Genomic DNA, 55,929 nt, shown 5'->3' on the forward strand with positions numbered 1-55,929 from the left:
TGAAAAATCGCATGATAATGTTCCTTGTTTCGAGAGGTGGGGATCAGCGGATCGTCACGCGGGCATAATCGCTTTTGATGCTGATCGCGGGTTTGGCACCGGGTGTGCTGTCACGCTTGCTGTCGACGAGGGATGCCTTGGCATCCACGGCGTAGCTGATGGGAACGTCCTTGCCGAAGCTGAACGAGGCGTCGAGGGCGCGGGAATCGAGCCGGATCGTCTCGTTGTTGCTGACGCGGGCAAAGCGCAGGTCGCTGCGCACGGCGTCACCCGAAATATCGAGGCTCGCGGCGTGCCCATCCAGCGCAAAATCCGCCGCGTGGCCCTTGATGCGCACGGCACCATAGTCACCGGTCAGCCGGGCCTGCAGTGCCGCCTGTTCGATGCTGACATCGCTGTCGGCAGGCAGGCTGGCGCGGATCAGCACCTCGCAGTCGGAAAGGCTGAGCAGCGGCGCATTGACCACATGGATGCGCAGCGTCCGTTCCCTGACCTCCATGGTGGTGCGGGTGGCGCATTGATCGGCGAACCAGCTCGAATACCAGCCGGAGAACCAGCCGGATCGTGTGGCGGTGATGCGGGCCTGATAGGGCGCGCCATCGCCTGCGGTGAACACGATGCGGCTGGCTTCCCCCGTAATGGCGACGCTGTTGATCGCACCGATATCGAGCGGCGGCTTGACCTGGTCGGCGGTGCTGGGGGTTACGGTTCCGAAGAGAAGCAGAATGGCGGTGATGAGGCTCAGCATGATGGGCTCCCGTGGGTTGGCATGGCAACCAGAGGAGGGCGCTATCCGCTGAAATTCGACCTTGATCACAATTCAGGTCGTCCGCGATCGCGTTTCAGGACATAGTAGGCCTCGTTAACTCGTCCCGGTCGCAGGTTCCATGCTGTTTGTTCCATTGCCGTTTGTCGTCGCCGTCCTGCTTGTCGTTCTTCTCGTCCAGATGATCCGGCGAAGCGATGGCAATGACAGGAATCCGTTCTTCCTCGCCCTGGTGTCGGTCTATGCGCTGCAATCGGTGGTGATCGGGGTGCGTTGGGGCTATGATATGCTGGAGGTCTTGCCGGTCCAGGCCGTGCTCGCCGTTGTCATCGCCACGCTGGCATGGCTGAGTTTTGAAGGCCTGCGCAGCGAGCGGCCGCCAAGAGAACGTCCGTGGCTGCTGCTGCACCTGCTGCCGACGCTTGTGGTGATCGGCCTTATTGCCTTCTGGCCTGCGCCGGTCTCGCTGGCCATCATCCTGGTGTTCGCGGGCTATGGCATTGCGCTCTGCCGCCTCGCCTTTGCCGGTCCGGATGCGTTGGGTTCATCCCGATTGGACGGTGTCATCAGCGCCTACCGGGCATTGCAGGTGACAGCCTTTGCCGTTTCCAGTTCCGCGGTCATCGATATCGTCATCAGCTGGGATTTTGCCCAGTCGGGCGGCAGCCATTCCGCCCGCATCGTTGCCATCGGCAATGTCCTCGCCCTGCTCGTCCTCGGGAGCGCGGCCACGGTCGCGGGAACCAGCCGCCCGGAGGAGCGGGACGAAACAATCGCGGAAGAGGGCGCGTCTCCGGTGCTGCCCAGCGCCGAAGACACGGACATCGCCGCCGCGCTCGATCGGCTGATGCAGGCGCGGGAACTCTACCGGGATGTCGATCTCAACCTCAACCGCCTGGCGCGCAAGATGGGCCTGCCGGCCCGGCAGGTGTCGATAGCCGTCAACCGGGTCAAGGCGATGAGCGTTTCGCACTATGTCAATGATTACCGGGTGAGGGAGGCCTGCCGCCTGCTGGCGGATACGGATCGTGCGGTCACCGGCATCATGTTCGATGCCGGGTTTCAGACCAAGTCCAACTTCAACCGCGAGTTCCTGCGTGTCACCGGCATGAGCCCGAAGGCCTGGCGCGCCAAGGCGCTTGCCGCCGACAAATCCGGCGCCGCGGTTATCCGCCTCGCCGGATGATCAGTTGCAGATCCATCTGTGCGTGGTTCGACAAGCTCACCATGAGGGAAGTGGTCTGATGCCAGGTCAACTACAAACGTCGCAGAATACAGCGCCCTACAGCCTGTTCCATCCCTCATGGTGAGCTTGTCGAACCACGCACCATGATGAATGTACAATCTAGCTCGGGTCGTTGTAGCCCAGCAGCTTGCCGGCGCGCACGTCGTAGAGCTTGCCCGTGGCGTCGATCCTCGGATCGAGGATGAGCGCGATCTTGGCGGCCACCTCCGCCGCAGTCGGCAGTGTGTCCGGGTCTTCGCCCGGTACGGCCTGCGCCCGCATCGCGGTACGTGTCGCGCCGGGGTTGACCGAATTGATGCGCAGTTTTGTCTGGCGCGCTTCCTCGGCCCAGCTGCGGCCCATCACCTCGACAGCGGCCTTGGATGCCGCATAGGGCCCCCAATAGGCGCGGGCGGAGTGGGCAACGCCTGACGACAGCAGCACCGCACGGCCTGCCTCGGAAAGCTTCAGCAGCGGGTCGGTGCTGCGGATCAGCCGCCAGACGCTGGTGACATTGATGTTGATCAGCTTGTCGAAGACTTTTGCTTCCACATGGCCGATCGGCGAAATCGTGCCAAGGATACCGGCATTGGCGACGAGAATATCGAGCCTGCCCCAGCGCTCATGGATGGAACCGCCGAGCCGGTCGATGGCAGGCATGTCGGTCAGGTCGAGCGGCACCAGCGTCGCCGTGCCGCCCGCAGCCTTGATTTCGTCGTCCAGCTCTTCCAGACCGCCCACCGTGCGGGCGACGGCAATCACATGCGCACCGCGCGCTGCCAGGTCTTTGGCAAGGAAATAACCGATGCCGCGGGATGCGCCGGTGACAAGCGCAAGCTTGCCGTCCAGCCGGAAACTGCCGTCAGAAATCATGAATGGGAACTCAACCGTTAGCCGTTGTTTGCGAGAAGCGAGAACTGGCGCACATTGCTGATGCCGTCCCGGTCAACCAGCCGGGTCGGATAATCGCCAGTGAAGTAGTGGTCGGTGAACAGCGGCGCCTGCGCGTCGCGCGGAGCACCGCTGACCGCCTTGTACAGCCCGTCGATGGACAGGAATTCCAGCGAATCCGCGCCGATATATTTGCACATGGAGGCAAGGGTCGCGTGCTGGTTGGCCAGGAGCTTGTCCGCATCCGGCGTGTCGATGCCGTAGAAATCCGGATGATAGATCATCGGGCTGGCAACGCGGATATGCACTTCCCGCGCCCCGGCATCGCGGATCATCTGCACGATCTTGACCGATGTGGTGCCGCGCACGATGGAATCGTCGACCAGAACCACGCGCTTGCCTTCGATCACGGCCCGGTTGGCCGAATGCTTCAGCTTGACGCCGAAGGCGCGGATCGACTGGGTCGGCTCGATGAAGGTACGGCCGACATAATGGTTGCGGATGATGCCGAGCTCGAATGGAATGCCGCTCGCCTGGGCAAAGCCGATGGCCGCAGGCGTGCCGCCGTCGGGAACCGGGACGACGACGTCGGCGTCCAGCGGTGCTTCCTTGGCCAGGTTGATGCCCATGTTCTTGCGGGCAGTATAGACGTTGCGGCCGCCGACAATGGAATCCGGGCGGGCAAAGTAGACATATTCGAACAGGCAGATGCGTTCGGGCTTTGGCGCCTGCGGCTTGAAGGCTTCAATGCTGATCGTGCCGTCGCTCTGGATCTCGCAGACGACGACTTCGCCGTTCTCGATGTCACGCACGAACTTCGCGCCGATGATGTCGAGCGCGCAGCTTTCGGAGGCAAAGATCGGCTTGCCGTCGAGATCGCCCATGACGAGCGGCCGGATGCCGATCGGATCGCGCGCGGCGATCAGCTTGGTGCGGGTGAGGGCGAGCATGGCATAGCCGCCTTCCATCTGGCGGATCGCATCGACGAAACGGTCGCTCGACGACGTGCTGCGCGAACGGGCGATGAGATGCAGTACCACTTCCGTGTCGGAATTGGACTGGCAGATCGCGCCGTCGGCGATCAGCTTGCGGCGCATGGTCAGGCCGTTGGTGAAATTGCCGTTATGGGCAATGGCGATGCCGCCGATTTCCAGTTCGGCAAACAGCGGCTGCACATTGCGCAGGGCCGGATCGCCTGTCGTGGAATAGCGCACATGGCCGATGGCGCGGTCGCCGGGCAGCTGTGCCAGCGTGGCGGGGTTGGTGTAATGGTCGCCGACAAGACCCATGCGGCGCTCCGAGCAGAACTGCTTGCCATCATAGGAGACGATACCCGCCGCTTCCTGCCCGCGATGCTGCAGGGCATGCAGGCCCAGCGCCGTCAGCGTGGCGGCATCGGGGTGCCCCAAAATGCCAAACACACCGCACTCTTCATGCAGTGTGTCGTCGTCAAGGGACATGAGAGGGGTCTCATCACGAAAAATGTCGGTCATTACCGCAAGCCTTTCGCCGCAGATTCAACTGTAAGATCTGTCATTCCATTATGCCACACTATGTGGGGTATTACCACGCAAACGCCAAGTTAACCGTTTGTCGCACCCGGCAGCCCGTCAGGGCTTCGGTGTCGTGCCTTCCGGCGGGATGTCTTCCTTGGGTTCAGGTGCCGTCGTTGCGTCCGGAGTATGGCTCGAGCCGGGCTTCAAACGCTTCAGAATGGTTGATTCCGGGTCTTCCGGCAAAAGGCTGATCAGCTTTGCGCCGAGTGAGTCGATCATCGGCTTGGACTTGGCCTGCGCCACCCAGGCGGGCTGGTTGTCCGTGACGAGCCAGTTGAAGAACAGCATCGCGACAACCACGAGAAGAACGCCGCGCGCCGCGCCGAAGAGGAAGCCGAGCGTGCGGTCGAGCGCGCCGATACGGCTGTCGATGATGAAATCGGCAATCTTCATGGTGATCACGGAAACGATGATCAGCGTGACGATGAAGACGATACCGGCCGCCGCGATCTGGGCGATGGTCTCATTGCTGATATAGGGCGCGAGGAAGGGGACGACCGGCTTGTAGAAGAGATAGGCGGCCGCGGCCGCCGCTGCCCATGACACGACGGACAGCACTTCGCGCGAAAAGCCGCGCACCATGGCGAGGATCGCCGAAACGAGGGTGATGCCCAAAAGAATTCCGTCTAGCAACGTAATAGGCATTTACATGTATCCCCAATCCAATTCCGACCTGCACACCCTCTCGGGAGGACTGTGCCGCGTCAGTCGTCGCGTTTCGTTTTACCGGGTCCCGATGCCGCAATCCGGGCCACAAGGTCCGGCAGCGACGCGGTCTCGGTCAGATGGGCATTGCGTCCCTTCGGCACGTCGTTGCTTCCCTTGGGAAGAACAGCCTGCTTGAACCCAAGCTTCTCTGCTTCCTTCAGCCGCTGCACCGCATGCGCCACCGGGCGAACGGCGCCAGACAAGCTGACTTCGCCGAAATAGACGCAATCGGCCGGAAGGGCAATACCGGCAATGGAGGAAACCAGTGCAGATGCAACCGCAAGATCGGCTGCAGGCTCGGAAATCCGGTATCCGCCCGCCACATTCAGGTAAACATCGTGCTGGCCGAACCGCACGCCGCAATGGGCTTCCAGCACCGCCAGAATCATCGAAAGGCGGCCGCCGTCCCAGCCGACGACGGCGCGGCGCGGCGTGCCCAGCGTCGAGGGCGCCACCAGCGCCTGTATTTCCACAAGCACCGGCCGGGTGCCTTCCATCCCGGCAAAAACCGCGGCGCCCGGCGATTTGTCATTGCGTTCGCCGAGAAAAAGCTCCGACGGGTTGGCAACTTCGCGCAATCCGCGGTCGGACATTTCAAACACGCCGATCTCGTCGGTCGGGCCGAAACGGTTCTTCACCGTGCGCAGGATGCGGTAGTGGTGGCCGCCTTCGCCTTCGAAATACAGCACCGCATCCACCATGTGCTCGACAACGCGCGGCCCGGCGATCTGGCCGTCCTTGGTGACATGGCCGACGAGGACCACGGCTGCGCCGGTCTGCTTGGCAAAGCGGATCATCGCCTGGGCCCCGGCGCGCACCTGCGTGACCGTGCCGGGGGCCGAATCGGCGGCATCCGTCCACAGGGTCTGGATCGAATCGATGATGATGAGGTCGGGCCGCTTGGAATCGGAAATGGTGGCGAGGATGTCCTCGACATTGGTTTCGGCGGCCAGAAGCACATCGGTGTCGGCGGCATGCAGGCGCTGCGCCCGCAGGCGGATCTGCGCCACCGCTTCTTCGCCCGAGACATAGATGACCTTGTGGCCCTGCCGCGCCAGCGCGGCTGCCGCCTGGGTCAGCAGGGTGGATTTGCCGATGCCGGGATCGCCGCCCACCAGAATGGCCGAGCCGCGCACGAAACCGCCGCCGGTGACCCGGTCGAGCTCGCCGATGCCGGAGTGGATGCGCGGCGCGTCCTCGATCTCGCCGGACAGCGAGGTGAGGGCGACGGCGCGACCCTTGCGGCCCGACAGCTTGCCGGGGCCACTGCCGATGCCGCCCGCCGTGCCTTCCTCGACCAGCGTGTTCCATTCGCCGCAGGAATCGCACTTGCCGGCCCAGCGCGTATGCACGGCACCGCAGTTCTGGCAGATGAATTGAATTCTTGCCTTGGCCATCAGGCGCCTTTTCCGGAATAGAGGTAGCGGCGGTGATAGCGGTTGCCCAGGCTGGTCAACAGCTCGAAGCCGATGGAGCCCGCGGCACGCGCCGCGTCATCCAGGGCGATGTTGCCACCGAACAGCTCGACATGATCGCCGGGTTTGACGGCGTCCTCGGGAAGATCGGTGATGTCGAACGATGTCAGGTCCATGGTCACCCGGCCGATCACCGGCACCTTGCGTCCGGCAACAAAGCCTTCGCCGCCCTTGGGCACGACGCTGCGCAGGGGCGTGCCGCTACCCGACAGCGAGCGCAGATAGCCGTCGGCGTAGCCGGTCGAGCAGACGGCAATCCGGGTGTCGCGTTCCAAAAGCGCCGTGGCTCCGTAGCCCGCCGTCTCGCCTTTGGGGCTGGTGCGGATCTGCACGATGCGCGCTTCCAGCGTCACCACGGGGCGCATGGGATTGGCGACGCCGGCCAGCGCCTCGCCGCCATACATGGCAATGCCCGGACGGCTCAGGTCGCCGCCATTGCTGATCGTGTGAAAAATGCCGGAGGAGTTGGACGCGCTTGATTCGATGCCTGCAAAAGCGGTGCGAAGCGTTTGAAATGACTCGATCTGCTGCCGGGTGAGGCGATGGCCGGGTTCATCGCCGGTCGCCAGATGCGTCATCACCAGCACCGGCATTTCGCGGCCAGCGGCGGCAAAGTCGAGTGCTTCGGCCACGGTCAGTCCCAGCCGGTTCATGCCGGTATCCACATGCAGGGCATAGGGCAGCGTCAATCCGCTCGCGGCATTGGCCCGGCTCCACAGGCCGATTTCGTGCAGCGAGCCGAGGACGGGGATCAGCCCCGATGCTTCGAACACAGGGCGCGCGTCGGCAAACAGGCCGTTCAGAACGAAAACCCGTGCATCCGGCGCGGCGGCCTTGACCCGCAGGCCTTCCTCGACCAGTGCCACGAAGAATGTCCGGCAGCCGGCGTCCCGCAGGACAGGCACGACATGGTCGATGCCCAGCCCGTAGGCGTCGGCCTTGACGACAGCGCTCGCCTGCGCCGGTTTCGATTTTTCCGCAAGGAACATCCAGTTGGCCACGAGCGCATCGAGATCGATGGTAAGCCGCCCGCCCGCAAGACGGGGATCGGCGCCTGCGGTGGTGACGTGAGGTTTTGTACTGTTCAATTGATTACTCGAAGCGTTCTGGCAGGTGTGAATCTTCCGCAAGGTCGGTGAACCGGGTGAATTCCGCCTGGAAGGCCAGCTTCACCGTGCCCGTCGGGCCGTGACGCTGCTTGGCGATGATGACTTCCGCCTTGCCCATGGCCTCCTTGAGGTCGGCCTGCCACTTGAAATGCTCCTCGGTGCCTTCCTTCGGCTCCTTGTTCTTGATGTAGTATTCGTCGCGATAGACGAAGATCACCACGTCGGCGTCCTGCTCGATCGACCCGGATTCGCGCAGGTCGGAGAGCTGCGGGCGCTTGTCTTCGCGGCTTTCCACCTGACGGGAGAGCTGTGACAGCGCGATGATCGGCGTGTTGAGTTCCTTGCCGAGCGCTTTGAGGCCCGTGGTGATTTCGGTGATTTCCTGAACGCGGTTTTCCGAAGCCTTTTTGGACGAGCCCTGCATCAGCTGGATATAGTCGATGACCAGAACGTCGAGGCCGCGCTGGCGCTTCAAACGCCGGGCGCGGGCGGCCAGCTGGGCAATGGAAATACCACCGGTCTGGTCGATGTAGAGCGGCACCTTCTGCATGTGCTGTGAGCAGGCGACGAGCTTTTCGAATTCGGCCTCGTTGATTTCACCGCGGCGGATTTTCGACGAACTGATCTCCGACTGCTCGGAAATGATACGCGTCGCCAGCTGTTCCGACGACATTTCGAGCGAGAAGAAGCCGACAACGCCGCCGTTCTTGGCCTTGATCGTCCCGTCCGCCAGCTGCTCGGACTCGTAAGCCGCCGCGATATTGAAGGCGATGTTGGTGGCAAGCGAGGTCTTGCCCATGCCGGGTCGTCCTGCAAGCACGATCAAGTCCGACGGCTGCAGGCCGCCCATGCGGTTGTCGAGGGAATGGATGCCGGTGGAAACGCCGGACAGGTGCCCGTCGCGCATGAAGGCGGCGTTGGCCATGTCGACGGCGGTTTTCACCGCATCGGTGAAGGTCTGGAAGCCGCCATCGTAGCGGCCGGTTTCCGCCAGTTCGAACAGGCGGCGCTCGGCATCCTCGATCTGGCCCTGCGGCGCCACGTCCACCGGCGCGTCATAGGCGATATTGACCATATCCTCGCCGATGGTGATCAGCGCGCGGCGCGTGGCAAGATCGTAGATGGCGCGGCCATAGTCCTCGGCATTGATGATGGTCACGGCTTCGGCGGCAAGGCGCGCCAGATACTGCATCACCGTCATCTCGCCGACTTTTTCCTCCACGGGCAGGAACGTCTTCAGCGTCACGGGATTGGCCATCTTGCCCATGCGGATCATGTCCGACGACACGTCGAAAATCTTGCGGTGCAGCGGTTCGTAGAAATGCACCGGCTTGAGGAAGTCGGAGACCCGGTAAAACGCATCATTGTTGATGAGAATGGCCCCGAGCAGCGCCTGTTCGGCCTCGATATTGTTCGGCGCTTCGCGGTAAAGCTTGTCCGCGTTTTCCCGTACCTCGATGAATTTGCGTGCTGCCTCAGCCATGGTATTTTTTCCCGTTCGAATTAACTATGGCCTTCGGCGTGAATCCTAAGCAATGGAGCATTGCCAAAGCACAGGCTTAACCCCGCTATCCACAGCGGCGGAAAAGATTGGCTTTATTTCTCACCTGATTCGCGCCTCGATGATTCTAAGCCATCTGGCAGCCCGTGGGGAGGCTTAAGCGCGTTCTCCTGCCAATGTCCACCGCGCACTTGGTAGAATACGCCGCCACGATGCGAAAACCGGGCGCGATTCATGCTTTGGCCCGCCGCGATCAGCACAATCGCGACGGGCCAATGGGTTTGCTGCGGCGGGCGTCAGCGTCCGGCCGCCGATTCCCGGTTGTCGACCTGGGTGTTGGCGCAGCTGCGCTCGCTTTCCAGCCGCTTCAGGCGTTTTTCTTCCTTCTCGATATAGTTGCGCGTCAGCGGTACCGATTCCTGCCGGTGCGCCAGCTGGATCTGGAACACCATCAGGTTCTGCCAGCGGAAGGCCGATTCCGATGCGGCGAGATAGAATTCCCACATCCGGCAGAAGCGCTCATCATAGATCGCCTTGGCCTTGTCGCGGTTCGCCATGAACCGCTCGCGCCAGATGCGCAGTGTGTCGGCATAGTGCAACCGCAGGATTTCGATGTCGGTGATGACCAGCCCCGCCTTTTCGATCTGCGGAAGCACTTCCGAGAGCGCGGGGATGTAGCCGCCCGGAAAGATGTACTTCTGGATGAAGGCATTGGTATAGGACGGCCCGTCCGACCGGCCGATCGAATGCAGGAGGAAAACCCCGTCCTTCTTCAACAGCCGCGCCGTATGCTGGAAATACTCGGCGAAATGCCCGACGCCGACATGCTCGAACATGCCGACGGAGACAATCCGGTCGAAACTGTCGTCGATGGTCCGATAGTCGCGCAGGTCGAAGCGAGCCTGTGTCGACAGGCCCTCGTCGATGGCCCGCTTGTTGGCGATGCCATGCTGTTCGTGCGAGAGCGTGACGCCCAGCACATTGGCATCGAGATGACGGGCGAGGTAAAGCCCGAGACCGCCCCAGCCGCAGCCGATATCGAGGGTCTTGTGGCCCTTTTCGACCAGAAGCTTGGCCGCGATATGCCGTTTCTTCGCCAGCTGCGCCTCTTCGATGGTCGCATCTGGATGCTCGAAATAGGCGCAGGAATACTGCATGTCCGGGTCGAGAAACAGGCGGTAGAGCTCTTCCGACAGGTCGTAGTGCCGCTGCACATTGCTGGATGAACGGGTGAGATTGTTCATCTGGTGCAGGCGGCGGGTGGCACGGCGAATGCCCTCCAGCGCCAGCATCCATGGCTCGCGTGCCGCGGTGGCGCCGGTGTTTTCAAAGATGATCTTCAGCACGTCGTAGATATCGCCGTCGAGAACATCGAGTTCGCCGTTCATATAGGCTTCGGCGAAATGCAGGGAGGGATCGAAGGCAATCCGCCGTTCGGCCGCAGCCGTGTTGATGCGGAAGTGGATCGGTTCTCCGGTCCCGTCACCAAAGGTGCGCTTCTGGCCGGATGAGTCAGTAATCGAAAGTGTACCAGTGTGGATGAGCCGCGAAAGCGCAGCCCTAAGAATGGCATTCATGAACAATCTCCATCATTGACGATAGAGCTCGGCCATTATGAGGCTCGGGATTGAGCCAAGGTCGGGCGTGGGTAGGATAAACAAATTTACCCGTTTTTTTGATTCTGCAAAGCAAAAAAACACCCGGCATCTCTGCCGGGTGTTTCATGGTAAAGCAAACACCACTCCTGCGAGCGGTTTTTGCTTTGAAATCAGGCGTTTTCTTCGCCTTCTTCGTCTTCGTCGAAGAATTCGTCGGAAAGCGGTGCTTCTTCAATGCCATAGATCGCTTCGGCGGAGGTGAGGTCTTCACCCTTTACCTGACGCTCGGCTTCATCGGCCGTACGGGCAATGTTGATCGTGACGGTTGCTTCAACTTCCGGATGCAGAACCAGAACGATCTTGTGCAGGCCGATCGTCTTGATTGGCGTGTTCAGTTCAACCTGGTTGCGGTTGATCGAGAAACCTTCCGCCGTGATCAGGTCGGCAATGTCGCGGGTCGTTACTGAACCGTAGAGCTGACCGGTTTCACCGGCGGAGCGGACAGCAACGAATGTCTTGCCGTCGAGCTTGTCGGCGATCGCCTGGGCTTCGGTCTTGCGCTCGAGGTTGCGGGCTTCGAGCTGGGCGCGCTGGCCTTCGAACTTCTTCTTGTTGGCTTCGTTGGCACGAAGCGCCTTGCCCTGCGGCAGAAGGAAGTTACGGGCAAAGCCGTCCTTTACCTTGACTGTTTCACCCATCTGGCCGAGGCGGCTGATGCGTTCGAGAAGAATGACTTCCATGTGAGTTTTCCTTTCAAGTTCAATTGTCGTTATTGGGTGGGGTATCGGTATTCACAGCCTTCGAAACCGGCGCGTTGCGCGATGTGTCAAACAGACCGGCGAGAAGGAAGACGAGAAGCGCAAAAATAAAGAGAAACACGGCGAGATAGGCGAACCACAGCGCAAACGGCCGCCAGGTGGCGCCGCGCGTGCGGGCATGCAGCATGCCGAAGCCGGCCATGACGAACCCGGCGCCGAGGGCACCGGCAACCGCCGTTGCCGCGTAGCCAGGACCGCCCGGCAGGAACGCAGCGGCACAGGCGACGGCAAAGACGACAAGCGCCGGGCGCGGCATGCGCAGGGCACGCGGCCAGTCGTCCCGCGGGCGGCGCAGCTTGCCCGAGGCAGCCGTCAGGCGCAGGGCGATGTAGAGATTGGCGATGATGACGCACAGCCACGCGGCGGGCTGCAGGGCCGGCAGGACGCGCACGACGAATTGCGCCATGCTCTGCGTCAGGTCGGCATTGGCCGCCAGTTCCGGATTGCTCACGGCCAGCTGCTGGGTCAGCGCCTGCGCCAGCTGGCGGGCAAAATCTTCGCTGAAGCCGATCATGACGCCGATGACGATGAAGGCGGCGGCGACTACAAGCGCCAGCCGCAGCAACGTATCGGCGAGGGGATACCAGACATAGACGTCCTTGGGTCCGCCGATCTCGGCGGCCGGACGGGCAAGGCCGGTGAAATAGGCGCCGACTGCGGCGGGCAGGGCGGTGATGAGCACGACGACGACGGCGGCCGTCGGGGCGGCGATGACGGAGACCGCAACAGCCACGGTCAGCGCGGCGATGAAGCCGCAGGCCGTGCCCCAGCCCAGCGCCGCAACAAAGATCGGCAGCGGCGAAAGCAGCAGCAATATCATGGCAAGGCTGGAATTCACGATAACACCGGTCGTCAGCAGCGCAGCCGCAAGGCCCGCCAGCACACCAATGCCGATATCTGTTCCAGTCAGTTTCATGTCGCTCGCTGTCCTGCTTGTTGAAGCAGTTAGAGGTGGTTTTTCAACCGATCCCTCAACTTGGGTTTTCTGGTGTGCCTGACCGCGCCCATCGCGGAAGGCTGTGTTGCCCCGGAGGGCAGAAGGCGGCGGGACGAAATCCTGCCGCCTCCGATAGTCTTACTTTACAACGTATGGCAACAGGCCGAGGAAACGGGCGCGCTTGATCGCCTGGGCGAGTTCGCGCTGCTTCTTCTGGCTGACAGCCGTGATACGGGAAGGAACGATCTTGCCACGCTCGGAAATGTAGCGCGACAGGAGCTTGATGTCCTTGTAGTCGATCTTCGGCGCATTGGCACCCGAGAACGGGCAGGTCTTGCGGCGGCGATGGAACGGACGGCGGGTCGGGATCTGATTGATATCAACCATTATTCTGCTCCTTCACCGGCTTCGTTGTCACGCGGGCGGCGTGGACGGCGCGGACGATCGTCATCACGGCCACCGAACTTGTCGTCGCGTTCGCGGCGATCGTCACGGCGTGCAAGCATGGCCGACTGGCCTTCTTCGTGCTCTTCAACGCGGATCGTCATGAAGCGCAGAACGTCTTCATTGATGCGCTGCTGGCGCTCAACTTCGGCAACGGCGGCTGCCGGAGCATCGATGTTGAGAAGCGAGTAATACGCCTTGCGGTTCTTGTTGATGCGATAGGTCAGGGCGCGGAGGCCCCAGCTTTCAATACGCCCGACTTTGCCGCCATTGGCCTCGATGATACCCTTGTACTGTTCTACAAGCGCATCGACCTGCTGCTGCGAAATGTCCTGTCGAGCAAGGAACACATGTTCATAAAGAGCCATTGTCTTTGCCTTTCTTCGTTAATATTGCCCGGAATCAACGGTAAACCTCTGCGAATCTCTCTGCCGGGTGACCGGGGAAGAAAGGACGCTGATGGAGACGATCGAGAGCGGAGACACGGGAGGCTGAAGCTTTTACGCTTCCACGGATCGAAATCCGGCCCTCCGTTCAGCCCCCAGCTGACGCCGAGCAATGAACGGGCGGCTTATACGGGCAAATGGCAAAAGACGCAACCCGCCATGGACGTTTTATATTGCAACGCGACATGCCGGGCGGTTTATTCTTTGTTCTCACCCCCCTCTGGGCTGCCGCCCATCTCCCCCACAAGGGGGGAGATCACATCGGCATCGATTATCTCGCTCAACTTTCACCCTTGAAGATTAGCTGAAACAGCTGTGAAAGCTGATCTCCCCCCTTGGGGGGGAGATGTCCGGCAGGACAGAGGGGGGTTGGAACAGCCAAGCTGTTGTTTTATAAGAAATTCACCACCAACTTATCCAACACGTTCCGTCCTCGCTTATCCTTCTCGTGTCCTTTCCGGCGGGAATGCTTCCGGAAACCTTCGCAAGTCGGGAAAGGATCGGCGCTTCGGCTTCACAGTGAGGAAAACCTGTGCGGCCGGGGAGGTTTGGCTCAATGGTGGACCATTGGGCAAAAACTTGAAAACGCCGGGGCGGGTGGTCCTTGGATCGCAAGCATTGCCTACCAGAATACCCAAGACCCGCGTTCCAGGGACCGCCCGTCTTTCCCACCTTTCAACAGCCAGACGCGACAGCGGGCGTGGCGCTGAAAACCCGTTATTCCGCCTATTATAATGTGCATGTGCGGCCGCTACGGCGCATGAAAGCTTGACTTCGGGCTTGCCGATAGGCACATCGCGCGGCAGATTGACGACGATAAAGCAGAAATCCGGAGGCACGCCCCATGTCCATAGCATTCACCTTCCCCGGTCAGGGCAGTCAGGCCGTCGGCATGGGCAAGGCATTGGCCGACAATTTTGCCGAAGCCAGGGCGGTGTTCGACGAGGTCGACGATGCGCTTGGCGAAAAGCTCACCGCCATCATCTGGGACGGCCCGGAAGAAACCCTGACGCTGACCGCCAATGCGCAGCCGGCCCTGATGGCGGTGTCCATCGCCGTCATCCGCGTGCTGGAAGCGCGCGGCGTGTCGATCAGGGACAAGGTCGCCTATGTCGCCGGTCATTCGCTCGGCGAATATTCGGCGCTGTGCGCTGCCGGAACATTCTCGCTCGCCGATACGGCGCGGCTCCTGCGCATCCGCGGCAATGCCATGCAGCAAGCGGTTCCCGCCGGGGCTGGCGCCATGGCCGCCATCATCGGGCTTGAGCACGAGGTCGTCGCCGCTGTCTGCGCCGATGCGGCGCTCGAAGGCCCGGTGCAGATCGCCAATGACAATGGCGGCGGCCAGATCGTCATTTCCGGCTCGAAGGCGCCGGTCGAGGCGGCCGCGGCGCTGGCGACGGAACGGGGCGCCAAGCGCGCCATCATGCTGCCGGTCTCCGCACCTTTCCATTCCGCGCTAATGGCACCGGCCGCCGATGCCATGCGCGAGGCGCTGGCCAATGTGGCCAAGCACGATCCGGTGGTGCCGCTGATCGCCAATGTGCGCGCGGCTCCGGTGACGTCGGCCGATGAAATCGCGGCGTTGCTGGTCGAGCAGGTGACGGGCCAGGTCCGCTGGCGCGAAACGGTCGAATGGTTCGGCGCCAATGGCGTAACGACACTTTACGAAATTGGCGCAGGCAAGGTTTTGACCGGCTTGGCACGCCGCATCAACAAGGACATTTCCGGTGTCGCCGTCGGCACGCCGGATGATATTGACGCGGCCGTTGCCGCGCTGAACGTTTGAACGGAAGGGATTGAGCAATGTTTGACCTGACAGGCCGCAAGGCTCTCATAACCGGCGCCAGCGGCGGTATCGGCGAATCCATTGCCCGGGCGCTGCATGCGCAGGGCGCCATTGTCGGCCTGCACGGCACGCGCGTCGAAAAACTCGAGGCGCTGGCAAACGAGCTTGGCGAACGGGTCAAGATTTTCCCGGCCAACCTGTCGAACCGCGATGAAGTGAAGGCGCTGGGCGAAAAGGCCGAAGCGGAGCTCGAAGGGGTCGAAATCCTCGTCAACAATGCCGGCATCACCAAGGACGGCCTGTTCGTGCGCATGAGCGATGCCGATTGGGACAATGTGCTGGAGGTCAACCTGACCGCCGTATTCCGCCTGACCCGCGAACTGACCCATCCGATGATGCGCCGCCGCTATGGCCGCATCATCAACATTACTTCCGTTGTCGGCGTGACCGGCAATCCGGGCCAGACCAACTATGTCGCGTCCAAGGCCGGCCTTATCGGTTTTTCCAAGGCGCTCGCGGCTGAGATCGCCAGCCGCAACGTCACGGTCAATTGCGTTGCGCCCGGTTTCATCGAATCGGCCATGACGGACAAGCTGAACGACAAGCAGAAGGAAGGCATCATGTCCGCCATCCCGATGCGCCGCATGGGTACGGGCGAAGAGGTGGCTTCCTCCGTGGTCTATCTCGCCAGCAACGAGGCTTCCTACGTCACCGGCCAGACGATCCACGTCAACGGCGGCATGGCGATGATCTGAGCCAGGTCAGGTCAGCCTGTATTCCAAAACCCCGGGCGGAAACGTCCGGGGTTTTGTTTTTCACGGCACCAGGGTCCTCACCCTAGACTATTGTAGAATTGATTTTTGCCTGAATTATTTCGACCATCAAAACAATTATACCAAGAACATTTCGAGGAGGAAATTGTTTTGAAAAAACCCATATGGAACGCTTTCGTTTTATCTCTCATTCCGATTTTCACGTCCGCTTGTAACAACGACGAAAAATCAGCAAGCGCTGGTACGGGAACCTATTCTGCCAGCGCTCCGGCTACAGGCGGCCAAAACACTATCGTTCCGGCTCAAGCCAGCCAAAACACTGCCGCTCCGTCTCAAGCCATCCAAACCACAGCTGCTCCGGCTCAAATCATCCAAACCACAGCTGCTCCGGCTCAAATCATCCAAACCACTGCCGCTCCGGCTCAAGTCAGCCAAAACGCTGCCGCTCCGGCTCAGGTCAGCCAAAACACTGCTGCGCCTGCGTCGAATCAGGCCAAGCCGGTGGTGGAACCGTCGGGCGGGGCATATGCGACGATTTCGCCGGCGTCCCCGGTTCCGAATATCGCGCAGCCTCCCGCGGGGGGCGGTGAGCCTAAGCCGGATAAAGTGGATGCCCGCAAAGCAGATGCAGGCACTGACGAAAAGCATGCAGTTGACCCTGCCGATGTTCGTGCCGCCAATCTCGTTGCGCAAATGTCGCTCGATGAGAAGCTGCAATTCATCCACACCGATCACAAAACTATGGGTGATACCGGCGGGGGCGGGGCTGGGCACATTCCGGGGCTGCCACGACTCAATATTCCGGAGCTGACCATAGCCGACTCATCGTCGGGCTCGGGCGCGTTAAGGCTCGCCAGCACGACTTTCCCGGCAACGCTTGCTGTTGCGGCAAGTTGGGATGAAAAACTTTCTTATGATTACGGTGTTGAAATCGCCAAACAACTGCGCGCGCAGGGTTACGGCATGGGGTTGGGTGGCGGCGCCAACATGGTCCGTGATCCACGTTCGGGTCGCATTTTTGAATATCTGGGAGAGGATCCGTTTCTTGCAGGCAAGCTTTTGGCATGGCGTACAAAAGGCACCCAGAGCCAGCAGGTGATTGCAACGATCAAACATATAGTGGGTAATGAACAGGAGGCTTATCGCGCGACTGGCAGCAGCACGATCGATGAACGCACGCTGCGAGAGATTTACATGCTGCCCTTCGAGATTGCCGTTCGGGAGGCCGAGCCGGGCAGCGTCATGTGCGCGTACAACAAGCTCACGCTTGATAAATATCCCGCTGATATATTTGCTTGCCAGCATTATCACACGTTGACAGAAATTCTCAAGAATGAGTGGGGGTTCAAAGGGCAGGTTCAGACTGATTGGCAAGCCATACATTCTACCGCTGACGCGATCAATGCCGGTGTCGATGAGGAAGAGGATTGGCAGGCGGCTACTTTTTTTCTTCCCGCTAATGTGAAGCCGCTTCTGAATGACGGAACCATCTCCATATCCCGTCTGGACGATATGGTACGGCGCAAGCTGCGAACCATGATCAAGGTCGGTGTCATGGACAATCCGCCAGTCGATAACAAAGTCGCCGACTTCAAACCAAAAATCGATTTTGATAGCGGTGCAGCCGTCGCGCAACGGGTGGCTGAAGAATCGATCGTTCTGCTTAAAAATCGGGAACCACAAGCGCCACTCAGTGCCGCACCAAATGCACACCTCCTGCCATTGAACGCGGTGAATCTGAGAAAGATCGCGGTTATTGGCGCCCATGCCGATGACGCAGTCTTGTCCGGGGGTGGTTCTGGAAGCACCAGACACCCGGTTGGGGGCAGTTACGGCACGTGTGGGAAAGTGAAACTACATAGAGATGGCAGCTGCGGCTGGTGGGCTATTCCGTGGACGCGGGTACGAACGTCGATCCTTCAGGCAATCAAGGATATTGTGCCGGACGCTGACGTAAATTATGGCGGAAACAGCGACCGTGATCAGCCGTTTCGTCCCTACACGGCACAAGAAATAGATGATGCCGTCAATCTGGCGAGCACATCGGACGTGGCAATTGTCGTTGTCGCTCAGCCCTCCGGTGAGGACGTGACCTCGCTCTCGCTCAGTTTGAGCGTTGTTCACGATGACAAAGACAATCCCAGCAATCAAGACGAATTGGTAACGAGGGTAGCCGCTGTCAATAAAAACACGATCGTCATTATCGAAAGTGGAAATCCTATCCTGATGCCTTGGATCGATAATGTGGCAGCTGTACTGGAAACCTGGTATCCTGGTGAAAACGGCGGACCGGCTATTGCGAATATCTTGTTCGGCAAGATCAACCCTTCAGGAAAACTGCCGATTACCTTTCCGAAAATGGAAATTGACACCCCGACAGGTGGTGGAGCCTGGTCTGAAAATCCGGTTTATTCCGAAAAACTTGAGGTCGGATACCGCTGGTACGATGCAAAAAGCGTAACGCCATCGTTTGAATTCGGCTTTGGTCTGTCTTACACCAGTTTTTCGTATTCGGAATTGCGGGTGGATACGGACGGAACGGATGGCACGAAAACAGTGTCCTTTTCAGTTGAAAATACCGGTATGGTTTCCGGGAAAGAGGTGCCGCAAGTCTATATTCAGTTTCCTTCAGCAGCGGGGGAGCCGCCTAAACGGCTTGTCGGTTGGGAGAAAGTTGATCTGAAGCCTGGCGAAAAGAAAAAGTGACTGTTAAAGTCTTACCTCGAACGCAGAGCATCTGGGATATCGATAAGAATACATGGAAACTGGTGCCGCCCAGCAAAGTTATGGTGGGTGCCTCATCACGCCAGATCAAACTGGAGCTTTGAACTGCGACAACGACTGATTGCATCAAGCAGTTCACTCGTTCCTTTGGTCATGCGTATTCAGCCCGGCTGCACCTTTGCGCCGGGCGTTTACGTCGCAATCACATTTATGCGATTGAGACCGTGAATAAAGCGTGATAAGTCGCGCACCAAGTCAGGGTGTCAAATCGATTTGATGCCTTTTCCATTCCGTGAGGAAGAAGTGGCTGGGATGAGGGGTTTTAGCTGTTAAACAAGGCTGACCTGCCATCTTATTGCTTGATTAGAGTCATCCGTGCCGCTAACCAAGGCATGGAGAAAAACAAACAGGTTGAGGTTTCCACATGAGTGATACTGCAGAACGCGTCAAGAAAATCGTTATTGAACATCTGGGCGTTGATGCCGAGAAAGTCACCGATGGTGCGAGCTTCATCGACGATCTGGGCGCAGACAGCCTTGATACTGTCGAGCTCGTGATGGCTTTCGAAGAAGAATTCGGCGTTGAAATTCCTGATGATGCTGCCGAGACAATTCTGACAGTCGGCGATGCCGTCAAGTTCATCGACAAAGCACAAGCCTGATTTTCATTCGGCCCGGCAGCGCAGGAATTTTGACAGGCGGCAGATTGCCTTTGTCGGAACCTGCGCAGGGCCCTTGGAAAACATCATGCTGAATATGACATTGAAGGATCGGCCATGAGGCGCGTTGTCATAACCGGCCTTGGGCTGGTTTCTCCTCTTGCATCCGGTGTTGAGCACACATGGTCCCGCCTCCTGGCTGGCCAGAGCGGTGCCCGGCGGGTCACAGAGTTTGAAGTTGAAGATCTGCCTTGCAAGATTGCCTGCCGCATTCCAGTCGGCGATGGCTCCGATGGCACATTCAATCCGGACGATTGGATGGAGCCGAAGGAACAGCGCAAGGTTGATCCCTTTATCATTTATGCCATGGCTGCTGCTGATCAGGCGCTTGCCGATGCCAAATGGGCACCGGAAAGCGACGAGGATCAGATCGCCACGGGTGTTCTCATCGGCTCGGGTATCGGCGGTCTCGAGGGCATTGTCGAAGCCGGCTATACGCTGCGCGACAAGGGTCCGCGCCGCATTTCGCCGTTCTTCATTCCCGGACGTCTGATCAATCTGGCTTCCGGCCAGGTCTCCATCAAGCACAAGCTGCGCGGCCCGAACCATTCGGTTGTCACCGCCTGCTCGACCGGCGCGCATGCGATCGGCGATGCATCGCGTCTCATCGCCTTCGGTGATGCCGATGTGATGGTTGCCGGCGGAACGGAATCGCCCGTCAGCCGCATCTCGCTGGCCGGCTTTGCCGCCTGCAAGGCCTTGTCCACAGCCCGCAACGATGATCCGACGGCGGCCTCGCGTCCCTACGACGATGACCGCGATGGTTTCGTCATGGGCGAGGGTGCCGGTATCGTCGTGCTGGAAGAGCTCGAACATGCGCTGGCCCGCGGGGCGAAGATTTACGCCGAGGTCATCGGCTACGGCCTGTCCGGCGATGCCTACCACATCACCGCTCCGTCCGAGAGCGGCGAGGGTGCGCAGCGCTCCATGGAAATGGCGCTGAAGCGCGCAGGCATTACCCCGGATCAGGTCGACTACATCAATTCGCACGGCACATCGACGATGGCCGATACGATTGAGCTGGCGGCCGTTGAACGTGTTCTGGGCGATGCCGCTCCGAAAGTGTCGATGTCGTCGACAAAGTCTTCCATCGGTCATCTCCTGGGTGCAGCTGGTTCGACCGAAGCCATCTTCTGTGCGCTGGCCATTCGCGACAATGTCGCTCCGGCCACGCTCAATCTGCACAAGCCATCGGTCGAGACAAAGATCGATCTGGTTCCGCACAAGCCGCGGCATCGCACCGTCGATGTGGCTCTTTCCAATTCCTTTGGTTTTGGCGGTACCAACGCTTCGCTGGTTTTGCGGCGTTATCAACAGTGATTGAAGCAATGGCGGAAGCGTTTTCGCGCTTTCGCCATATTCACAATCAGAATAATACCGGTTCCAACCGGAAAAACATGCTCGAGGTGCCCGTGTGAGCTCAGATCAGCAGTCTGAAGAGACGAACGGTTCAGCCGCCGCCAGCGCGCCGGAGCGCAATCCGATTGTCCCGCAGTCGGCATCCGAGGCCCTGCGCCCCGAACCGGGCACGCCGCCGCCCGCACCCCGGCGCCGCTCGCGCCGTGCGCGCAGCCAGATCGTTGTCTTCGCCAATTTCATGCTGTCGCTCGTGGTGCTTCTGGTTATTGCCGCCGCTGCCGCGGTCTATTTCGGCAAGGTCGCCTTCAACGAACCCGGCCCGACGGAAGTCACCACCAATTATGTCGTCAAGAACGGCAGCGGCATCGTCGAAATCGCCGATGGCCTCGAACGCCGCGGCATCATCACCGATGGCCGCGTGTTCAAATATGGCGTTCAGGCCTATGGCTTTCAGCGTGACATGAAGGCCGGCGAGTACGAGATCAAGGCGCACGCCTCGATGCGTGACATCATGGACCTGCTGCGCAGCGGCAAGTCTGTCCTGCATTCGCTGACCGTTCCCGAAGGCCTGACCGTCGACCAGATTCTGCAGCGTGTCAGCGAGGATGACGCGCTGGTGGGGGCATTGCCGGCGGTCGTTCCGGCGGAAGGCACGCTGTTCGCCAACACGCAGCGCTTCTCCCGCGGCATGACGCGCGAGGAAATCATCAAGAAGATGCAGGCCGACCAGAAGAAACTGGTCGAGGATATCTGGGCGCGCCGCGACCAGAGCATCCCGCTCAAGACCATCGAGGAATTCGTCACGCTGGCATCCATCGTCGAGAAGGAGACCGGCAAGGCCGATGAGCGTCCGCGCGTCGCCGCCGTGTTCATCAACCGCCTGAACAAGCGGATGCGCCTGCAGTCCGATCCGACGATCATCTATGGCCTGTTCGGTGGCAAGGGCAAGCCGGCCGACCGCCCGATCCTGAAATCGGATCTGGAGAAGCCGACGCCCTACAACACCTATACGATCAATGGCCTGCCGCCCGGTCCGATTGCCAATCCGGGCCGGGATGCGCTGGAAGCGGTTGCGCATCCCTCGCAGACCAAGGACCTCTACTTCGTGGCTGATGGAACCGGCGGGCATGTCTTTGCCGAAACGCTGGATGACCACAACGACAATGTGAAGCGCTGGCGCACCGTCGAGAAGAACCGCGTCGACGAGGCTGCCAAGGCCGCCACCGGCGACAAGAATGCCAAGCCATCTGCGGCGGACGACAGCGCGCCGACACAGGAATAATGTCTGAAGGCCTGGTTTCGATCAGGCCTTTGTCCTTTCGGACTTTGGGGGAAAAATGTCATTGCAAAGCATGACGGGTTTTGCCCGTCACCTCCGGAACAGCGCCGGGGCGCAGATTTCATGGGAAATCAAATCGGTGAACGGCAAGGGGCTCGATGTGCGGTTCCGGCTGCCCGCGGGGTTCGAAGCCGTGGAGCAGAAGGCGCGCGCGCTGTTCAGCCAGCATTTCAAGCGCGGCAATTTCCAGGCGGCCCTGACCGTTGACCGCAGTGCCGGCGATGCCAGGGCGCTCATCAACGAACCGCTGCTGAGGGAACTGGCAGGGATCGCCGCCCAGCTGCGTGCTGACTTCGGTCTGGCACCGTCCACCCCGGAAGGCCTGATGGCGCTGCGCGGCGTTCTGGAAGCGCCGCAGGACGTGTTGACGGATGAAGACCAGGCCGAGATCGAAGCGGCCGTGCTGGCGGTCCTCGACGAGACCCTGGTGCAGCTTGCGCGCAACCGCGAGACCGAGGGCAAGGCGCTCGGCGATATACTGAGCACCCAGATCGATGCGGTGGAGCGGCTGACCGGGGAGGCGCGGCACGATCCGAGCCGGACGCTCGACGCCGTCCGGTCGAGACTGGCGGCACAGGTTGCACTGCTGCTCGATGCATCTCCGGCTCTCGATGAAGCGCGCCTGCACATGGAGGCGGCGTTTCTCGCCACCAAGGCCGATATCCAGGAAGAGCTGGACCGTCTGGAAATGCATGTGGCCGCCGCCCGCACGCTGCTGCGCGATGGCAATGGTGTCGGGCGCAAGCTGGATTTTCTGACACAGGAATTTAACCGCGAGGCGAATACACTCTGCTCCAAGTCCAATGCGGCCTCCATCACGTCGATTGGACTTGACCTCAAGGCGGTTGTGGATCAATTGCGCGAGCAAATACAGAATCTGGAGTAAACATGCTCAACGCCTCAAACAGCATCAAGCGCCGCGGCCTCATGCTGGTGCTGTCGTCGCCATCGGGTGCCGGCAAGTCGACCATTGCCCGTCTGCTGCTCAACGACAAGGAAAAGCTGGAGCTGTCGCTGTCGATCAGCGTCACCACCCGTCCGCGCCGCGCCAGCGAAATCGACGGCGTGCATTATCATTTCATTTCGGTTCGCGAATTCGAACGCCTGCGCGACAGCGATGAACTGATCGAATGGGCTGAGGTGCACGGCAATTTCTATGGCACGCCGCGTGAGGCGGCGGAAAACGCCCTTGCCGACGGGCAGGACATGCTGTTCGACATCGACTGGCAGGGCGCGCTGCAATTGCAGGACAAGATGAAGGGCGACGTCGTCAGCATCTTCATCCTGCCGCCGTCCATGGCCGACCTGAAGCTGCGGCTGCACCGCCGCGCCGAGGACACCGAAGAAGTCATCGACATGCGGCTGCGCAATGCGCGCAACGAGATCGAACGCTGGCGTTCCTATGATTACGTCATCGTCAACAAGGATCTGGAACGCGCCTATCACGAGGTCCAGTCCATCGTGACGGCCGAACGCCTGCGCCGGGACCGTTGCCCCGGCCTGTTCGATTTCGTCAGCGGCCTTCTGGATGAGAAGATCGATTAACGGTGCAGGTTATCTGATATCTGCAGGAACATTGTGCGTGGTTCGACAAGCTCACCATGAGGGAGAGTGAGGATTGCAGGAAGCTTTATTCTGCAATGTTTCCGGCTAGCCCTGCAGCCCACCCATCTCCCTCATGGTGAGCTTGTCGAACCACGCACAGTGGTTATGCAAGATTTACCAATGGTTTCCCTAACCCACACCTAAACCGCGTTGGCCAGCGCTACAAACTCATCAATGGACAGTGTTTCGGCGCGGCGTGTGGGATCAATCCCGACTTTGGCCAGCAGCGCTTCACCGCCGAGCGGCTTGATGCTCTGGCGCAGCATCTTGCGGCGCTGGCCGAAGGCCGCCTGCGTGACACGGCCGAGCATGGTCGCATCGCAGGCCAGCGGGCTTGCGCGTGGAACGAGGTGAACCACCGAAGACGTCACCTTCGGCGGCGGGGTAAAGGCCTGCGGCGGCACGTCGAACGTTATTTTTGCCTCCGTGCGCCAGCCCGCCAGCACGCCGAGGCGGCCATAGGCATCGGAGGCAGGCTTTGCCACGATGCGCTCGGCCACTTCGCGCTGGAACATCAGCGTCAGCGAGGCATAGAAGGGCGGCCACGGCTCGCTCAAGAGCCAGCCGATCAACAGCTGCGTGCCGACATTGTAGGGCAGGTTGGCGACGATCTTGACCGTACCGTCTCCCGCCAGCGCCTTGAAATCCGTCTCCAGCGCATCGCCTGATATGACCTGCAGGCGGCCGGGATAATGATCGGAAATTTCCTGCAGCGCCGCCAGGCAGCGCTCGTCGCGTTCAATGGCAATCACATGGGCACCCTGCGCCAGCAGGGCGCGGGTCAGGCCGCCGGGGCCAGGGCCGACCTCGATGACGGTCTGTCCCTGCAGGTCGCCAGCCTGCCGCGCGATCTTGGCGGTCAGGTTGAGATCGAGCAGGAAATTCTGGCCGAGGGATTTTTTGGCCATCAGTTCGTGCCGGTCGATCACATCGCGCAGAGGGGGGAGGCTGTCGATGCTCATGCGGCGTTGTTTTCCGGGCTGGAGCGATGGGAGGCGAGTTCACTCGCCAGGCGCAATGCGGCGATGAAGCTGTCCGGCTTGGCCTTGCCCGATCCGGCGATATCGAATGCCGTGCCGTGGTCGGGCGAGGTGCGCACGAAGGGCAGGCCGAGCGTCACGTTCACGCTGTCGTCGAAGCCCAGCGTCTTGGCCGGGATGAGCGCCTGGTCGTGATACATGCAGATCGCCGCGTCATAGCTGGCACGCGCCGCCGCATGGAACATCGTGTCGGCCGGCAGCGGCCCGCGTGCATCGATGCCCTCATTGCGCAGGATCTCAACCGCCGGGCGGACGATCTCTTCGTCTTCCAGGCCCATGGCGCCGCCTTCGCCCGCATGCGGATTGAGCCCGGCAATGACAAGGCGCGGATTGGCGATGCCGAACTGGCCTTTCAGCGCCTGCGCCGTGATGCGTGAAATGGTGACGATCCGGGCGGTATCCAGCACTTCGGGAACCCGGGCAAGGGCAATGTGGATGGTTACGGGAACCGCGCGCAGCAGGGGTCCTGCCAGCATCATCACCGGTGTGACCTCGCGGCCGAACCGCTCACTCGCCAGATGCGCCAGGAATTCCGTATGGCCGGGAAAGCGGAACCCCGCCTCGTAGAGCGGCTTCTTGGCGATAGGGCAGGTGACGACGGCACTGGCACGGCCGGAAAGCGTGTATTGGACGGCGCGCTCGATCGCCTCGATCGTTCCGGCGGCATTTTCGGCGAGCGGAATACCGGGACGGTCGATTTGCCGGTTTTGCAGGGGAACAACCGGCAAAGCCCGCCCGAAAACCCGGTCGGCATCTTCCGGCGTGGTGATTTCGATGGGGCAATCCATGCCGAGCCGTGCCGCACGTGCGGCAATGAGCTTTTCGTCGCCAAGCAGAAAAAACGCCGGCAGGCGCACCGACGCCCGCAATGCCCATGCGGCAAGCGCTATGTCAGGTCCGATTCCGGAGGGATCACCGGAGCTTACGGCGAGGATGCTGCTCATGGGAAGGCAATACCATCATCGATTGACGATGGATGCCTTTTTCCGCAGATCATCGAGATATTGCTTGTTGACCGCTTCCGCCGTGGCATCGGGCTTCTGGTTGGCCGCTGCCGCTTCCTGCGAGAAAACAAGGCGGGCGACGCGATCATCGGAAAGCTGGCGCGTTGCACAGACACCGAGGAATTCGACGCCCTTGTCGGTGTCGAGTGTGGTGGTCGCGTGTCCGGCGGAGGTGGCGGTGACCTGTTTCGACCATTCCGGCGGCAGCTCCTGTTCGACGAAACGGCCGAGATCGCGGACGGTCACGTCCAGTATGCCCTTTGCCATATCGCGCGTTGAGTCACAGCCGTTGAACTTGGCGCGCAGCGCATTGGCCTCGTTGCGGCGCTTGGCGATGTTGCCGCGATCGGCGGCCGGAACAACGAAAATGACCTGCTGCAACGTGAATTCGGTCGAGACGGGCTTCTTGCCGCCGTCCTTCAGCATGCGCTGCACGGCATCCTGCTCGGACACGCGGCTGCCGCCCTGCGACCGGTTGCGGGTGCTGAGGGCACGGCCCCAGCCCATCTGCAGGCGGATATATTCCTTGAAATGGTCGGCTGTCACACCGGCCTTGTCGAGGACGCCGGTGAGCTGGGCAAGGGTCATCTTGTTGTTGGTGGCAAAGCGCTCGAAGGCCTGATTCACTTCGGTATCGGAAACGACAATGTTCAGCCGCCGCATCTCCTGGCGTTTCAGCATGTCGTTGGTGAGTTCCTCCCGCGCCATCTGCGGCAGGTTGCCCTTCTTGTGCTGCAGCTTCAGAAAGGCCGCGCGCCGGGCAATGTCATAATCGGTAATCGGCATTCCATTGACGATTACCTTGACGTCGCTCGCTTGCGCAGGCAGCGAAATGCCCGCCGCCAGGCCCGAGCCCAAAGCGGTAACAATCGCCGCCGCAAGAATGTGCTTCCTCACCATCATGTTCCACATTATCCGATCATTATGGATCTCTTTTGACCATTTTGACAAAAATGACCGGTAAAATCCATTCCTGTGAGATTCATTTCCGTTCTTATTGCCGTTTTACTAAGGCAAAAGCATGACTGGCCGCAAGGGCGGCCAGTTGAAAAGAAATAATCAAATGCCGCCAATATCGACAGGCTTGCCGAATTCCCACAGCGTGCGGAAGGAGATCTGGAAACCGTATGTTGTTGTCGTTTCGCCGGCTGTACCAGTGCCGGTGATGGGCCGTTGCTGCGTATAGTACATCTGGTAGGTGAAGCACTCATCGTCATAGGCAATCGCTGCCGTGCGCTTCACCAGTGTGTCATGCACGATATCGTAGGTGCCCGAGCCGAGAAGACGCCAGTTTGGTGTCAGCTTGGCCGTGCCGCCAAGGGTGACTTCCTGCCTGTCCTCGGTGAAGCCATAGGTGGGCTGAGCGCCGATGAATGCGTATTTCCCGAAAACCGAGCCGTATTTGCCGGCGCCCGTCGCTGCGACTTCGGCACGATGAACCTCGAACGTATCCTTGTCGAAGCGGCCGCCCGTCGTCAGCGTGTAGGCGCCGTAGTTGGCGCCGATCATCGCAACATAGTCGGAACGTGCTGTTTCCAGTCCCGATTCTGCGCCCGCATTGACAAAATCCTGCGAGGCGAAGGAATTCACGCCGCCAAGCTGGAACGATTGACCGGCAATGCCGTTGAGCGACAGGCCGTTGTTGAACGTACCGGAATAGCGAATACCCAGATTGGCGCGTGTGCCGCCCTCGACGCGGTCGTAACCGGAGAACTTGTCCCGTTCGAACAGGCTTGAGGCATCGAAGACGAAGCTTTGCGCATCTTCGTTCGGCATCTGGCCGGCATAGGGCTCGTTGTTGCGGACAAAGAGCTGTGCCGTCGGTTCAAGCACGTGGGTTGAATTGGCCGCCGTGAACAGGATCGGGTATTTCGCTTCGAGCCCGGCGGTTGCCATGCCGCGGAAGGCCTGGTCGCGGGTGACGCCAGGAGAACTCGAGTCGACATACATGCCATCGCCGCGCAGGGCAAGAATGGGTGTCAGGACAAGGCCGCTATCGGTAATGAATGTACGCTTCCACTCGACCTCGCCGGTGATACGGCCATCATTGCCCTTGATACCGGCGAGATAGCCGGAGCGCGGCAGACCTGTGTATCCCGCATTGGCATCTACCTTGTCGCGATACAGCGCCTGCACGTTCAAGTTGAAGTTCAACTCGCCGCCGGCAAGAGGCTGGGTGGGGATATAGGCATAGTCGAGACTTGGCAGAACCCAGGGCTGCTTCTGTTCAGATGAAGCAGGATTGGAATTGGTCCACCCTTCCTGAACGTGAAACTTGTAGAGCCGCACGTCAAAATAGTTCCGGTCATGCAGGCCGGTCAGGTAGATCTGGTCGGTCTTGTTGTAGTCCGCATAGCCTTCGAGGCCATAGCGATAGGCAAAGGCCTTGTCCGACTGCACCATCGCATCCCAGCCGAGGGTCCAGCGCGGGTTGATGCGAATCGAGCCCTTCGAACCGATCATGCCGCGGCCGGTATTGTCCCGGTCGACCTCATCGGTCGTGGCGAACTCACCGGGCTTCTGCTGGCTGATGCCGGCGACACGGATGCTGTACTCGCCGTTTTCGAGGCGATGCCGCCATTCCGCGTCCGCCAGGAAACCCTGCTTCGTATAGCCGGTGCCGGTCAGCGTCAGGTCATAATTGGGAGCGAGTGCCCAGAAATAGGGAACACTGACGCCATAGCCGAGATTCGTCTCGTATTTGTAGCTCGGCATCAGGAAACCGCTTTTGCGCTTCACGGTCGGATCGGCGATTTCAAACGCCGGCAGGAAGGCCAGGGGCATGCCGAACAGCTCGAAGCGTCCGCGCTCGAAGCGGATGGTCTTGTTCTTGCCGTTCCAGACGATCCTCTGGGCGCGCACCTGCCAGAGCGGGGCCTTGCCCGGCTTGTCGCGGCAGGGCTCGCAGGCGGTATAAATACCGTTGTTGAACTTGGTGATTTCGCCGCCGATGCGTTCGGCGCTTTCCGCCGCGAAGCGCGTGTTATCCGCAGCCTCGACGCGCAGCGTGTTGACGAAACCTTCCTTGAAGTCGTCGGTGACATCGAGATTTTCCGCATAGATGCGGTTGCCGTCCTTTTCGACGATCTCGACCTTGCCGACGGCCTTCAGGCGGCCGGTCTTCTGGTCATAGGTAACCTGACGGGCAACGAGGCGGTTGCCGTCATATTCGATCTTCACGCCGCCGACGGCCGAAATCGTCTTGGCATTGATATCATAGACGAGTTCATCCGATTCCAGCAGCATCTGCGCATTCGGATTCGTCTTGAAATTACCTGCGAGGGCATCATTTGTCTGGGCCAAGGCCGGGAACGAAATCCCGCCTGCAAGGCATAGCACGGCCGTCCCGCACATAAGCCGTGCGAGCCACGTCGGCAACACCGAGCGCGTTACATTCAATCCCACTCTAACCATCCTCCTTGTGCAGCAGAAAGGAGACCCCAAAAAAAGTTGCGATCAGGACCGGAGTCCAAGCGGCAACGAAAGGCGGAACGAATCCCGCATTTCCGAATGCCTTGACCACAACTGTGACGACATAAAGCACGAAGCCCGCGAGGACGCCACCCAGAATCATCGTTCCAGATTGGCCAAAGCGAACAAATTTCAGCGAAACCGTCGCGGCGATTAGGGTCATCGCCATTAAAAGGGCAGGCAAAGCCAGCAAAGACTGGAAATGCATGTCAAAAGCATTGGCTGGATAGCCAAAAGAGCGAGCTGCGGCAATTTTGTTACGCAGCTCAAAAAAAGGAATTGTCTCGGGCCGGGCCAGACTTTCTTCAACGAATTCAGGCCGAAGATGCGTTGCGATGCGGACATCGCCCGGTGAAACAGGTGTCTCGCCCAGCACGAATTTCGTTACATCCGTCAACTGCCAGTAGCCGTCTTCCAGGTCAGCGGTTTTGGCGTCGAGACGCTCGATAATGTCCTTGTTCTTGTCCAGTCGGATGAAGGAAGCATCGACCAAACGCAACCCGCGGTTGACGACATCCTTGGCACCGATGATGGTCTCACCTTCATCGGTTTTCTGGCGCAGCCACGGCACGCGAGCATCGGTTGTATCGTTGGTTTTTCCGCTGCGCCAGGCCGCCTGTACGGCCTCGCTTTTCTCAAAGCCATAGGCGGCGAGGGGATTGACGATCAGGACGGCGAGAAGGCCGAACAAAAACGCGCCGGTGCAGGCGGGCAGGAGAAACTGCCAGGCCGAAACACCGACGGAGCGAGCCACGACGAGCTCGTATTTCCGGTTGAGCGAGATCAGCGTGGTCATCGCCGAAAACAGCGCGATGAACGGAAACACCTGCTGCATGATGTAGGGAATGCGCATCACGGACAGGCCGAATGCCTGAATGGAGGAATATTCCGGCAGGGCGGCCAGCTTGCTCGACAGCTCGGTGAAATCGAGGATGAGGGCGAGCGCAAAACTTCCCATGAGGAAATAGCAGGTGATCGTCACGTAGCGGAGAAAGAAGTAACGTCCGAGTGTCCAGCCTATCATTCGTCACGCGCTCCACGTCCGGAGCGGGGATTTAGCAGCTTTGTCCTGACACCTGCAAGGGCCGCCTGTGGTGACGAAAACCCGTTCTTGAAGAAGTCTGCCAGCTTTGCCGGCATGCCGATCTGACGATTCGTCGCCAATGCATAGATGGCCGACAGGGTAACAAGAACCGGAAAAACAAAGAGGAAGGGAATGACGTTTTCATTCTTTTCCGAAGCCTGTCCGCTGGAATAGCTGATCCAGAAGACGATCAGGCTCAACGTGATCGCCGTGAAGGAGGCTGAAATGCGCGCCTCGCGGTGCGAACGCGAATCCGCGGCGGCGGCCAGCGAAATGAAGGCGAAAACGATGGGATACATCCAGTCGGTCAGCCGTTTGGCCAGCTCCGAGGTGTAGCGCAGCGGCTTCTGCTGATAGACCGTATCGTTCGGGTCCGGGTTCATCAGATAGTTCAGCGGACGATCCTTCGGGAAGATGGTGACGTCCTTGTCGTCCGATGGCAAAAATTCAGCAAGATCAAGAGCATAGGTGTTGAACTTGATGATCGACACATCGCCGGTCTTCACGTCGCGGCGGTCGATTTCGCCGTCCTTCATGACCAAGAGGCTCTGGTTGCCCTTGTCGACGACGAGGCCGTCCTTCGAATAGTAGAGGAGGTCGGTCACCGGATCGCGCGAATCGGACACGAACAGGCCCTTGATGGCGCCGTTGGCATCGCGGCTTTCAATCTGCAGATAGAGATCCTTGTCCAGCCGCTGGAACGAGCCCTGCTGCACGACGAGATTGATCACGTCGGAGCGGGCGTCGGCCAGCATCTGCCGCATGCTCATCTGCGAATACGGGGCGATGAAATTGGCGATGACGAATGAAAGACCGGCGACGACGACGGCAAAGAGCAGGACGGGCCGGATGACCGTGGAGCGCGGCGCGCCCGAGGCGTTGATGACGACGAGTTCCGAATCCTGGTTCATCGTCGACAGCGTCTGCGTCACGGCAATGACCAGCGCGAACGGCATGACGACGGGAAAAGCGGCGGGAAGCAGGTTGGAGCTGAACTTCAGGATGTAGAAGAAGCTCTGGCCGCTGGTGGTCAGGAAGTTGATGCGGCCGAGGACCTGGACGATCCACGTAATGCCGACTGCTGACAGGAGGACTGCCAGAAACATGACGACGATGCGTCGCAAGATGTAATACTCAATCAGGCGCATGTCATGTTTCGCAAAAGAGTTCCGCCACCTTGTTTGTCGACTTGCCGCTCACGGATGAACGACCATTTCATGTATGCCATGCAATCCATGGCATTATTTTGCCGCACTATGGGACGAACCCGTTATATGTTCAATCTAGTCAGGCTTGGCTAAAAATAGGCGAAGAAAGCTGGTTAACAAGGTGTTAGCGCCCGATACCTATCGTTACCCACTTCATTCATCAACTTTGATGAATTAGGAAGTCACAATTTGTTCAATCTGGAGATATCATGTCCAAACGACCATCCATCAGTTTTGCAAAGTTTGCTGCCGTCGAAAACGGAACCGCAATTTTGCTTCTGGCAGCCGAAGGCAAGGCCGCGCAGGAAGCCGAATCTGTCGTCGGGCAGGCGTTGCTGTCGCGTATCATCGATGTCTCGGATTTCAAGGGAAAACTTGCAGCGAGCCTGAGCACGCTTGCACCTGGCGGCACCGAGCTTGACCGCCTGGTCCTGGTCGGCGCCGGCGATCCGGCCAAGCTGAAAGCCGATGACTGGCTGAAACTGGGCGGTTCCGCCTTCTCGAAGATCGGCAAGGCCAAGCATGTTTCCGTGGTTCTGGCGTTGCCGGATACGGACGTGTCGGGTGAAAATGCCGCGGATTTCGCGCTCGGCATCCTGCTGCGCGCCTATACGTTCGACAAGTACAAGACGAAGAAGGGCCGGGATGACGAGAGCCGGGACGACAAGTCCTCGGCCAAGATCACCCTTCTCGTGGCCGATCCGCAGGCGGCAAAGAAGGCCTTTTCCAATGCCGAAGCCGTGGCGGAAGGCGTTATCTTGGCGCGTGATCTCGTCAATGAACCCGCCAATATTCTCGGACCGGTTGAATTTGCCGAACGTATCGAGGAACTGAAGAAGCTCGATGTGAAGGTCGAGATTCTCGACCCCAAGGACATGAAGAAGCTGGGCATGGGCTCGCTGCTCGGTGTCGCGCAGGGGTCGGTGCGCCCGGCACGGCTTGCGATCATGGAATGGCAGGGCGGCAAGGGCAAGGAAGCGCCGATCGCCTTCGTCGGCAAGGGCGTGGTGTTCGATTCCGGCGGTGTCTCGATCAAGCCGGCCGCCGGCATGGACGAGATGAAGGGCGACATGGGCGGTGCGGCCGCCGTCACCGGCCTCCTGCACATGCTGGCAAGCCGCAAGGCCAAGGTCAATGTGGTCGGCATCGTCGGCCTCGTTGAAAATATGGTCGACGGCAACGCCCAGCGTCCCGGCGACATCGTCACCTCCATGTCGGGCCAGACCATCGAGGTGCTCAACACCGACGCGGAAGGCCGGCTGGTGCTGGCGGATGCGCTTTACTATTGCAACGAGCGTTTCCAGCCGAAATTCATGATCAACCTCGCCACGCTGACCGGTGCGATCATGGTTGCGCTCGGCCAGTCGCATGCGGGGCTGTTCTCCAATGACGACACGCTGGCGGCGCAGCTGTTCGATGCGGGGCAGTCGACCGGCGAGAAAGTGTGGCGCATGCCGCTCGGCGCGGAATATGACAAGCTGATCGATACCAAGAACGCCGACATGAAGAACATCGGCACCCGCTTTGGCGGCGCCATCATCGCAGCGCAGTTTTTGAAGCGGTTTGTCGGGGATACGGCCTGGGCGCATCTGGATATCGCCGGTACCGCCATGGGCACACCGGCCAGCGAGTACAACCAGTCGTGGGCGTCCGGTTTCGGCGTCCGCCTGCTTGACCGGCTGGTCCAGGACAATTTCGAAGGCTGACGAGACTGTGGTGCGTGGTTCGACAAGCTCACCATGAGGGACGGAGTGGATTGCAGGGAGCCTTGTTCCGCGACGCTCGCGATTGGCATTGCAACCAAATCACATTCCTCATGGTGAGCTTGTCGAACCACGCACCACCCATTCTTTGACGAATCGGTCAAGGCCTGCTTGAACGAAGTGACACTGGCGCGTTTTTGAGCCAAGAGAGACAATGACCGAAATCCTCTTCTACCACCTGACTGAATCGACGCTGGAAAACGCGCTTCCGGGTCTGGTCGAGCGCTCGCTGAGCCGCCAGTGGAAGGTGGTCATCCAGACCGGATCGCAGGAGCGGCGCGACAGTCTCGACAATCATCTGTGGACCTGGTCGGATGCGTCGTTTCTGGCCCATGCCACGGATCAGGAGCCGCACCCGGAGGAGCAGCCGGTGATACTGACCACGGGCGAGGGCAATCCGAACGGGGCCACAGTGCGCTTTCTGGTGGATGGCGCGGTTCCGGTGCATGTCGAAGCCTATGAACGGCTGGTGCTGATGTTCGACGGGCACGACCAGATGCAGCTCGAACAGGCGCGAGAGCAGTGGAAGCAGTTGAAGGCCGCGGGACACACGCTGACCTATTGGCAGCAGAATGCCGAGGGCCGCTGGGAAAAGAAGGCCTGAGAGATGCGCAAGCTGCTGCTGTTGCTCCTGCTCGCCGGTGTGGCGCTTGGAATTGGCTATCCCTGGTACGCCTATAATTTTTCCGGCAGCGAGCTGGGGTCGTGGCGGGTGTTTGACCGGCCCGGGCCGTACAAACCCGTGACGGTTTCGTTGAAGGCCAGCGATGGCCCGGTGCGGATCTTTGCCGACATGCAGCCGCTGCGCAGTTTCATTCCGGCCGAAGGGCGCACCGCGCTGACCTCGGTCGTATCGCGGGACGGCCGGGATGTGCTGGTCAAGACGCTTTCCTATGTCAATGCGCAGGCCGCCAACCGGGGATCGCCGCAGGGGCCGCGTTTCTATCGCGACCGGATCGGCGATATCGATCCCGTGGTATCGGGCGACTATACGTTCAGGATCGGACCCGGCGATGCCGATGGCCTCGAAGTGGCGCAGGTGGATATCGTCCTGCGCAAGGGGGCGGTGAGCATCGACAAGCGCTTCGTTCCGGCTGGCCTGACCATGATCGCCGTCAGCATTTTCGGCCTGATCCGCCTGGGACGCCGCAACGCCAACCCCAACAGCACGCCGCCAGCGCCCAAATGGGGACGATGATCGTGTCGCCGAGCAATGCCTGCCCGACATTGCTGACGCCGCGCCTGCGCCTGCGTCCGTTCGAAAGCCGCGATGAAGCCGGACTGCACGCCTGCCTCGCGAACGAAACGCTGACACAGTATTGGGGCTTCACCGCCTGCACGACGATGGAGGAAACGCGGCGATGCCTGCGCATCCTGGCAAAGACCACATCGCCCTACGATTCGATGGCCTGGGCGGTGGCCGACAGGACCACGGACGAATGCATCGGCATGGTGAACTACCATCACCGCGAGGTCAGCAATCACCGGCTTGAAATCGGCTACATCCTGCGCCGCGAGTGGCACGGGCAGGGACTGATGAGCGAGGCGGTCAAGACGCTGATGGATTACTGCGTGGCCCATCTGAAGGCGCATCGCATCACGGCGATCATCCATCCCGACAACACCGCTTCAATCCGGCTGGCCAAACGGCTCGGCTTTCAATGCGAGGGCGGGCCGATGCGCGATTATTGGCGCGTCGGGAAAGGCTATATGAGCCCGATGCTCTACAGCTTCATTGCCAGCTGAGGGCTGTCCCCCGGCCTTTCCGTGATCCGGTAGGCGCAGCGCCGGGCGCCCTTCAATATATGCTCGAAGCGCCTGATCTCGACCTCGGGACCGAGCGCCGCCTGAAACACATCAAGCTCCGACCGGCACAGTTTCTGGCATGCCCTGGCGGCCACGCAGATCGGGCAGTGGTTTTCCACCAGAACCAGCGCACCCGCCGCATCCCGGGTGGTTTGCGCCATGTACCCTTCGGCGGAGCGTATTTCCGCCAGACGCTGCACCCGTTGCTCGAGGGAGCCCGCGTCCGCGAGTTGCGTGCGATAGTGGTCGAGCGTGGCGGCTTCGCGGTGCGCGATCAGCTTGTCGAGCCCCGCATCGCCGAACACGGCTGACACGGATGCGAGGATATCGGCCGTCAGCGCCGCATGATTGTCGGGAAACTGCCCGTTGCCTTCCTCGGTCAGGTGCCAGAAGCGTTTCGGGCGGCCGACGGTCTCGCGGCTGTCTTCAAAGGCGACGAGGCCGTCCTCATGCAGCCGTCCCAGCATCTGCCGCACCGCGACGGAGGTAATGCCGAGGCGATCCGCCAGGGACGCGGCGGTCTGCGCGCCGGCGACTTTCAGGGAATAAAGCATGCGATTTGTCGTTCGATCCTGCATATCGGCAATGTAACAAAATTCTTTTTAAAAAGCGATTGCTTATTTTATTAAGCGGAATATAAAAACATAAAACTTATTTAATTGAGGTGACGCCATGCATGACCCCGACGATACAGCCAGCGATGCCCGCTGGTCCGAGCTGTTGACCCCGCAGTTTTCCGCCGCGACCACGACGCTTTGCCTCGGCGTGGCGCTGTTTGCCTTCAACGGCTTTCTCGTTTCCACCTCCCTGCCGACGGCGGTGCGCGAGATCGGCGGGCTGAAGCTGATTTCCTGGGCCTTCACGCTCTATCTCGTCCTGTCCATTGTCGGCGGTGCCAGCGGCGCGCTGCTGAAGGGCAGGCTCGGCCCGCGCCGGGCGCTGGTCGGGGCCGCCATCGTCTTTCTCGCGGGCACGCTGATTGCCGCCTTTGCCTCGTCGATGACGGAAGTGCTTGTCGGCCGCGCCCTGCAGGGGCTGGGCGAGGGCGTGATCGCCGCCATCTGCTATGCCCTCATTCCCGACCTGTTCCCATCGCGCCTGGTGGCAAAAGTGTTTGGCGCCGAAGCCGTCGTCTGGGCCATCGCGGCCTTCGGCGGTCCGCTGGTTGCCGGGCTTTTGACGGAAACCGTATCCTGGCGCGCGGCGTTTCTGGTCAATGTGCCCATGGCGCTGATCTTCATCGCGCTGGTGTTCCGCATCGTACCGCGTTCGGCGGCCGAAGCCGCACCGCTGTCCGTGCCTTTCCTGCGGCTGGGGGCGATTGGCGGCGGCATCATGCTGGTGGCGCTTGCCGGCATCATGCAGACGCTGACGCTGGAAGTCCTGTGTGTCGCCGGCGCTGCGGCCGTTCTCATTGCCGTCGTTGCGGTTGACCGCCGCAGCCGCACGCCGCTGTTCCCGTCCGACGCCTTTGCCCTGACGTCAATGGTCGGCATCGGCCTGTGGATCGTGCTGCTGATGCCCGTCGCCCAGGCGTCCACCTCGGTCTATCTCGTCATGACCCTGCAGAATCTCTGGGGCTATGGCCCGACCATGGCCGGTGCGTTCAGCGCCAGCTTTGCCGTCGCCTGGAGCGCCATTGCCATTCTGGTGGCCAATGTGCAGGACCCGCGCCGCCGGTCGCGGATGATCCGGCTCGGACCGGTACTGCTGGTGACGGGACTTGCGGTTCTCGTGCTGGGTTTCTCCGCCGATCTGCCCATTGTCGTTCTGATCGGCCAGATGAGCATCGGCGCCGGGTTCGGGGTCAGCTGGGGCTTTTTGAGCCAGAGCGTGATGGAATCGGCGCGCGACGGCGAGCGCGACCGGGCTTCCGCTCTCCTGCCGACGCTGCAATCCGCCGGTTACGCCATCGGGGCTGCGGTGGCCGGTCTGGTCGCCAATGCCGCCAGCTATCCCCAGGCAACAAGCCCCGAAGCCTTGCGCGACGCGACGATGATCATCTTTGCCGTCTCGACGATGATCGGCCTTGCCGCCATGATCGCCGGTTTCGCCCTGCCGCTGCGCAGGAAGACGGTGTTCGCCGCCGATCTGCCGTAGCGGCACGAAAAAGCCCGCCCTGACGAGGGGCGGGCGACAGTTCCGGACGATCCGGAAAATCCAGGAGAGGGGAGGATTTCGACCTGCAAATCCCCTCTCTTGCGATTTTTGCTGTTGGTGAGGAGGAGTGGTGGTTCGTGGTGAGCTTGTCGAACCACGCACTGTGCATATTGCAACTTTTGTCGAATTGCCTGTTGTGATCCGTTTTCCTAGCATTCAGCGCCGCATATGGAGAGCCAGGCATGGAGGTCACAGTCTATATTCTGCTGTGCTCGGATGGATCATATTATACGGGGCTAACGAAACAGGACGTTGACGCCCGCGTTTGGGAACATAATGCAGGAATTTGCGATGGATACACAAAACGCCGCCGCCCTGTCCAACTTGTCTTCACCGAGACTTACGACCGTATCCTTGATGCCATAGCACGGGAACGCCAGATCAAGGGGTGGTCACGCGTGAAAAAGCAGGCGCTGATCGCATTGGATTATGAACGCCTGTCTCAACTCTCAAAAAACCGCAGCAAAATTTGAACAGTTAAACCGGCTGCATATGGCTGGTGCGTGGTGCGTGGTTCGACAAGCTCACCATGAGGGAGGTGGGGGATTGCAGGGAACTCTATTCTGCAACGTCTAAGATCAGCTTTGCAGTCAACTCACTTCCCTCATGGTGAGCTTGTCGAACCACGCACCACGCACCACGGTAAGGAGAGGTAACGATCCGATTACAGATCCGCCATCGCCTCTTCATATTCGGTCGACAGCGTCAGCCATTCCTCTTCCGCCCGGGCGAGCGAGGATTTGGCGTAACCGATTTCCTTGCCGATTTGCGTCGCCTTGGCCGGCTCGCGGCTGTAGATGACCGGATCGGCCAGCTGGTCCTGCAGGGTCTCGATCTTCTTCTGGAAGCGCTGCACCATGGCATCGGCTTCCTGGATCTTCTTCTGCAGCGGCTTCAGCGCTTCGCGCTTCTGCGCCGACAGCTTGCGCTGCTCGGCCTTGGTCAGCTTCTGTCCGTCATCGGCGTTGATCTTGCTGTTGCCGGAGCGCTCGGCCTTGGCATCGGCCAGAACCAGCGAACGGTAGGCGTCGAGATCGCCGTCATAGGGCGCAACCGCGCCATCACGCACCAGCCAGAGCCGGTCCATCGTGGCTTCGATCAGATGCCGGTCGTGCGCGATCAGGATCACGGCGCCGTCGAAATCATTGAGCGCATGCATCAGCGCTTCACGGCTGTCGATATCCAGATGGTTGGTCGGCTCGTCCAGGATGAGCAGGTTCGGACCCTGGAAGGTCGCAAGCCCCATCAAAAGACGGGCCTTTTCACCGCCGGAAAGGTCCTTTGCCGCCGTGTTCATCTTCACCGTGGCCAGACCCATCTGCGAGACGCGGGCGCGCACCTTGGATTCCGGCGCATCGGGCATCAGCTTGCGCACATGCTCGATGGCATTGTCCTCGGGCACCAGATCGTCGAGCTGGTGCTGGGCAAAGAAGGAAATCTTCAGGTTCGGCGCCACCGTCATCCGGCCGCTCTGCAGCGCGAGACGTCCGCTGATCAGCTTGGCCAGCGTCGACTTGCCGTTGCCGTTCGAACCCAGCAGCGCAATACGGTCATCCGCATCGATGCGCAGGTTGAGATGCTTGAGCACCGGCTTGCCCGGCGTGTAGCCGACTTCACCGCTTTCAACGGCGATGATCGGCGATGCCACCACCTTTTCCGGCTCGGGAAAATGGAACGGCGCCACATGGTCTTCGATGACCGACGAAATCGGCTTCAGCTTCTGCAGCGCCTTCAGGCGGGACTGCGCCTGCTTGGCCTTGGACGCCTTGGCGCGGAAACGCTCGACGAAGGCCTCCATGTGCTTGCGGTGCGCTTCCTGCTTGGTGCGCTGCTTCTGCTGCAGCTCCAGCGCTTCGCTGCGCAGCCGTTCGAACTGGTCGTAATTGCCCTGCCACAGCGTCAGCTTGGTCTGGTCGAGATGGATGATCGAATTGACGGCCGAGTTGAGAAGGTCGCGGTCATGGCTGATCAGGATGACCGTGTGCGGATAGCGGCGGACATAATCCTCCAGCCACAGCGTGCCTTCCAGATCGAGATAGTTGGTCGGCTCGTCCAGCAGCAACAGGTCCGGCTCGGCGAAGAGCACGGCCGCCAGCGCCACGCGCATGCGCCAGCCGCCGGAGAAGGACGAGGCCGGGCGCTTCTGCGCTTCGGAATCGAAGCCGAGGCCGGAGAGGATCGCACCGGCGCGCGCTTCGGCCGAATGCGCGTCGATATCGACCAGACGGATGTGGATTTCGGCGATGCGGTGCGGGTCCGTGGCGGTTTCGGCTTCCGCGAGAAGGGCGGTGCGCTCCTGGTCGGCGGCCAGCACGATCTCGAGCAGGGAATCTTCCGTTCCCGGCGCTTCCTGCGCCACCTGGCCGATGCGGATGTTCTTGGGCAGGAAGAAATCGCCGGTTTCCGCTGGCATCTCGCCGGTGATCACCTTGAACAGGGTGGATTTGCCCGCACCATTGCGCCCGACCAGTCCCGCCTTCGTGCCCGACGGCAGGTTGAGGTTGGCGTGATCGATCAGCAGGCGTCCGGCCATACGCACGGATATGTCGTTGAGAATAAGCATGGCCGCGCTTTTGCACGGGAAATGCGCTTTTCGCAAGCCGTGCATGCAGCAGATATCGCCCGATTGCGCGGGAAAGTCGGGTTAGGCGATATCTGTGTCCGATTGGGCACGCTTGTCAGGAGGTGCGTGGTTCGACAAGCTCACCATGAGGGAGGTGGTTTGGTGCAAGGCCAATCTGATGCGTCGCAGAACTGGTTCCCTGCAATCTGCCCAAGTCCCTCATGGTGAGCTTGTCGAACCACGCACGCTGGTTGGGCAATTCATCGCGGATTATAGGCGGCGCGCATGCGAAAATGCTGTTGCAGCAAATTGACTTTCCGCCGAAATGCGTCAGTCTTGCTGCCATAATATCCAAACAGAGGCGCCTTCCCATGGGAATCATTCTGCACGAACTCGTCGGTACGGATCTGAACAGGCCATTCAGCCCGCATTGCTGGAAAACCGTAATGTCGCTGGCCCATAAGGGCCTGCCGTTCAACCGCAATCGCGTGTCGTTCAAGGGCATTCCGGAACTCGAAGGCGCGTTCTCGCCAAAGGTGCCCATCATCCGCGATGGCGACAAGCGGGTGGCGGATTCCTTCGAGATCGCCCTGTATCTGGAAGACACCTATCCCGACCGGCCATCGCTGTTCAAGGGCGAGGGTGGCCGGGCCATGGCCCGCTTCGTCGAGGGCTGGTCGCAGATGACGCTGCATCCCTATCTGAATCTCGTCATCCTCATGCCGGTGCACGATATTCTCGATGCGCCGAACCAGGCCTATTTCCGCGAAAGCCGCGAGAAAATCTTCGGCCGTCCGCTGGAGGCGGTGGCTGCCGAACGTGATGCCAGGCACGACGCCTTCACCAAGAGCCTCGAACCCCTGCGCAAGATGCTGCTGTCACAGCCGTTCATCGGCGGCGAGGGCCCGCTGTTCAGCGATTATATCGTGTTCGGGGCGTTCCAGTGGGTGCGGGTGCTGACGCCGTTCAAGCTGCTGGATGAGAAGGATCCGGTGCATGACTGGTTCGAGCGCTGCCTCGATCTGCATGGCGGCATTGCCCGCGAGATCAGTGCTGCTGCATAGGTCTGCAATTTGGGCAGCAGGGTTGTGCGTGGTTCGACAGGCTCACCGTGAGGGAGATTGAGGATTGCAGGGGGTATATTCTGCAACATCTGAGATGAGCCTTGCAATCAAACCACCGCCCTCATGGTGAGCTTGTCGAACCACGCACCATGCCATTGCCTGTTTCTCGGCACAGCCCCTTGGCAAAGGGGCTGCCTGACGCTATAGAGCCGCCATCCAATTCCCCTAACGACAAGGTTTTATTCCATGGCGATTGAACGCACTTTCTCGATGATCAAGCCCGACGCGACGCGCCGCAACCTGACCGGTGCCATCACACAGAAGCTGGAAGAGGCTGGTCTTCGTGTTGTTGCTTCCAAGCGCGTCTGGATGAGCCGCCGCGAAGCCGAAGGCTTCTACGCCGTTCACAAGGAACGTCCTTTCTTCGGCGAACTCGTTGAATTCATGTCCTCCGCACCGACCATCGTCCAGGTTCTGGAAGGCGAAAACGCCATTGCGCGCAACCGCGAAGTCATGGGCGCCACCAACCCGGCCAATGCCGACGAAGGCACGATCCGCAAGACATTCGCCCTGTCGATCGGCGAAAACTCGGTTCACGGTTCCGATGCGCCTGAGACAGCCGCAGAAGAAATCGCCTACTGGTTCTCCGGTACGGAAGTCGTCGGCTGATTGTTTCAGCTGAGACAGCAAGAAGCCGGGATTTTCCCGGCTTTTTTGTTTTAAAGGGCTGTGAATTCAGTCCTGCCGCGCCAGCTGCGCAATGGTTTTGCCCGATGCATCGCGCAGCGTCAGCTTGCCATCGACCAGCCGGAAGGCACGGGTGCGCTCCAAGATGGCAAAGAACTTGTGTTCCTGATCCATCAGGGCAGGCGGGCAGAGCTTGCGCGTTGCTGCCGCCGGCTTGAAGGTGAGTTTGCGGCCTTTGACCACAGCCTTGCTCATGAAGCGGTTGCAGCCGCCGGAACCACTCACCGCACCGTCACGGCCGATCGTGAGGGTTGTCTGGGCGAAGTCGATGACGCCGCCGCCATTGATGTCTTCCGCCAGCCAGGACACATCGGTAATGACCGGCACGCGGCTTTCGCTGTGTGCCTTGAACGACAGGCCGAACAGCGCGATCACGCCGGCGAAGCCGATGAAGAGTGACAGAATGGCAAGCCGTCTCATTTCTCAATCTCCTGCCAGCGCGTAAGCGCCGCCGCATCGGTCGATTTGGCCTCGACCCAGCCGCTCGCCGCACCGCTGACAAGGTGTTCCTTCTTCCAGAAGGGTGCGGCATTCTTCAGATAATCCATCAGGAAGGCGGCAGCGTCAAAGGCGGCGCGGCGATGGGCGGAGGCAGCCACGACCAGCACGATGTTCTCACCGGGTCTGATCATGCCATAGCGGTGGATGACCGTCAGGCCCGTCAGCGGCCAGCGGCCGAGCGCTTCCCCGGCAATGCGGGTGATCTCGCGGGCGGCCATTTCGGGGTAATGCTCGATTTCCAGCGCCTGGAGCGTCCCGGCTTCATCCCGGCACAGCCCGCTGAAGGTGACGACGGCGCCAATGTCATGGCGTCCCGATGTCAGGCGGGCAATTTCAGCGGCCGTATCGAAATCGTCGCTCTGGATGGCGACGCGCGGTCGGATCGCGCTGGACATGGCTTCAGCCGCCGGTCATGGGCGGGAACAGGGCAATCTCATGTGCGCCGCCAATCGGCGTCTTGTGGTCGACATGTTCCTGGTTGATGGCCACGCGGATGACGTCCTGATATTCCAGCGCCGCCTCATATTCCTCGCCGCGGGTTTTGAGATGGCTCAGGAGATCGCCGACGGTCACGATGGAGGGCGCGAGATCGATGATCTCCTCGCCCTTGCCGATGCGTTCGCGCACCCACGCGAAATATACAAGCTTCACTGCCATGGCTCTAATCTACCACATGTTTGAGGCCGGCACGGAAATAGTCCCAGCCGGTATAGAGTGTCACGAGGGCCGCCACCCACAACAGGGCGATGCCGAACTGCGTCGTATGCGGCACGATCTTGTCGCCGGCGGGTCCCGCCAAAAGGATGGCCACGGCAAACATCTGGATCGTCGTCTTCCATTTCGCCAGCTGGCTCACCGGCACGCTGACCTTCAGTTCCGCCAGATATTCGCGCAGGCCCGAAACGAGAATTTCGCGGCACAGGATGATGATCGCCGCCCACAGCGTCCAGCCGGCAATGGTTCCGTCCGCCGCCAGCAGCAAAAGGCAGGCCGATACCAGCAGTTTGTCGGCTATCGGATCGAGCATGCGGCCGATGGTCGAGGTCTGTTTCCAGATGCGTGCGAGATAGCCGTCGAAGAAGTCGGTGATGCTGGCAATGGCGAAAATCGCCAGCGCGCCCCAGCGCGCCGCGTCGCTGGATTGCAGGCTGCCTTCGAGGAAAAAGCACAGCACGACCAGCGGCACCGCGAGAATGCGCCCATAGGTCAACAGGTTCGGCAAGGAGTAGGCGTTGTTCTTGGGCATATTTCCAACCAATCAAATCAGTGCCGATCAAACGGGCTTGTCCGCCAAACGTCAAGCTCATCATTCCGGAGTCGGGCGCAATTGTGTCCCGATTTCAATAAGTAAACCAAACTAGGTGCGAAAATGATCGCGAATGGTGATGGCCATTGCTTCCGATATCCCGTCCACCTTCATCAGATCCTCGACAGCGGCCTGCGATACAGCTTTAGCCGTGCCAAACTGATGAAGCAGTGCACGTTTGCGTGAAGGGCCGATCCCGGCGATCTCATCCAGCGGATTCTTGACCATTTCCTTCTTGCGCTTGGCGCGGTGCGTGCCGATGGCAAAGCGGTGCGCCTCGTCGCGCAGCCGCTGCAGGAAATAGAGGACAGGATCGCGCGGCGGCAGGGTGAAGGACTGCTTGCCCTCCATGAAAAACCGCTCGCGCCCGGCATCGCGGTCCACGCCCTTGGCAACGCCGATGGCCGTCACCTTGTCGGCAATCCCCATCTCCTGCAGAATGCCGCGCACCGCGCTCATCTGGCCCTGTCCGCCGTCGATCAGGATGATATCAGGCCATGCGGGGAAGGCATCGGACTCCTCGTCGAATTCATCGATCTCCTCGTCCGCCGGTGCATCCGGCATGTCCTTGTTTTCCGGCGTGCCGTGTTCCTTGACGAGGCGGCTGAACCGGCGCTCGATCACTTCGCGCATCATGCCGAAATCGTCGCCCGGCGTGATCTCGGTCGAGCGGATGTTGAACTTGCGGTACTGGTTTTTGACAAAACCCTCCGGGCCCGCGACGATCATGCCGCCGATGGCATTGGTGCCCATGATGTGGGAGTTGTCGTAGACCTCGATGCGCCGCGGTGTTTTTTCCAGACCGAACGTTTCGGCGACCCCCTTGAGCAGGCGCGACTGCGACGAGGTTTCGGCCAGCTGGCGGCCAAGCGCCTCGCGGGCATTGCTGAGCGCGTGTTCGACAAGATCCTTCTTCTCGCCGCGCTGCGGCACGGTGATCGTCACCTTGCGGTCGGATTTCGCCGTCAGGGCAACACCGAGCAGCTCCTGATCCTCAACCGTTTCCGACAGCATGATCAGCGAGGGGCAGGGCTTGTCGTCGTAGAACTGCGCCAGAAAGGCCCCGAGTACCTCGGCGCTCGACAGCGAGGAGTCGGCCTTGGGATAATAGGCGCGGTTGCCCCAGTTCTGGCCCGTGCGGAAGAAGAACACCTGAATGCAGGTGGTGCCGCCGTCCTGGTAGATGGCAAAGACGTCGGCCTCTTCAACCGATTGCGGGTTGATGCCCGAATGCGACTGGACGTGGGAGAGAGCAGACAGGCGGTCGCGATAGACCGCCGCGCGCTCGAAATCGAGTTCGGCGGAGGCTTCGCGCATGGCATCGGACAGATGGGTTTTCACCGCCTGGCTCTTGCCGGACAGAAACGCCTTGGTCTCGGTGACCAGCTCGTCATAATCCGCTTCGCTGATTTCACCGGTGCAGGGACCCGAGCAGCGCTTGATCTGGTAGAGCAGGCACGGACGCGTGCGGTTTTCGTAGAACGAATCGGTGCAGGTGCGCAGCAGGAAGGCGCGTTGCAGCGCGTTGATCGTGCGCCCGACAGCACCCGCCGAGGCAAAGGGGCCGAAATAATCGCCCTTCGAGGAGCGGGCGCCGCGATGCTTGAAAATACCCGGCGCCAGCCGCCGGTCGGTCTGCTTGGGCGCCGTCAGCAGGATATAGGGAAACGACTTGTCGTCCCGCATCAGAACATTAAAGCGCGGGCGCAAGCGCTTGATGAGATTCGCTTCCAGCAGCAGCGCTTCGGTCTCGGTGCGGGTGACGACGAATTCCATTTTCATGGTTTCGCGGATCATGCGGGCGATGCGGTTGTTGTGGCCCTGACCGCGCGCATAGTTGGAAACGCGCTTCTTCAGGTTGCGGGCCTTGCCGACATAGAGCACATCGCCGTCGCCGTTGAACATGCGGTAGACGCCGGGCTTGTTGGGCAGCCGCTTGACCAGTTCGCCGATGACATCGGCACCGCTCGTCCCATCGCTCTCGACGCTGGAATCCCATTCGATCGCATTGATCAGCGCCGCGACATCGCGGATCGGCTCGCTGTTTTCCTCGGCGAGCGGACCGTCATCATCCAGCATCACATCGGTATCCTCCGCGTTCCCTTCAGGGGAAAGCGGCGGGGCCGGGTCGATTGCCGGGTGATTGCGTGCGTTGGTCATTCTGCCATTCCCGTGACATCCGGCGTCTCCCACGCCAGATGCTGCCCGCCATCCAGGGCAATCATTTGCCCGGTGATGGAGCGCGTCTGCCAGAGATAGCGGATCGTGTTGCCGAATTCTGCCAGATCGGGCCCGTGTTTCAACAGCAGGCCGTCAACTTGTTGTTCAAAATCGATTCTCTCCTGACGTTCGCCCTGCATGGTCGGCCCCGGACCGATGGCATTGACCCGGATATGCGGGGCCAGCGCCTGCGCCATGGTCTGGGTCGCGGCCCACAATGCGGCCTTCGACAGGGTGTAGGAGGTGAATTTGGGCGTGAGCCGCCACACGCGCTGGTCGATAATATTGACAATGAGGCCGTTCTCCCCGTCGGGAAGCGCCGATTTCATCGCATCCGCCAGCAGGACCGGGGCCTTCACATGCACGGCGAAATGCCTGTCCCAGACGTGGTCGTCGAAATTGCCGAACCCATCATCATGAAAGATCGACGCATTGTTGACAAGAATTTCCACCGGACCGAGCGCATCCTCGGCGCTGCCGATCAGGCCGCGAACTGCGTCGCCGTCGGTCAGATCCGCCTGGACCACCGCCGCGGTGCCGCCGGCCGCCTCTACTGCACGCAGCAGGGCCTGGCCTTCTTCGAGCGAATGATTGCAATGAATAGCCACAGCAAAACCGTTGGCGGCAAGATTCTCTACAATCGCCTTACCAACGCGCCTTGCGCCGCCTGTGACAAGGGCAACGGTCTTATCTCTATGCAAATGGCTCTCCCAGTCCTGCGATTCATGCTCGAATATAGGGAGGATATCGGCAAAGCGCGAGGGTTTGGCGGCATCTGCACTGACAAATGAGAAATTCCAGTCATTTGTTTCTTTCATGGCATTTTTGCCAGATGAAGGTGCGTATAGCCACGAAAATTGGCCGAGAAATGCAAGCATAAGGCAGAGTTTAAGTATCGGTTAAGTATACTATATTGAAACCGGCGGATTGCGGACTTTTCAATAAAATTTTCTCAAATATTTCGTAAAATCTATTTTGTCGTACTATTTTTACATCGTTGAAATCATTGGATAATTCAAAATGTTGCATAATGAACACATCGCATTTCTGCCATTTTCTCGACAGTTTCTTTTCACAGTCTGGCGCGAGTGCCGCCACAATGAGAAGCGAATGTTCCTCTCGTTCAGCGGACGCAAGTTTTGGTTTATCCCCCCGACCAAGTGCCCGCTCCGTGTAGAAGAGTTTAAAAAAAGGAGATTGCCATGCGCACTCTTAAGACAATGATCCTCGCTTCGGCGGCTGTGCTGACGCTCTCCGCCCCAGTTCTCGCTGCTGACGTCATTACCGAACAGGCTCCTGCGCCTGAAGCTGCGTACCAGGCGCCCCAGGCCGATTGGTCCGGTGCATACCTCGGTGTTTACGGCGGTTATGGCTGGAACAAGAACAAGACCAGTGTTGGCAAGCTCGATGCTGACGGCCTGAAGGGTGGCGCTTACGGCGGCTACAACCTGCAGAACGGCCAGTTCGTATACGGTGCTGAAGGCGACATCGGCTACTCCGGTGCCAAGGAAAACAACTTCGGCTACAAGGCCAAGCAGGGCGTAGAAGGTTCTATCCGTGCCCGTGCCGGTATCGCTCTTGATCCGGTCCTGCTCTACGGTACAGGCGGTGTTGCCATTACCGACAGCAAGCTGTCCGGTCCTCTCGGCAGCGAAAGCAAGACCCACGTCGGCTGGACTGCCGGTGCCGGTGCGGAAGCCAAGATCACCCAGAACATCGTTGGTCGCGTTGAATATCGCTACACCGACTTTGGCAAGAAGGACTATGATCTGGGCGGCATCGACAGCGTATCGAACAAGATCACCACGAACGAAGTTCGCGTTGGTGTTGGCTACAAGTTCTAATCTGGACTTGACCTCCAGAAAAAGCCGGGCAGGAAACTGCCCGGCTTTTTTGTTGTTCGGGATTTACTTCGGCAGAAGCGCCGCAAGCTCGGGATGCAGTTCTTCGAACCGCTTCTGCCAGCGCTTGAGTTTCGAACGGCCCTTTTCCCATTTGCCTTCGAACCGCAGGGTCGCATAGGCGAGGGCGGCGGCCAGCGCGATATGGCCGCCATGCAGCTTCTTGCCGAGGCGCGGCGGCGCCGCATTGAGATAGTCGAGCACGCGGATCGCTTTGGTCCACTGCCAGTCGAGCCACGGCTGATGGATTTTTTCTTCCGGATGGAAGCGCCGCTCATAGACATGGGCAAGCAGGACATCGCACAGGCCGTCCGCAACGGATTCCAGCTGTTCCGCCTCCAGCCGCTTTTCGGCATTGCGCGGGAAAATCTTGTTGCCCGACACGCGGTTGAAATACTGGGTGATGACGCGGCTGTCGTAGAGCGCTTTGCCGTCGTCGAGAATGAGTGTCGGAATCTTGCCGAGCGGATTGGCGTTGATCAGTTCGGCCGGGGCCGTATTGGTGTCCACGAGAACACTTTCAATCGGAATGCCGGCGTAATGGGCGACCATGCGCACCTTGGTGCTGTAGGGCGAGGCGGGGGAATACAGAACTTTCGTCACGATGACGCTCCTCGGTTGACGATTCGATGGCGAACGGTAAACGCCCGGCGGGTTTTCGCAAAGCGGTCAGATCAGATTGACAACACCCCCCTCTGTCCTACCGGACATCTCCCCCACAAGGGGGGAGATCAGCCTTCACTATCGTTTCATCCAATCTTGAACGGTTGAATGTTGCCTGAAATCATTGATGTCGATGTGATCTCCCCCCTTGTGGGGGAGATGGGCGGCAGCCCAGAGGGGGGTGATCGGCAGTTCTACCGCGTTCCCGGCATATCGACCGACCGCCGGCGGCAGGAGGAGCGGTCAACCTCCGGGCAGCTGCGGAACTGCAGGTCCTTGGTCAGGCAGACGCGCACCTCACGCAGGTATGTGCTGTCGCAGGTGACGGAGACCGCATCCCGCGTCATTCCCGGATTGGCCGCGACAAAGGCCTGTTCGACAAGCTGCGGATTGACGGGCGCCCGCTGGGTGGGCTGGCTGTAGGCGGACGGGACGACGACGCGCGATACCGCCTGCCGCATCACGGAAAAATAATCTTTCTGCGTCAATCCGGTGCAGGTGCCGTGCTTGCGCCATTCGTAGGTGACGAGCCCGGCGGACGGCATGATGTCGGAAATCTGCCTGGCCTGGCTGAACGGCACGTCGCGCGGCTCGTCGGTGGTGCAGTCCTGCGGATAGCCCTGTTCATATTGTGGCCAGAGCCCGTGCACGACGAAGCCGTAGGGGCGGCCGGTCGAACATTGCTGCCGGTTGGCATTCGAGCCCTCGGCGGCGCAATAGCTGGGCGACCAGGACAATGCGAGAACGTAGAAATCAAAACCGGTGCCCGCCGGTACGGATGCTGCGGGCGCGCCGGTTGTCTGGCGTTCGCCCGCGGCAATCACCTCGGGCGTCTGTTGCGGAACAAGACTTTCGCGCGGCTGCTGCTCACGCAGATAGGTCAGTACCGACACGCCAAGAAGCGCTGCAAACAGGGCGTAGCGCGCCAGGCTGCCGAGCTGCATCAGCGGTCACGGATCATTTCAGGCTGCGGCAGCTGCCATTGTAAACGTTCCAGCGGTCGAACCCGGCCACGCAGAACTCGACATTGTTGCCGATGGAAGCATAACCCAAGCCTTCCTCGACCACGTACCAGACCGGACGCTGCCTGCCGTCGGAGAGATGGGCGGTCGCCTGGCAATAATAGCGCGGAACGGCGGACATTTCGGGATTGCGGCTCGGCTCATAGCGCTGCTGATGAACGTCGCTGAAATCCTGGATCGCCACCTGCTGCAGGCCCGGGACGTGATGCACCTGATAGGAGAACCGGTTGACGATGCGATTGAGGACGCCGGATTTGCCGCAGGTATCGTCATAGGTCTGGCTGGGCGCGCGTTGCAGGTAATCGGCGGAAAACGCCGGAACGGCGGACGAAATTGCCAATGCAGCGCCAAGGGTCGTGGCGAGAAGGGTGGAAACGCGTGCCATAGGGGTCACTCTCCATGAGGTATCGATTTGCGACCAATGTCGGACAGCCGATGCGCGCGGTCAAGCACCAACTTGCTCGCCGCGGATCCAATCGAGGGTGAAACCGGCATTCTGCCCGTCACTGAGGACTTTTGACAACGCCGGGAAAACGCTGCGCAGCTCGCCCTCCAGCGTGAAAGGCGGATTGACGATGATCATGCCGGTGCCATCCAGCCGCGGTTCCGGCGAGGGCGCTCGAATCATCAGCTCCGCGCGCAGGATTTTGGCAATGCCGGTATCATGCAGGAGGGAGGCGAAACGCTTGACCTCCTGCCGGTCCTTGACCGGGTACCAGAAGGCATAGGTGCCGCCGGCAAAACGCCGGTGCGCCTTGACCAGGCCTTCCGCCAGACGGTCGAATTCGCCGCCGATTTCAAACGGCGGGTCGACAAGGATGAGGCCGCGCTTTTCCTTGGGCGGCAGGTGGGCGCCCAGTGCCAGCCAGCCGTCCAGCTGTGTCACGCGCACCTGCACGTCGCCTTCGAACAGCTCGGCAAGGAGCCGGGCATCGTCCGGATGCAGTTCGAGTGCCGACAGCCGGTCCTGCTTGCGCAGCAGGTGCCGCACGATCAGCGGCGAACCGGGATAGTGGCGGATGGCGCCATCGGGATTTTCGGCGCGCACAATATCCAGATAGGGCTGGATGAGACCGGCGACATCCGTATCCAGTTTGGCCTCGAGCAGGCGGCCGATGCCGCTCTGCCATTCGCCTGTCTTGCCCGCTTCCGTTCCCTTGAGATCATAGCGGCCGATACCCGCATGGGTATCGATGACGCGAAAGCCATGGTCCTTGCGCTGCATATAGAGCACAATCCGCGTCAGGATAATGTGTTTGACGACATCGGCGAAATTGCCGGCGTGATAGGCGTGACGGTAGTTCATGGCCCTGCTTGTTTCACGATGTTGGTGCTATCGCAAGCATCTCGCTATGCTGATTGTCAAATTGATTCCCGAAGGTCTTCCGATGACAAAACTTCTCGCCATGTCCGGCAGCCTGCGCGCCGTTTCCATGAACAAGTCGGTGCTGGAGGCCTGCAGTCAATTGGTGCCCGCCGGTGTCAGCGTGGCGCTTTATGCGGGGCTGGCGGGGTTGCCGCCGTTCAATCCCGATCTCGACGGCGACAACCCGCCCAAGAAGATTGTGGCGTTGCGCAAACGGGTCGGTGCGGCGGATGGTCTGATCATTTCCTGCCCGGAATATGCCCATGGCATTCCCGGCAGCTTCAAGAACATGCTGGATTGGCTCGTGTCGTGCATCGAATTCCCGGGAAAGCCGGTACTTCTGATCAATACTTCGCCGCACTCGGAGCGCATCACGCCGCTTCTCATGGAAGTCCTGATGACGATGTCGGCGCATGTGGTCACAAGTGCGTCGCTCACCCTGCCGCTCAAGGGCAAGAAGCTGGACGCGGACGGCATCGCCAAAAGCGCGGAATTCGGTGCGCCGCTGCGCGCCGGTCTTGCCAGTTTTGTCGACGGCATCAATGCCGTTTAGAACTTCTCACTTTAAAGATGAGATTATCGAATTTGCCTTATGACCCAAATGTGTCATTGAGCGCGGGGAGCACGCGCATTTCGGGCGTGCCGAGGTCTGATCATGTCCGGAACGGTTGTTCTCATTGTCCTGTTTGCCGCATTCCTGCATGCAAGCTGGAATGCTGTCGTCAAATCCGAGGGCGATAAATTCCTCAACACCGTCGTGGTCGTGACTTCGGCGGGGGTGATCGCCATGGTCTGCCTGCCGTTCCTGCCGGTACCGGCGCGCGAAAGCTGGCCGTTTCTGGCGGCATCGGGCGTGGTCCAGCTCATCTATCTCGCGCTTGTCGCGGCGGCCTACCGCAGCGGCGACATGAGCCAGGCCTATCCCATCATGCGCGGCACGGCGCCGCTGTTCGTCGCCATTGCCAGCGGTCCGCTGGTCGGCGAGTTCCTGTCGGCGCAGAAATGGTCGGGCATTGCCCTGATCTGCTGCGGCGTGCTGGTGCTGGCGCTGGAGGCGCGGCGGCGGGCAGGGGCCAACCGCGCCACGACGGTCTTTGCTTTGATCAATGCTTTGGTCATCGCCACCTATACCCTGATCGACGGCATCGGCGTCCGGCATTCCGGCGCACCGGCGGCCTATACGATGTGGGTTTTCACCCTCAACGCCATTCCCCTGTTTCTCTGGACCGTCGTGACCCGCAAGGGCGAGCTCTGGCCGCATTTCCTCAAGCGGACGCGGCTGGCCACGGTCGGCGGCGTCGGCACGCTCGGCTCCTACGGTCTTGCCCTGTGGGCGATGACCATGGCGCCGGTCGCAGCCGTTGCCGCCTTGCGTGAAACGTCGATCCTGTTTGCCGTGGCCATTTCCGCGCTGGTTCTCAAGGAGAATATCGGCGCCAAGCGCCTGATCGCCGTGGCGCTGATCGCCGCAGGCGCCGCCGTGATGCGTCTCGCCTGACGCCTATTTCGGCACCATGTCGAAATAGGGTTTTGCCTCTTCCAGGGCGCGGGCAAAGGATGGCCGGTTCATCAGGCGATCGCGATAAGCGGTCAGCACGGGATATCCTTCGCCGATCGGCACGGCCATGTCGCCATAGAAAAGCGCGGGGGAAGCGGCGCAGTCCGCCATCGTATAGGCGTTGCCTGCCGCCCACGTCCGGCCTTTGAGACGGTCCTCGAGCACATCATAGGCGGTTCGCAGCTTCTGTCTGGCATGTTCAACGCCCAGCGCATCGTTCTGGCCCGCGGGACGCAGCCTGTCGGTGACGACCTTCTGCATCGGCACGTGCACGTGCAGATCGAAGAAGCGGTCGTAGAAGCGCGTTTCCAGTGCCGGCTCCCGCCCGGAGGGCAAAAGCGGCGTCCTGCCAGGAAAATGCTCGGCGAGGTATTCGATGATGATGCTGGATTCAGGAACGGTCTGGCCCCGGGCTTCGTCGCGCAAGACCGGAAACTGCCGGATGGGCCACATCTTGCGGAATTCGGCGCTTGCCTCTTCGTTCATGAAATCGACCATGCAGGGCTCGAAGGGCGTGTCGTTCTCGTACAGCGCGGTCAGCACTTTCATGCAGAACGACGATAGCGGGTGAAAATACAGTTTCAGTGACATTTCGGGGCTCCCATGCAAAGCTTGATCAGTATTCAATACTAAAGTGATTGCTTAAGTATCAAGTCCGCTCGCCAGCGTCAAGCGCGGTCGCGACATTTTGCGTCTGCAGCAGCTATCCAGCCCATTCCGGCGGCGCGAAAACTGCGCTATGGATAGGCCATGAACAAAGCTGTCATTCTCCGCACCGGCCATTCGGCCTGTCCTCACGATTGCCCTTCGACCTGCGCGCTGGATGTCGAGGTGCTCGATTCCGGCCAGATCGGACGCGTGCGCGGCGCCAAGGACAACACCTATACCGCCGGTGTCATCTGCGCCAAGGTTGCCCGCTATGCCGAGCGCATCCACCATCCCGACCGGCTGCTGAAACCGCTTGTCCGCGGCGGCTCCAAGGGCGAGGGCGTGTGGAAAGAGGCAAGCTGGGATGCGGCGCTTGATCTGGTCGCTGAATGCTTCCTCAAGGCCGAAGCGGAATACGGCTCACAAAGCATCTGGCCCTATATCTATGCCGGTACGATGGGGCTGGTGCAGCGCGATTCCATGCACCGCCTGCGGCACGCCAAGAAATATTCCAACCAGTTCGACAGTTTTTGCACCAACATGGCCTGGACCGGGTTTTTCGCCGGGACCGGCAAGCTTGGCGGCGTCGATCCGCGCGAAATGGCCAAGTCCGATTGCGTGGTGATCTGGGGCACCAATGCGGCGGCCACGCAGGTCAATGTGATGACCCATGCGGTGCGCGCCCGCAAGGAGCGCGGCGCCAAGATCGTTGCCATCGACATCTATGAAAACGCCACCGTGCGGCAGGCGGATCTCGGCCTGGTGCTGAAGCCGGGCACCGACGGGGCGCTGGCTTGCGCCGTCATGCACGTGCTGTTCCGCGACGGTCTTGCCGATTGGGACTATCTCAATGCCTATACGGACGATCCAAAGGGACTGGAAGCGCATCTTGCCGACCGCACGCCGGAATGGGCGGCGGCGCTGACCGGCCTGACGGTCGCGGAGATCGAAGAATTCGCCCGACTGGTCGGCACGACAAAGAAGACGTTCTTCCGGCTTGGCTACGGTTTCACCCGCCAGCGCAACGGCGCGGTGAACATGCATGCGGCCCTGTCCATTGCGGCCGTCACCGGTGCCTGGAAGCATGAGGGCGGCGGGGCATTTCACTCCAATTCCGGCATTTTCCGCATGGACAAGCGGGAAATCGAAGGTCAGGCGTTCAAGGATTCCACCGTTCGCCATATCGACCAGTCCAAAATCGGGCTGGCGCTGAACGGCGACAAGGATGCGCTCTATGGCGGGCCGCCCGTCATGGCGATGCTGATCCAGAACACCAATCCGGCCAATGTCGCGCCGCAGCAGCGCCTGATCAAGCAGGGCATGCTGCGCGAGGACCTGTTCATGGTCGTGCACGAGCAGTTCATGACCGACACGGCAAAGCTGGCCGACGTGGTGCTGCCGGCCACCATGTTCATGGAGCATGACGATATCTATCGCGGCGGCGGCCAGCAGCATATCGTGCTCGGCCCCAAGCTGATCGACGGTCCGGGCGAAACGCGGCCCAATCTCTACGTCATCAACGAACTGGCAAAACGCCTCGGCGTCGGCGACCTGCCGGGCTTCGATCTCGATGCCCGGACGCTGATCGACCATATGATGGCGGCGAGCAATCTGCCGGGCTATGACGTGCTGAAGGAAATCCGCTGGCTCGATGTGCAGCCGGACTACGAAACCGCGCATTACGCGAACGGTTTCAACTGGCCCGACGGCAAATTCCGCTTCAAGCCGGATTGGACCGGCAGTCCGTCGCCGAACCGTCCACCGCAGTCCATGGGCACGCAGGGACCGTTCGCGACTCTGCCGCAATGGCCGGATTATTGGGAAGCCATCGAAGTCGCGGATGCAAAACATCCGTTCCGTCTGGGCACGTCACCCGCGCATAATTTCCTCAACTCGACCTTTGCCGAAACACCGACCTCGATGCTGAAAGAGGGCCGCCCGGAACTGCTGATACATCCCGACGATGCAGCGACGCTCGGCATCGAAGAAGGCATGCGTGTCGAAATCGGCAATGAACGCGGCGAGGTGGTGGTGCATGCCCGCCTGAATGCCGGTCTCAAGCGCGGCGTTGTGATCTCGGAAGGCCTGTTCCGCAATTCGGCATTCGAGCGCGGCGAGGGCATCAATGTCCTGACGGGCTCGGATGCGTCGGCGCCCTATGGCGGCGCAGCCTTCCACGACAGCAAGGTTTGGGTTCGCCCGGCAATGAATTGATTTTATTGATATTTTTGACTGTTTTTTGAATCTGCAATTTTGATTATCTATACATTTTGACAACTATGGTTTACAATACTGATGAAGAACTTTCTGGAAACAGAGGTGTTCACCGCGTGGCTTGAAAAATTGCGGGATGGCCGTGCGCGCGTGCGAATAGTGGAAAGATTGCGCCGGTTCTCCGGCGGTAACCCCGGCGACGTCAAAGCCGTGGGTGAAGGTGTGAGTGAACTCCGAATTGACTATGGGCCCGGCTATCGAGTCTATTTTTGCGTGCGTGGCGATATCGTCATCATTCTGCTCTGCGGCGGTGACAAAGCCTCGCAAGATCGGGATATCAAAAGAGCAAAAGTATTGGCGCGGGAATTCAAGGAGCGTAGATCATGACCAAGCTGCGGAAATTTGATCCGGTGCGGTATCTCGATTCCGACGACATGATTGAGGAATATCTGCTGGCAGCGTGTGAGGGCGGAGATGCCTCCCATATTGCCCGTGCGCTGGGCGATGTGGCCCGTGCACGGGGTATCAGCGAGCTTGCCCGCAAAACCGGGCTTACGCGTCAGGCGCTTTACAAAGCCTTGAGCGGTGAGGGTAATCCGGAACTGGCGACGATTACCAAAGTCGCCGACGCGCTTGGACTGCAACTGAAAATTGTGCCTGCGACAAAGAACAAGAAGGACGCTGCGTAAGCAGCGGCGTCACGCGATCAATCGCTGAAAACTGTCCGCCCGTCCTGCATGACGGCCTTGCCGGATGCCACCTGCGCCAGGGCGCGGGCATAGGTCTCGTGCTCCACGGACAGCACCCGCAATGCAAGACTGTCTGATGTATCGCCGTTG

56 protein-coding genes (2 of these 56 running past the window's edge) are annotated in these 55,929 nt (G+C 60.4%); 23 read left to right on the forward strand and 33 right to left on the reverse strand.

What is annotated here, in order from left to right; all coding sequences use genetic code 11:
* Together AC1Q5O_RS02770 and AC1Q5O_RS02775 are read right to left on the reverse strand one after the other, a co-directional pair.
* Positions 1–13, reverse strand: the beginning of a protein-coding gene (locus AC1Q5O_RS02770; RefSeq protein ID WP_492561831.1) for an alpha/beta hydrolase family protein. It extends 1,034 nt beyond the left edge of the window; only the first 13 of its 1,047 coding nucleotides appear in the window; it begins with the start codon at positions 11–13; its stop codon lies off the left edge, out of view.
* Positions 14–43: 30 nt separating this feature from the next.
* Positions 44–748, reverse strand: a complete 705-nt coding sequence (locus AC1Q5O_RS02775; protein ID WP_492561832.1) for a hypothetical protein — start codon at positions 746–748, stop codon at positions 44–46.
* Between the two features lie 139 nt (positions 749–887).
* Between AC1Q5O_RS02775 and AC1Q5O_RS02780 the strand changes: the two genes are divergently transcribed.
* On the forward strand, positions 888–1,952 hold the full coding sequence (locus tag AC1Q5O_RS02780; RefSeq protein WP_492561833.1) for a helix-turn-helix domain-containing protein: 1,065 nt from the start codon (positions 888–890) through the stop codon (positions 1,950–1,952).
* A 159-nt stretch (positions 1,953–2,111) separates the two neighbouring features.
* Here the strand turns inward: AC1Q5O_RS02780 and AC1Q5O_RS02785 are convergent, their stop codons facing one another.
* The 11 genes from AC1Q5O_RS02785 to rpsF form a co-directional block, all read right to left on the reverse strand.
* Entirely contained in the window at positions 2,112–2,864 is a 753-nt protein-coding gene (locus AC1Q5O_RS02785; RefSeq protein ID WP_492561834.1) for an SDR family NAD(P)-dependent oxidoreductase, read from the reverse strand.
* Between the two features lie 17 nt (positions 2,865–2,881).
* On the reverse strand, positions 2,882–4,375 hold the full coding sequence (gene purF, locus AC1Q5O_RS02790; protein WP_492561835.1) for an amidophosphoribosyltransferase: 1,494 nt from the start codon (positions 4,373–4,375) through the stop codon (positions 2,882–2,884).
* 117 nt (positions 4,376–4,492) lie between these two features.
* The gene (locus tag AC1Q5O_RS02795; RefSeq protein WP_223611250.1) at positions 4,493–5,083 is read right to left on the reverse strand and encodes a CvpA family protein; all 591 of its coding nucleotides are present in this window, start codon (positions 5,081–5,083) and stop codon (positions 4,493–4,495) included.
* A gap of 59 nt (positions 5,084–5,142) precedes the next feature.
* Positions 5,143–6,543, reverse strand: a complete 1,401-nt coding sequence (gene radA / locus AC1Q5O_RS02800; protein ID WP_346304874.1) for a DNA repair protein RadA — start codon at positions 6,541–6,543, stop codon at positions 5,143–5,145.
* Positions 6,543–7,709 carry an alanine racemase gene (gene alr, locus AC1Q5O_RS02805; protein ID WP_492561836.1) on the reverse strand — a complete coding sequence of 389 codons (1,167 nt, stop codon included), beginning with the start codon at positions 7,707–7,709 and terminating at the stop codon, positions 6,543–6,545. Before alr ends, radA begins: the two co-directional genes overlap by 1 nt.
* Before the next feature lie 4 nt (positions 7,710–7,713).
* Entirely contained in the window at positions 7,714–9,213 is a 1,500-nt protein-coding gene (locus tag AC1Q5O_RS02810; RefSeq protein ID WP_464659795.1) for a replicative DNA helicase, read from the reverse strand.
* Positions 9,214–9,527: 314 nt separating this feature from the next.
* Entirely contained in the window at positions 9,528–10,808 is a 1,281-nt protein-coding gene (locus tag AC1Q5O_RS02815) for a cyclopropane fatty acid synthase (RefSeq protein ID WP_492561837.1), read from the reverse strand.
* 191 nt (positions 10,809–10,999) lie between these two features.
* A complete protein-coding gene (gene rplI, locus AC1Q5O_RS02820) occupies positions 11,000–11,569 on the reverse strand; it encodes a 50S ribosomal protein L9 (RefSeq protein WP_288194111.1) in 570 nt (189 codons plus the stop codon).
* Positions 11,570–11,588: 19 nt separating this feature from the next.
* A complete protein-coding gene (locus AC1Q5O_RS02825; RefSeq protein WP_464659800.1) occupies positions 11,589–12,563 on the reverse strand; it encodes a DUF2232 domain-containing protein in 975 nt (324 codons plus the stop codon).
* A 159-nt stretch (positions 12,564–12,722) separates the two neighbouring features.
* Positions 12,723–12,971: a 30S ribosomal protein S18 gene (gene rpsR / locus AC1Q5O_RS02830; protein ID WP_027229803.1), complete on the reverse strand. Its 249-nt coding sequence runs from the start codon at positions 12,969–12,971 to the stop codon at positions 12,723–12,725.
* On the reverse strand, positions 12,971–13,396 hold the full coding sequence (rpsF, locus tag AC1Q5O_RS02835; RefSeq protein WP_105735802.1) for a 30S ribosomal protein S6: 426 nt from the start codon (positions 13,394–13,396) through the stop codon (positions 12,971–12,973). The genes rpsR and rpsF overlap by 1 nt, the downstream gene beginning before the upstream one ends.
* A 922-nt stretch (positions 13,397–14,318) precedes the next feature.
* Between rpsF and fabD the strand changes: the two genes are divergently transcribed.
* The 8 genes from fabD to gmk all read left to right on the forward strand — a co-directional run bounded on the left by fabD (position 14,319) and on the right by gmk (position 23,721).
* Positions 14,319–15,263 carry an ACP S-malonyltransferase gene (gene fabD, locus AC1Q5O_RS02840; protein WP_492561838.1) on the forward strand — a complete coding sequence of 315 codons (945 nt, stop codon included), beginning with the start codon at positions 14,319–14,321 and terminating at the stop codon, positions 15,261–15,263.
* A 17-nt stretch (positions 15,264–15,280) separates the two neighbouring features.
* Complete coding sequence (gene fabG / locus AC1Q5O_RS02845; RefSeq protein WP_403172153.1) at positions 15,281–16,018, forward strand: 3-oxoacyl-[acyl-carrier-protein] reductase; 738 nt, start codon at positions 15,281–15,283, stop codon at positions 16,016–16,018.
* A 105-nt stretch (positions 16,019–16,123) separates the two neighbouring features.
* Positions 16,124–18,742: a beta-glucosidase family protein gene (locus tag AC1Q5O_RS02850; RefSeq protein WP_492561839.1), complete on the forward strand. Its 2,619-nt coding sequence runs from the start codon at positions 16,124–16,126 to the stop codon at positions 18,740–18,742.
* A gap of 442 nt (positions 18,743–19,184) precedes the next feature.
* Positions 19,185–19,421 (forward strand): acyl carrier protein, encoded by a 237-nt coding sequence (locus tag AC1Q5O_RS02855; protein WP_008128530.1) that lies wholly within the window; start codon positions 19,185–19,187, stop codon positions 19,419–19,421.
* A 114-nt stretch (positions 19,422–19,535) separates the two neighbouring features.
* Positions 19,536–20,798, forward strand: a complete 1,263-nt coding sequence (gene fabF / locus AC1Q5O_RS02860; protein WP_223611243.1) for a beta-ketoacyl-ACP synthase II — start codon at positions 19,536–19,538, stop codon at positions 20,796–20,798.
* Positions 20,799–20,892: 94 nt separating this feature from the next.
* A complete protein-coding gene (gene mltG, locus AC1Q5O_RS02865) occupies positions 20,893–22,119 on the forward strand; it encodes an endolytic transglycosylase MltG (RefSeq protein ID WP_223611242.1) in 1,227 nt (408 codons plus the stop codon).
* Between the two features lie 55 nt (positions 22,120–22,174).
* Positions 22,175–23,062 carry a YicC/YloC family endoribonuclease gene (locus AC1Q5O_RS02870; RefSeq protein ID WP_492561840.1) on the forward strand — a complete coding sequence of 296 codons (888 nt, stop codon included), beginning with the start codon at positions 22,175–22,177 and terminating at the stop codon, positions 23,060–23,062.
* Positions 23,063–23,064: 2 nt separating this feature from the next.
* The gene (gene gmk, locus AC1Q5O_RS02875; RefSeq protein ID WP_105735787.1) at positions 23,065–23,721 is read left to right on the forward strand and encodes a guanylate kinase; all 657 of its coding nucleotides are present in this window, start codon (positions 23,065–23,067) and stop codon (positions 23,719–23,721) included.
* 200 nt (positions 23,722–23,921) lie between these two features.
* On the opposite strand, the gene rsmA is transcribed toward gmk, so the two are convergent.
* From rsmA to AC1Q5O_RS02905, 6 genes are all read right to left on the reverse strand, one after another.
* Positions 23,922–24,743, reverse strand: a complete 822-nt coding sequence (rsmA, locus tag AC1Q5O_RS02880) for a 16S rRNA (adenine(1518)-N(6)/adenine(1519)-N(6))-dimethyltransferase RsmA (protein ID WP_492561841.1) — start codon at positions 24,741–24,743, stop codon at positions 23,922–23,924.
* On the reverse strand, positions 24,740–25,765 hold the full coding sequence (pdxA, locus tag AC1Q5O_RS02885) for a 4-hydroxythreonine-4-phosphate dehydrogenase PdxA (protein ID WP_492561842.1): 1,026 nt from the start codon (positions 25,763–25,765) through the stop codon (positions 24,740–24,742). The genes rsmA and pdxA overlap by 4 nt, the downstream gene beginning before the upstream one ends.
* A 15-nt stretch (positions 25,766–25,780) precedes the next feature.
* Positions 25,781–26,728 (reverse strand): SurA N-terminal domain-containing protein, encoded by a 948-nt coding sequence (locus AC1Q5O_RS02890; protein WP_492561843.1) that lies wholly within the window; start codon positions 26,726–26,728, stop codon positions 25,781–25,783.
* Positions 26,729–26,884: 156 nt separating this feature from the next.
* Positions 26,885–29,230 (reverse strand): LPS-assembly protein LptD, encoded by a 2,346-nt coding sequence (locus AC1Q5O_RS02895; RefSeq protein ID WP_492561844.1) that lies wholly within the window; start codon positions 29,228–29,230, stop codon positions 26,885–26,887.
* 1 nt (position 29,231) lies between these two features.
* Complete coding sequence (lptG, locus tag AC1Q5O_RS02900; RefSeq protein ID WP_464659817.1) at positions 29,232–30,320, reverse strand: LPS export ABC transporter permease LptG; 1,089 nt, start codon at positions 30,318–30,320, stop codon at positions 29,232–29,234.
* Positions 30,317–31,528 carry an LptF/LptG family permease gene (locus AC1Q5O_RS02905; protein ID WP_492561845.1) on the reverse strand — a complete coding sequence of 404 codons (1,212 nt, stop codon included), beginning with the start codon at positions 31,526–31,528 and terminating at the stop codon, positions 30,317–30,319. Before AC1Q5O_RS02905 ends, lptG begins: the two co-directional genes overlap by 4 nt.
* A gap of 269 nt (positions 31,529–31,797) precedes the next feature.
* On the opposite strand from AC1Q5O_RS02905, the gene AC1Q5O_RS02910 reads away from it, so the two are divergent.
* The 4 genes from AC1Q5O_RS02910 to AC1Q5O_RS02925 all read left to right on the forward strand — a co-directional run bounded on the left by AC1Q5O_RS02910 (position 31,798) and on the right by AC1Q5O_RS02925 (position 35,097).
* Positions 31,798–33,294: a leucyl aminopeptidase gene (locus AC1Q5O_RS02910; protein WP_492561846.1), complete on the forward strand. Its 1,497-nt coding sequence runs from the start codon at positions 31,798–31,800 to the stop codon at positions 33,292–33,294.
* Between the two features lie 211 nt (positions 33,295–33,505).
* The gene (locus AC1Q5O_RS02915) at positions 33,506–33,955 is read left to right on the forward strand and encodes a DNA polymerase III subunit chi (protein WP_492561847.1); all 450 of its coding nucleotides are present in this window, start codon (positions 33,506–33,508) and stop codon (positions 33,953–33,955) included.
* A gap of 3 nt (positions 33,956–33,958) precedes the next feature.
* The gene (locus tag AC1Q5O_RS02920) at positions 33,959–34,549 is read left to right on the forward strand and encodes a hypothetical protein (protein ID WP_492561848.1); all 591 of its coding nucleotides are present in this window, start codon (positions 33,959–33,961) and stop codon (positions 34,547–34,549) included.
* Between the two features lie 2 nt (positions 34,550–34,551).
* A complete protein-coding gene (locus AC1Q5O_RS02925) occupies positions 34,552–35,097 on the forward strand; it encodes a GNAT family N-acetyltransferase (protein WP_223611232.1) in 546 nt (181 codons plus the stop codon).
* Here AC1Q5O_RS02925 and AC1Q5O_RS02930 read toward each other — a convergent pair.
* Positions 35,076–35,711 (reverse strand): helix-turn-helix transcriptional regulator, encoded by a 636-nt coding sequence (locus AC1Q5O_RS02930; RefSeq protein WP_492561849.1) that lies wholly within the window; start codon positions 35,709–35,711, stop codon positions 35,076–35,078. The two genes, AC1Q5O_RS02925 and AC1Q5O_RS02930, sit on opposite strands and share 22 nt — an antisense overlap.
* 118 nt (positions 35,712–35,829) lie before the next feature.
* Between AC1Q5O_RS02930 and AC1Q5O_RS02935 the strand changes: the two genes are divergently transcribed.
* Together AC1Q5O_RS02935 and AC1Q5O_RS02940 are read left to right on the forward strand one after the other, a co-directional pair.
* Positions 35,830–37,257 (forward strand): MFS transporter, encoded by a 1,428-nt coding sequence (locus tag AC1Q5O_RS02935; RefSeq protein ID WP_492561850.1) that lies wholly within the window; start codon positions 35,830–35,832, stop codon positions 37,255–37,257.
* 242 nt (positions 37,258–37,499) lie between these two features.
* The gene (locus AC1Q5O_RS02940) at positions 37,500–37,790 is read left to right on the forward strand and encodes a GIY-YIG nuclease family protein (RefSeq protein ID WP_346307792.1); all 291 of its coding nucleotides are present in this window, start codon (positions 37,500–37,502) and stop codon (positions 37,788–37,790) included.
* A gap of 191 nt (positions 37,791–37,981) precedes the next feature.
* Here the strand turns inward: AC1Q5O_RS02940 and AC1Q5O_RS02945 are convergent, their stop codons facing one another.
* Positions 37,982–39,880 (reverse strand): ABC-F family ATP-binding cassette domain-containing protein, encoded by a 1,899-nt coding sequence (locus tag AC1Q5O_RS02945; protein WP_346307791.1) that lies wholly within the window; start codon positions 39,878–39,880, stop codon positions 37,982–37,984.
* Positions 39,881–40,251: 371 nt separating this feature from the next.
* Between AC1Q5O_RS02945 and AC1Q5O_RS02950 the strand changes: the two genes are divergently transcribed.
* Both AC1Q5O_RS02950 and ndk read left to right on the forward strand, forming a co-directional pair.
* Complete coding sequence (locus AC1Q5O_RS02950) at positions 40,252–40,944, forward strand: glutathione S-transferase family protein (RefSeq protein WP_492561851.1); 693 nt, start codon at positions 40,252–40,254, stop codon at positions 40,942–40,944.
* Positions 40,945–41,190: 246 nt separating this feature from the next.
* Positions 41,191–41,613, forward strand: coding sequence for a nucleoside-diphosphate kinase (gene ndk / locus AC1Q5O_RS02955; protein ID WP_077114036.1), 423 nt, complete (start codon positions 41,191–41,193; stop codon positions 41,611–41,613).
* 66 nt (positions 41,614–41,679) lie between these two features.
* Here the strand turns inward: ndk and AC1Q5O_RS02960 are convergent, their stop codons facing one another.
* The 6 genes from AC1Q5O_RS02960 to AC1Q5O_RS02985 form a co-directional block, all read right to left on the reverse strand.
* A complete protein-coding gene (locus tag AC1Q5O_RS02960) occupies positions 41,680–42,111 on the reverse strand; it encodes an META domain-containing protein (RefSeq protein WP_492561852.1) in 432 nt (143 codons plus the stop codon).
* On the reverse strand, positions 42,108–42,587 hold the full coding sequence (locus AC1Q5O_RS02965) for a molybdenum cofactor biosynthesis protein MoaE (protein ID WP_492561853.1): 480 nt from the start codon (positions 42,585–42,587) through the stop codon (positions 42,108–42,110). Before AC1Q5O_RS02965 ends, AC1Q5O_RS02960 begins: the two co-directional genes overlap by 4 nt.
* A 4-nt stretch (positions 42,588–42,591) precedes the next feature.
* Positions 42,592–42,849 (reverse strand): molybdopterin converting factor subunit 1, encoded by a 258-nt coding sequence (moaD, locus tag AC1Q5O_RS02970; protein WP_346306802.1) that lies wholly within the window; start codon positions 42,847–42,849, stop codon positions 42,592–42,594.
* A 4-nt stretch (positions 42,850–42,853) separates the two neighbouring features.
* Positions 42,854–43,438 (reverse strand): CDP-diacylglycerol--glycerol-3-phosphate 3-phosphatidyltransferase, encoded by a 585-nt coding sequence (gene pgsA / locus AC1Q5O_RS02975; RefSeq protein WP_223611225.1) that lies wholly within the window; start codon positions 43,436–43,438, stop codon positions 42,854–42,856.
* 111 nt (positions 43,439–43,549) lie between these two features.
* A complete protein-coding gene (uvrC, locus tag AC1Q5O_RS02980) occupies positions 43,550–45,577 on the reverse strand; it encodes an excinuclease ABC subunit UvrC (RefSeq protein ID WP_223612359.1) in 2,028 nt (675 codons plus the stop codon).
* Positions 45,578–45,654: 77 nt separating this feature from the next.
* The gene (locus AC1Q5O_RS02985) at positions 45,655–46,419 is read right to left on the reverse strand and encodes an SDR family oxidoreductase (RefSeq protein ID WP_223611224.1); all 765 of its coding nucleotides are present in this window, start codon (positions 46,417–46,419) and stop codon (positions 45,655–45,657) included.
* 501 nt (positions 46,420–46,920) lie between these two features.
* Here AC1Q5O_RS02985 and AC1Q5O_RS02990 point away from each other — a divergent pair.
* Positions 46,921–47,562, forward strand: coding sequence for an outer membrane protein (locus AC1Q5O_RS02990; protein ID WP_223611223.1), 642 nt, complete (start codon positions 46,921–46,923; stop codon positions 47,560–47,562).
* 63 nt (positions 47,563–47,625) lie between these two features.
* On the opposite strand, the gene AC1Q5O_RS02995 is transcribed toward AC1Q5O_RS02990, so the two are convergent.
* From AC1Q5O_RS02995 to AC1Q5O_RS03010, 4 genes are all read right to left on the reverse strand, one after another.
* Positions 47,626–48,222 carry a glutathione S-transferase N-terminal domain-containing protein gene (locus tag AC1Q5O_RS02995; protein ID WP_492561854.1) on the reverse strand — a complete coding sequence of 199 codons (597 nt, stop codon included), beginning with the start codon at positions 48,220–48,222 and terminating at the stop codon, positions 47,626–47,628.
* 254 nt (positions 48,223–48,476) lie between these two features.
* The gene (locus AC1Q5O_RS03000; protein WP_492561855.1) at positions 48,477–49,226 is read right to left on the reverse strand and encodes a ribonuclease T2 family protein; all 750 of its coding nucleotides are present in this window, start codon (positions 49,224–49,226) and stop codon (positions 48,477–48,479) included.
* 13 nt (positions 49,227–49,239) lie between these two features.
* Positions 49,240–49,689, reverse strand: a complete 450-nt coding sequence (locus tag AC1Q5O_RS03005) for a hypothetical protein (protein ID WP_223611220.1) — start codon at positions 49,687–49,689, stop codon at positions 49,240–49,242.
* A gap of 60 nt (positions 49,690–49,749) precedes the next feature.
* Positions 49,750–50,610, reverse strand: a complete 861-nt coding sequence (locus tag AC1Q5O_RS03010; RefSeq protein WP_492561856.1) for a 23S rRNA (adenine(2030)-N(6))-methyltransferase RlmJ — start codon at positions 50,608–50,610, stop codon at positions 49,750–49,752.
* Positions 50,611–50,692: 82 nt separating this feature from the next.
* Between AC1Q5O_RS03010 and AC1Q5O_RS03015 the strand changes: the two genes are divergently transcribed.
* Both AC1Q5O_RS03015 and AC1Q5O_RS03020 read left to right on the forward strand, forming a co-directional pair.
* The gene (locus tag AC1Q5O_RS03015; RefSeq protein ID WP_492561857.1) at positions 50,693–51,223 is read left to right on the forward strand and encodes an NADPH-dependent FMN reductase; all 531 of its coding nucleotides are present in this window, start codon (positions 50,693–50,695) and stop codon (positions 51,221–51,223) included.
* Between the two features lie 102 nt (positions 51,224–51,325).
* The gene (locus tag AC1Q5O_RS03020; protein ID WP_492561858.1) at positions 51,326–52,168 is read left to right on the forward strand and encodes an EamA family transporter; all 843 of its coding nucleotides are present in this window, start codon (positions 51,326–51,328) and stop codon (positions 52,166–52,168) included.
* 3 nt (positions 52,169–52,171) lie between these two features.
* Here the strand turns inward: AC1Q5O_RS03020 and AC1Q5O_RS03025 are convergent, their stop codons facing one another.
* Entirely contained in the window at positions 52,172–52,819 is a 648-nt protein-coding gene (locus AC1Q5O_RS03025) for a glutathione S-transferase family protein (RefSeq protein WP_492561859.1), read from the reverse strand.
* A 159-nt stretch (positions 52,820–52,978) separates the two neighbouring features.
* Here AC1Q5O_RS03025 and AC1Q5O_RS03030 point away from each other — a divergent pair, with 159 nt between their 5' ends.
* The 3 genes from AC1Q5O_RS03030 (at position 52,979) to AC1Q5O_RS03040 (ending at position 55,779) form a co-directional block, all read left to right on the forward strand.
* Entirely contained in the window at positions 52,979–55,090 is a 2,112-nt protein-coding gene (locus AC1Q5O_RS03030) for a molybdopterin-containing oxidoreductase family protein (protein WP_492561860.1), read from the forward strand.
* 81 nt (positions 55,091–55,171) lie between these two features.
* A complete protein-coding gene (locus AC1Q5O_RS03035) occupies positions 55,172–55,477 on the forward strand; it encodes a type II toxin-antitoxin system RelE/ParE family toxin (protein ID WP_492561861.1) in 306 nt (101 codons plus the stop codon).
* The gene (locus AC1Q5O_RS03040) at positions 55,474–55,779 is read left to right on the forward strand and encodes an addiction module antidote protein (RefSeq protein ID WP_492561862.1); all 306 of its coding nucleotides are present in this window, start codon (positions 55,474–55,476) and stop codon (positions 55,777–55,779) included. Before AC1Q5O_RS03035 ends, AC1Q5O_RS03040 begins: the two co-directional genes overlap by 4 nt.
* 17 nt (positions 55,780–55,796) lie before the next feature.
* Here AC1Q5O_RS03040 and purN read toward each other — a convergent pair whose 3' ends face one another.
* On the reverse strand, positions 55,797–55,929 hold the 3' portion of the coding sequence (gene purN / locus AC1Q5O_RS03045) for a phosphoribosylglycinamide formyltransferase (RefSeq protein WP_492561863.1). The gene runs 491 nt beyond the window's last position; 133 of the gene's 624 nt are visible here — the last part of the coding sequence; its start codon lies beyond the right edge, outside the window; it ends in the stop codon at positions 55,797–55,799.

The organism is Phyllobacterium sp. MT110 (assembly GCF_058792715.1).

Excerpts from the sequence above, each read along its gene's own strand:
- AC1Q5O_RS02775 (WP_492561832.1), bottom strand. The coding sequence starts at position 748 with ATGCTGAGCCTCATCACCGCCATTCTGCTTCTCTTCGGAACCGTAACC.
- AC1Q5O_RS02780 (WP_492561833.1), top strand. The coding sequence starts at position 888 with ATGCTGTTTGTTCCATTGCCGTTTGTCGTCGCCGTCCTGCTTGTCGTT.
- AC1Q5O_RS02785 (WP_492561834.1), bottom strand. The coding sequence starts at position 2,864 with ATGATTTCTGACGGCAGTTTCCGGCTGGACGGCAAGCTTGCGCTTGTC.
- purF (WP_492561835.1), bottom strand. The coding sequence starts at position 4,375 with ATGACCGACATTTTTCGTGATGAGACCCCTCTCATGTCCCTTGACGAC.
- AC1Q5O_RS02795 (WP_223611250.1), bottom strand. The coding sequence starts at position 5,083 with ATGCCTATTACGTTGCTAGACGGAATTCTTTTGGGCATCACCCTCGTT.
- radA (WP_346304874.1), bottom strand. The coding sequence starts at position 6,543 with ATGGCCAAGGCAAGAATTCAATTCATCTGCCAGAACTGCGGTGCCGTG.
- AC1Q5O_RS02810 (WP_464659795.1), bottom strand. The coding sequence starts at position 9,213 with ATGGCTGAGGCAGCACGCAAATTCATCGAGGTACGGGAAAACGCGGAC.
- AC1Q5O_RS02815 (WP_492561837.1), bottom strand. The coding sequence starts at position 10,808 with ATGAATGCCATTCTTAGGGCTGCGCTTTCGCGGCTCATCCACACTGGT.
- rplI (WP_288194111.1), bottom strand. The coding sequence starts at position 11,569 with ATGGAAGTCATTCTTCTCGAACGCATCAGCCGCCTCGGCCAGATGGGT.
- AC1Q5O_RS02825 (WP_464659800.1), bottom strand. The coding sequence starts at position 12,563 with ATGAAACTGACTGGAACAGATATCGGCATTGGTGTGCTGGCGGGCCTT.
- rpsR (WP_027229803.1), bottom strand. The coding sequence starts at position 12,971 with ATGGTTGATATCAATCAGATCCCGACCCGCCGTCCGTTCCATCGCCGC.
- rpsF (WP_105735802.1), bottom strand. The coding sequence starts at position 13,396 with ATGGCTCTTTATGAACATGTGTTCCTTGCTCGACAGGACATTTCGCAG.
- fabD (WP_492561838.1), top strand. The coding sequence starts at position 14,319 with ATGTCCATAGCATTCACCTTCCCCGGTCAGGGCAGTCAGGCCGTCGGC.
- fabG (WP_403172153.1), top strand. The coding sequence starts at position 15,281 with ATGTTTGACCTGACAGGCCGCAAGGCTCTCATAACCGGCGCCAGCGGC.
- AC1Q5O_RS02855 (WP_008128530.1), top strand. The coding sequence starts at position 19,185 with ATGAGTGATACTGCAGAACGCGTCAAGAAAATCGTTATTGAACATCTG.
- fabF (WP_223611243.1), top strand. The coding sequence starts at position 19,536 with ATGAGGCGCGTTGTCATAACCGGCCTTGGGCTGGTTTCTCCTCTTGCA.
- AC1Q5O_RS02870 (WP_492561840.1), top strand. The coding sequence starts at position 22,175 with ATGTCATTGCAAAGCATGACGGGTTTTGCCCGTCACCTCCGGAACAGC.
- gmk (WP_105735787.1), top strand. The coding sequence starts at position 23,065 with ATGCTCAACGCCTCAAACAGCATCAAGCGCCGCGGCCTCATGCTGGTG.
- rsmA (WP_492561841.1), bottom strand. The coding sequence starts at position 24,743 with ATGAGCATCGACAGCCTCCCCCCTCTGCGCGATGTGATCGACCGGCAC.
- pdxA (WP_492561842.1), bottom strand. The coding sequence starts at position 25,765 with ATGAGCAGCATCCTCGCCGTAAGCTCCGGTGATCCCTCCGGAATCGGA.
- AC1Q5O_RS02890 (WP_492561843.1), bottom strand. The coding sequence starts at position 26,728 with ATGATGGTGAGGAAGCACATTCTTGCGGCGGCGATTGTTACCGCTTTG.
- lptG (WP_464659817.1), bottom strand. The coding sequence starts at position 30,320 with ATGATAGGCTGGACACTCGGACGTTACTTCTTTCTCCGCTACGTGACG.
- AC1Q5O_RS02905 (WP_492561845.1), bottom strand. The coding sequence starts at position 31,528 with ATGCGCCTGATTGAGTATTACATCTTGCGACGCATCGTCGTCATGTTT.
- AC1Q5O_RS02910 (WP_492561846.1), top strand. The coding sequence starts at position 31,798 with ATGTCCAAACGACCATCCATCAGTTTTGCAAAGTTTGCTGCCGTCGAA.
- AC1Q5O_RS02915 (WP_492561847.1), top strand. The coding sequence starts at position 33,506 with ATGACCGAAATCCTCTTCTACCACCTGACTGAATCGACGCTGGAAAAC.
- AC1Q5O_RS02920 (WP_492561848.1), top strand. The coding sequence starts at position 33,959 with ATGCGCAAGCTGCTGCTGTTGCTCCTGCTCGCCGGTGTGGCGCTTGGA.
- AC1Q5O_RS02930 (WP_492561849.1), bottom strand. The coding sequence starts at position 35,711 with ATGCTTTATTCCCTGAAAGTCGCCGGCGCGCAGACCGCCGCGTCCCTG.
- AC1Q5O_RS02935 (WP_492561850.1), top strand. The coding sequence starts at position 35,830 with ATGCATGACCCCGACGATACAGCCAGCGATGCCCGCTGGTCCGAGCTG.
- AC1Q5O_RS02940 (WP_346307792.1), top strand. The coding sequence starts at position 37,500 with ATGGAGGTCACAGTCTATATTCTGCTGTGCTCGGATGGATCATATTAT.
- AC1Q5O_RS02945 (WP_346307791.1), bottom strand. The coding sequence starts at position 39,880 with ATGCTTATTCTCAACGACATATCCGTGCGTATGGCCGGACGCCTGCTG.
- AC1Q5O_RS02950 (WP_492561851.1), top strand. The coding sequence starts at position 40,252 with ATGGGAATCATTCTGCACGAACTCGTCGGTACGGATCTGAACAGGCCA.
- ndk (WP_077114036.1), top strand. The coding sequence starts at position 41,191 with ATGGCGATTGAACGCACTTTCTCGATGATCAAGCCCGACGCGACGCGC.
- AC1Q5O_RS02960 (WP_492561852.1), bottom strand. The coding sequence starts at position 42,111 with ATGAGACGGCTTGCCATTCTGTCACTCTTCATCGGCTTCGCCGGCGTG.
- AC1Q5O_RS02965 (WP_492561853.1), bottom strand. The coding sequence starts at position 42,587 with ATGTCCAGCGCGATCCGACCGCGCGTCGCCATCCAGAGCGACGATTTC.
- moaD (WP_346306802.1), bottom strand. The coding sequence starts at position 42,849 with ATGGCAGTGAAGCTTGTATATTTCGCGTGGGTGCGCGAACGCATCGGC.
- pgsA (WP_223611225.1), bottom strand. The coding sequence starts at position 43,438 with ATGCCCAAGAACAACGCCTACTCCTTGCCGAACCTGTTGACCTATGGG.
- uvrC (WP_223612359.1), bottom strand. The coding sequence starts at position 45,577 with ATGCTGGATGATGACGGTCCGCTCGCCGAGGAAAACAGCGAGCCGATC.
- AC1Q5O_RS02990 (WP_223611223.1), top strand. The coding sequence starts at position 46,921 with ATGCGCACTCTTAAGACAATGATCCTCGCTTCGGCGGCTGTGCTGACG.
- AC1Q5O_RS03000 (WP_492561855.1), bottom strand. The coding sequence starts at position 49,226 with ATGCAGCTCGGCAGCCTGGCGCGCTACGCCCTGTTTGCAGCGCTTCTT.
- AC1Q5O_RS03005 (WP_223611220.1), bottom strand. The coding sequence starts at position 49,689 with ATGGCACGCGTTTCCACCCTTCTCGCCACGACCCTTGGCGCTGCATTG.
- AC1Q5O_RS03010 (WP_492561856.1), bottom strand. The coding sequence starts at position 50,610 with ATGAACTACCGTCACGCCTATCACGCCGGCAATTTCGCCGATGTCGTC.
- AC1Q5O_RS03015 (WP_492561857.1), top strand. The coding sequence starts at position 50,693 with ATGACAAAACTTCTCGCCATGTCCGGCAGCCTGCGCGCCGTTTCCATG.
- AC1Q5O_RS03020 (WP_492561858.1), top strand. The coding sequence starts at position 51,326 with ATGTCCGGAACGGTTGTTCTCATTGTCCTGTTTGCCGCATTCCTGCAT.
- AC1Q5O_RS03025 (WP_492561859.1), bottom strand. The coding sequence starts at position 52,819 with ATGTCACTGAAACTGTATTTTCACCCGCTATCGTCGTTCTGCATGAAA.
- AC1Q5O_RS03030 (WP_492561860.1), top strand. The coding sequence starts at position 52,979 with ATGAACAAAGCTGTCATTCTCCGCACCGGCCATTCGGCCTGTCCTCAC.
- AC1Q5O_RS03035 (WP_492561861.1), top strand. The coding sequence starts at position 55,172 with ATGAAGAACTTTCTGGAAACAGAGGTGTTCACCGCGTGGCTTGAAAAA.
- AC1Q5O_RS03040 (WP_492561862.1), top strand. The coding sequence starts at position 55,474 with ATGACCAAGCTGCGGAAATTTGATCCGGTGCGGTATCTCGATTCCGAC.